Source organism: Streptomyces sp. NPDC006208, assembly GCF_040613775.1.
Taxonomy (GTDB): Bacteria; Actinomycetota; Actinomycetes; order Streptomycetales; family Streptomycetaceae; genus Streptomyces.
On record NZ_JBEXSW010000025.1, the window covers coordinates 57,672 to 113,746 of the forward strand.

The following is a 56,075-nucleotide window of genomic DNA, read 5'->3' on the forward strand; positions in this document are numbered from 1 at the left end:
CTGCCCACCGCGTCCGGGAACTTGCTGATGGACACCCCCGACTACCCACAAGAGTGGCGGGAGTTCTGCACCGGCCACGGCGCGGGCACCGAGGCTCTGCGCGCGGCCGCGCCCGAGGCACTGGACTGGGTGGTCTTGAGCCCGGCGGGGGACTTCGACCATGAGAGCGCGCCCTCGGGCGCGTACGTGATCGCCCCAGCCGCCGCCGACAGCCGGATCACCCCGGCGGACTTCGCCCGCGCACTGCTGGACGAGGCCGAGCTCCCGACCCTGCACCGGACCCACGCGGGGGTGTCCGCCGCATGACCGGCACGGTCCACGACAACCCGACGCCCTGGATCGCCGACCACATCCGCCGCTTCGAGGAGACCGGAGGCCACCCCCGCCCCGGGGTGGCCGACCTGCTCCTGACCACCCGGGGCCGCAGGTCCGGCCTGCTGCGCCGCACGGCGCTGGCGTACGTCCGGGACGAGGACGCGTACGTCCTGACGGCGTCCAACGCGGGCGCGGACCGCCACCCGGCCTGGTACCTGAACCTGCTGACCACCCCGGAGGTCACACTCCAGGTCGGCGCGGCCACCTTCCCGGCGACTGCCCGGCCGGCCACGGCGGCCGAGTCAGCCCGCCTGTGGCCGACGGTGGTGGCCGCGATGCCTTCGTACGCGGCCTACCGCACCGCGACGGCCCGGGAGATCCCCCTGGTTCTGGTCACCGTGGCGGGGCGAACCAGCTGATGGTCACCCGAACGACCTCCGCCCGTCCGCGCCTGCTCACCGAATGTCTGGACCTGGTCACCACGCCGCTGGTCGACGACGTGGTGGACGGTCAACCGGCCGCCCTTGCCCGGCTCCGGGCCGCCGACGAGGCCCTGCGCGCCCAGCGCGAGGACCGGCACCGGGCCGACGCCCTGACCGAGCTGATCGTCACCATCGTGGAGGACCACGCCGACCGGCCGACCGAACAGACGCCGTAGTCCACCGGAGGCTGCCGTCGTTGCGGTGCATAGGATCATGACGACTGCAGACGACGACGGAGGCGCGACGACCATGGCGGACCAGCGCGTGTACCTCGTTACCGGCGGCGGGACGGGCATCGGTGCCGCCACCGCCAGGCTGCTGCACGAGGCGGGGCACCACGTGGTGATCTCCGGACGCCGCCCCGAACCACTGCGGCTCGTCGCGGAGGAGACCGGAGCCCTCGCCGTCCCCTCCGACATCGGCGACCCCGACGCGGTACGGGCACTCGTCGGCGCGGCCGTCGCCGCACACGGCCGCCTCGACGGGCTCGTCCTCAACGCCGGTATCGGGCGCGGCGGAGCCGTGGGCGACGTGACGCTCGAGGACTGGGACGCAGTCATGCGGGCCAACCTCACCGGCCCGTTCCATCTGCTGCGCGCCGCGCTCCCGCATCTGCTCGACGCCCAGGGCGCGGTGGTCGCGGTCGCCTCGGTGTCCGCCCTGCTGAGCGGCGTGGGCAGTGCCGCCTACGCGACCTCCAAGGCGGCGCTGCTCCAGCTCTGCCGGTCGCTCGCGGTCGACTACGGGGCCAAGGGCCTGCGCGCCAACTCGGTGTGCCCGAGCTGGGTGCGCACCGACATGGCGGACCGCCGGATGAGCCGGTTCGCGGACGAGGCGGGGCTGGGTGAGGGCGGTGTCGACGCGGCGTACGAAGAGGTGACCCGCGTCCTGCCCGCCGGGCGTCCCGGGGAGCCGCGCGAGATCGCCGAGGCCGTCGCCTGGCTGCTCTCGCCCGCCTCCTCGTTCGTCAACGGAGCCGTGCTCACCGTCGACGGCGGCGTGACCGCCCTCGACCCCGGCACGCTCGCCTTCGACTTCCGGATCGAACGGCGAGCACCGCAGGCCTGACGCCTGACGTCTGCTCAGGGGTTCCGTCGAAGCCGTGCCGAAAGGTGGTGCTGCAGGGGCTGACCGACCGCCGCGAGGTCATGGACGAAGTCGAGCGTGTCCTCGTCCGTCACGGTGTAGCGGCGGCGGGTGGCGTTCACCTCCTTGGCCGTGGGAGTGAGAGCCACCTCGTGGGTGGTGAGGTCAACCGTGCCGGCGTCGGCACTGCCGACCAGGATCTCCGCAATGCCGGTGGGCTGGGTGATCAATGCCTCCACACGTCCGTCGGGTTGGAGCCGCCACCAGCCGCTCTCCCGGGCCGACGGCCGCAGCGGGCTGCCGTCCGCGTCGAGCAGCCAGGCGCGCGTCTCGTAGTGGAGGAAAGGCCGCCCGTCGTGGCTGAAGGTGACCTCCTGCGCGTACGTGAACTCCTGGTCGAGCGTGGGATATCCGCCCCGGCCCCGGCCGGCCCAGGTACCCAGCAGCCCGATCACCGGCGCGAGCAGTGCGTGCGGTGCGGGTGCGTCGTCCTGTCGCAGGGCGTCGGGATACGGGGGCTTCTGGCCGGGGTCGTACATGATGCGCGCTCCTGGGTCGAGACCGGTGCCGGATGGCAGCTTAGGAGGAGGCAGCTGCTCATCCGGCAGGGCGCGTGGTTCCGGACGCCGTCTTCCTGATCCGACGCGGACGCGCAGAACACCCGGGCGTAGGCTTCGCTCAGCATGGACGCGACGGGGGGCGGAGCACATGACGGCTGAGACGACACAGAGGTGGGGGTCGACCCTCGATTCGGTCGTGGTGTACGCGCAGGGCGCGGTCTGCCGCCGCCTGGCCCGGGGCAGCGTGCCGCCCGACGGCCGGGTGCGGGTGACGGGTCTGCCCCGCTCGCTGGAGCCGGGCTCGCTGCGGGCCCGTGTCCTGGGCGCCCCCGGAGTGCGCGTCACCGAGGCCCGATTGGAGGTCGAGGCCGAGCCGCTCGCCACGGGCACGCCCGACGAGTTGCGGCGCGACGTCGAGCGGCTGAGGGACGCGTACGCTGCGGCGCAGGGACGCCGGGAACGGCAGCTGAGCCTGATCGAGGAGGTCAGCGCTCTCCACCCGGTCCCACCTGCCCGTCGGCGTGAGGACCCGCACCGCCGTACCCCGGTCGACGCGTGGCTGGAACTCGCCGACTTCGTCGACGAGCGGCTGACGGGACTGCACACCCGCCTCGTCGAGCTGGAGGAGGCGCTGCGCACCGTCGAACACGAGCTCACCGTCGCCGCCGACCGGCTCGCCCGCGCCTCCACCGACGCACCGCCGGCGCATGTGGAGACCACGGTCGGCGCGGTCCTGACCCTCGACGGCGCCGGTGACGCGGAGGTGGAGCTGGAATACGGGGTGCCGGGCGCCGTCTGGGTACCCGCCTACCGTCTGACTCACCGTCAGGGTGACGGCAGCGGCCGTCTGGTGCTGCGTGCCTCGGTCGCCCAGCGGACCGGCGAGGACTGGACCGGCGTGCGTATCGCCCTGGCCACCGCCGATCTTCGGCGCCGCACCGACCTGCCGAGGCTCCGCTCGGTCCGCATCGGACGCAGTCAGCCCGCCCCCGCACCTTCCGGCTGGCGCGAGCCCCCGGCCGGGCTCGTCGACCTGTTCTCCGGGTACGACGCGGCAGGCCCTCGCCCTGCCCCGACCGCCGGACCCGGACCCGCGGCCGTCGGGGCCGGCTCCGCGCCCGGTGCCGTACCGCCACCGCCCCCTCCCCCGCCTGCCCAACAGGGTTACGGCGGGCCGCCCTCGGCGCTCCCGGTGCCCGGCGGCGCGTACGGATCATCCCCGGACGCCTTCGGCGGCGGGGTGCCCGACCTCCCGCAGCCGGCCCGGTCGCGACCGGCCGGCAGGCCGGGTGCCGGCGGCAGGTCCTTCGCGGGTGCCCCCGCCCCCATGGCGCCCGCGGCTCCTGGCCGGGCTGCGCCGCCACCCCCTCCGGCACCGGTAGCCGGTCCGCCGCAGCCGACCGGCGCCGAGCTCGACTACGCCGCCCTTGCCCTGTGCGGCCCCGACGAGCAGGGCGGTCGCAGAGGCCGGCTGTTTCCCGACTCCCCCTTCGACCCGGTGGCGGCCGAGTACCGCCGCCGCGCCGAAGCGGTGGCCGCGCTGCCGCTGCCAGGACACGCCGTGCGGCCCCGCGAGTCGGCGGGTTCCTTCGACCACCGCTTCGATGCCGCCGCCCGCGCCGACATACCGTCGGACGGGACCTGGCACACCGTCACCGTCGGCGAGATCCCGGTCGGCCTGCGCACCGAGTACCTCTGCGTGCCGTCCGTGGAGCAGACCGTGTACGCGACGTTGGTGCTCTCCAACGCCACCGACCAGGCACTGCTGGCCGGCCCGGTGGAGGTCACCGTCGACGACGACTTCCTGCTGACCGCCGCACTGCCCACGCTCGCCCCCGGCGGTGTCCGCCGGGTGGGGCTCGGGCCGGCCGAGGGCATCCGGGTCACCCGCCGTACGAACCTGCACGAGTCGACCTCGGGCCTGCGCAACAACACCACGGTGCTCGACCACCGCGTCCACGTGGAGCTGGCCAACCGGCTCGCGAGGCCCGTCGCCGTCGAAGTCCGCGAGCGGGTGCCGGTCACCTCCGAACCGGAGGTCCGGATCGAGGAACGGGCCGACTGGACGGCACCTGAGGAAGGCACGGGGCCCGATCGCCATGCGCCGGGCACCCGCGTCTGGCGACTGGAGCTGCCCGCAGGCGCCACTGCCGCCCTCGACGGCGGCTACGAGATCCGCATCCCGACCGGCAAGGCCCTGGTCGGCGGCAACCGCAGGAGCTGACACCCGCCATGTCCACGCCCCCGAAGCCGATCGCCCTCCCCGTCACCGCCGTCACATGCCTCGAGGACCGCGCCCACGTCGAGCGAACCGTCTTGCTCGACCTGAAGGCCGGGGTCCAGCGGCTGCGTCTCGGACCGGTCAGTGCGCTGGCCGTCGACCGGACCCTCCATGCCGAGCTGAGCGCCGATCACCCTGCCACCGTGCTCGACGTGCGGATCGTCCGCAGCTGGACGCCGCGCGGGCCGCTGCCGTCCGCCGACGACGACTCCGCCCTGCGCCACCGCGTGCACGCCCTCGAAGAGGAGCGGCTGCGCCTGGAGCAGCGACGCGACCGGCTGCATGCCCGCCTTGACGTGCTCGGGCGCCTCGCCGCCGATCTGCTGCGGGAGATCGGCGAAGGTGCCGGCTCCGGGGAGAGCGAACGGTCTCGCTGGGCCCGCGAACTGGACCGGGCGGACGACGAGCGCGACGCCCACGGCGAGCAACTCCGCACCGTGGAAGCCCGCCTGGCCGCCCTTGCCACCGAACTCGGGGCAGGCAGGCGGGCCATGCATCTCGCCGAGGAAGAGCCCGCCGAGCTGGTCGGCCATGTCGAGTTGACCGTGGAGGCCGCGGTCGCCGGGCCGGTCGGGCTGCGCCTGAGCCACCTCACCCCGTGCGCGCTGTGGCGGCCCGCCTACCGGGCCGTGCTCGACGGGGACTCCCTGACGCTGGAGACCGACGCCATGGTCTGGCAGCGCACCGGTGAGGACTGGTCGGACGTACGGCTGACCTTGTCGACGGCCCGCTCGGCGCTGGCCACCGACCCGCCACGGCTGGGCGAGGACCGGCTGACGCTGAAGGACCGCTCCGCGGCGGAGCGCCGCACGGTCGACGTCGAGCTGCGCGAGGAGGAGATCGGGGCCCTCGGCCCGGCCCCGGTGCTCGGCCTGCCCGGGGTGGACGACGGCGGCGAGGCGCGGGTGTTGAGATCCCCCGCGCCGGTCTCGGTGCCCGGTGACGGCCGTGCCCACCGCGTGCCGCTCTCCGCGTTCACCACGGCCGCGCGCAGTGAGTACGCCTGCTCACCGGAGCTGTCCCCCCTGGTCACCCAAGTGGTGCGGTTCGACAACCTGTCCGGCCACGCGCTGCTCGCCGGGCCCGTGGACCTGGTCCGCGGCAGCGGATTCAGCGGCCGCGGCACGCTGGACTTCACAGCCCCCGGCGCGCCCGTTGAGCTGGCCTTCGGCAGCTGCGACGACCACAGGGTGGTCCGGCATGCCGAGGAGTCCCGCGACGTGGCCGGAATCGCTCAGCGGACCGTGGTCACCCGCACGGTCCGGCTGCACCTGTCCCGGTTCTCCGCCCCCGGGGAGCACGGCGAGCGGGTGGTCGTCCTTCGGGAGCGGATCCCGGTCTCCGAGGTCTCGGCTGTGGAGATACGCCTGCACAAGGATTCATGCTCCCCGGCGCCCGACGTGGTCGACGCCGAGGGCATCGCCCGCTGGGACGTCACCCTCCCGCCCGGCGGCCGCCGCACGGTCACCCTGGTCTACGAGCTGTCGGCGAGCGCCAAAGTCACCGGGCTCTGAGCCCCGTGGGCCGCCGCACACCTGCTGGTGCCCGCCTGATCCGGGCTCCTGCCCCCAGCCGGGTCCGGGTCGGGTAGCGGCAGGTGGTGACCAGCCCCGCGGGTGCGCGGAGCAGAGGGTCTCGCTGCCGCCGTCCTGCACAACCACGCGGCCGGGCCCCCGCCATGCGGTCGCTGATCGCCTACGACGGCTGACGAACGGTCTGGATTCGCGCGGTCGCGGTCGCCACAGCCACCGGCCTGCCATCAGGTCCGATGAGCTCACCGGCGAGAAAGCACACGTCCTTGCCGCGCTGCACGACGCGCCCCCGCCCCACAAGCCGTCCGGGGCGGGCGGGACGCAGGAACTGAACATGCAGATCGAGAGTCGGCGCGAACTGGTTCTCCGGCAACGTCGCGACCAGCGCCGGGCCCAAGGTGTCGTCGAGCATCGCAGCCAAGAACCCGCCCTGGATCACGCCCACAGGGTTCACGAACTGATCGCCCGCCTCGAACGCCACCTCGATAGTGCCCTGCTCCGGATCCACCCCGACCAACTCCCATCCCAGAAGCACCGCAGCAGGCGGCGGCGGAACCCGCCCCTCCAGTACGTCCCAGAACAGCCCACGCCTTTGCACATCCATGTCCATGAGCCACATTGAACAGGCACCCACCGACAGCCTGGACAAGCCAGGTCTACGTCCACCCGCCAACGTCGTACGCCATGTCCCGGACCGGCGCTGCACGGTGCTGATCCTGCGGCAGTCAGGGGCGTTCCTGTCGCGGCTGTGGGCGGCGGCGCCCACCTCAACTCCCGCCCACCTGGACCGAGTTGCGCCCGCGCAGAAGCCTCGGCCCCGACCGGTGATCACCATCGGCACTGCACTTGTCGAGCAGGTTCCCGAGCGCGGTGGCAAGCGCGGCGTTCACCGCATTCATCGCCTCCGGCCGGTTCAACGCGAGGGTGCCGATGTGTGTTCGCGTCGCTCGAACAGCACCGCCGAGCTCTGGACGGACGACCCCCTCACCACTCCTCCTCAGACCCCGGCTTCGCCGGCGATCCGGCAGGCCTTGTCCACGAGCGCATCGATACGTTCCACGGTGGGCGTTCCTGTCGTGCGCGCGGCCTTCGAGGCGTTGTACAACCCGATGTTCGCCTCGAAGGCCATGCCGCCGACCGACGCGGTGTTGACGACCGCCCCGCCGTGCTCGCCCGTCCAGGCCCGCGCGGCCAGACCCGTCCACAGGACGGGAGCCCACAGGTTCACGTCGAAGGTCTTGGCGAACCGCCCGTGGTCCTGGTCGAGGACCGGCCCGAAGGCCGGGTTGGTCCCCGCGTTGTTGACGAGGATGTCCAGGCTTCCGAAGCGCTCGAGCGTCAGGTCCACACAGCGCTGAGCCGCCTCTTCGTCGACCGCGTGCGCACCGACCCCCAGCGCTGAGCCGCTCACCCGGGCCGCGGCTGCGTCCGACGCCTCCTGGGACCGGGAGGTGAGCACGACGTTTGCACCGGCCGAGGCAATGGCCTGGGCGATCGCCAGCCCGATCCCGCGCGAGGCTCCGGTGACGACGGCGGTGCGACCGGTGAGATCGAGTCCTGCCATCTCAGCTCACCGCTGCCGTGGCCGCGTCGCGGTACTGGCGCAGTTCCTGTTTGGCGATGGCCCTCTTGTGGACCTCGTCGGGACCGTCCGCCAGCCGCAACGTCCGCAGACCCGCATACATCATCGCCAACGGGAAGTCGTCGGTCACTCCTGCGCCCCCGTGCACCTGGATCGCACGGTCGACGATCTTCAACGCGATGTTCGGGGCGGCCACCTTGATGGCCGCGATCTCGGTGCGCGCTTCCTTGTTGCCGACCGTGTCCATCAGATACGCGGCCTTGAGCGTGAGCAGGCGGATCATCTCGATGTCGATACGTGCTTCCGCTATCCAGTCCTGGACATTGGACCGTTCGGCAACCGGACTACCGAATGTCACCCGTGACTGCGCGCGCCGGCACATCAGCTCCAGCGCCCGCTCGGCCGCGCCGATCGCCCGCATGCAGTGGTGGATACGACCGGGCCCGAGCCGGGCCTGGCTGATCGCGAAACCCTCACCCTCGCCCTTGAGTACGTCCTTGGCCGGCACCCGTACATCGGTGAAGTCGATTTCGGCGTGTCCCTCACGGTCCTGGTAGCCGAACACCGGCAGTCCGCGGATCACCGTGATCCCGGGGGCGTCGATCGGCACGACCATCATCGACTGCTGCCTGTGCGGGGCAGCGGTGGGATCCGTCTTCCCCATGACGATGAGCACCTTGCAGTTGCGGTGCAGGGCATTGGACGCGAACCACTTGCGGCCGTTGAGCACGTACTCGTCACCGTCGCGCTCCATCCGAAGCTCGATGTTGGTGGCGTCCGAACTGGCGACACGCGGCTCGGTCATCGCGAAGGCCGAGGCCATCGTCCCGTCGAGCAGGGGCTTGAGATACCTCTCCTTGTGCTCGTCGCTGCCGAACAGTGTGAGCACTTCCATGTTGCCGGTGTCAGGAGCATTGCAGTTGCACGCCTCGGAGGCGATATGACTGCGCCCCATGATCTCCGCCAGCGGCGCGTACTCGAGATTCGTCAGCCCCGGGCCCCACTCGGCGTGCGGGTGGAAGAGGTTCCACAGCCCGCGCCTCCGCGCCTCCGCCTTGAGTTCCTCGAGGATCGGCGGTTGGAAGTGCGGGTCACCCGACGCGCACATCTGCTCGTGGTACACCGCCTCAGCGGGGTAGATGTGCGAATCCATGAATTCGAGCAGATCCGCCTGGTACTTCTTGGCGCGGTCCGACGTCTCGAACAGGGACATCTGAACTCCTGACAGGTAGGGAGGGAAAATTCGGTGAGCGCTTGTCGAGGTGACGGGCCACGCCTTCCACGAAATCGGCCCCGCGGAAGGCCTGGAGCATGACGCCTTCCGCGCGGGTCACGGAATCGGCGTAGGTGCCGTCCGCGTCGCCCTGCAGTCGGCTCTTGATGGTGGCCATGGATGCCGGGGAGCAGCGCGTCGCCAGATCGGCGGCGTACGCGACGGCGGCGTCGACGACACTGCCGGTGGGGACCAGGTGGTCGAGGAGTCCGATACGCCTTTGTGCAACGTTCACAGCGAACCCTCTCCGTGGCCGAGAGTGCGGTGCCAGGGCACGGCCCCGAGATGGTGAGGCCGTGAGCGTCGTCCACCTGTATAATTGAATCCGACGTCAAGTTCAAGTATCCGGGGCGCGACGACGCGCGGAGAAGGCCCCCTGGTCCACCCCCAGTACGAGCGGCTCACCGAACGGATCGGCAGGGCTCGGGCCTACGGAAAACAGAAGAGGGTCAACGCCTTCGTCGAACGCGAAGGACGGCCACTTGGTCATGGGCGCCGGGCCGCGCGCCGTGCACCGATCGCGCACCGGCTCCACGCCTGCGACCTCGCCCGCCGGCTCCGTCGTCACAACTGGTGAAGTTCACCGGCTTCGCCGGAGCCTCGATGAGGGCTGCGGCCACGTGCCGTTCCCAGCCCCGCCGGTCAGCTCGCCCAGCCACCGGCGCGCGAAGGCCACACCCGCGGAGGAGCGGGTGAGGCGAGGTGAGGAGACGGGCAAAAGGGACCCGGCGGCACCACCCGAGTCAGGTCGTCGAGCGTGAAGGCTCACGCAAGCCGGTCTTCGCCGCCAATGCCGGGGCCAGGGTCGCGAACATTCGCCGGCGGCGGGGCTCCGTCCCGGCCGGGCTCTCTTGCCGGATCATCAGTGGCCGGGGAACCGCAGGGCGTTCGCCCAGAGCCGGGTGACTGTGGAGACAAGCTCCTCGAAGTCCACCGGCGCACCTTCTTCTTGCCCTTCGCCGCGCACGAAGGCGCTGTAGGCCATGACGCTGACCATGCCCGACAGCGCACGGGAGGCCATCAGCGGATCGACCTCACGGTCTGCGACACCCCGCGCCTGCAGGTCGGCGATGCCGCGGGCGTTGCGGTGGATGAACGCATCCGCGCGCCGGCTTCGGAACTTACGGAACTCCGGCTCCACTTGGGCGACCTGCTCAAGCAGTGCCATCAGCTTCGCGTTCCGTTTATAGGCCTCGAGATACGCGCGATTGCTCGCCTCGAGTACCGCATACGGATCGTCGGTACCCTGCACCCGGCCCATGCCGGGGTGCATCATGTCCTCCTGCGCCTCCAGCAGGACGGCGGAGAGCACCTCTTCCTTGTTGGCGAAGTAGGTGTAAAAGGATCCCGCCGCACATTGGGCCTCTTTGGCGATGTCGGCCAGGCGGGTGTCGAGGTAGCCGTCCCGCTCGAACACCTTCCGCGCGGCCTTCACCAAAGCGGCGCGTGTCCGCGCTCCACGCTTCGTCGTCGGAGGCTCGCGAAGTGGCGAGAGGGGCGCCATGGGAGGTGCCTTCTCGCTGTCCTCGGGCGCGGTGGTGTCCATCCCCCGAAGTGTACTTGAATCTGACGCCATCATCACAAATGGGGGTTCGCGGGCTCGGGGGAACTCCGGAGCCGGTTCCCGACCCGTCCCGTGGAGCAACCGAGGCGACCGGAGTCCAGGCGCCTGACCACGTGAGGATGCAGCGCCGTGGCCGTCCGCACCGTGGACGGTGACCGAGGCGTACCCCTACGGCGCGCGCCCGTTGCACCGGCGGGCGTCACGAGGGGTTCATTGACATCGGCCCGGCCGCCGAGAGAGTTGATGGTGATCGGCACCCTTGAACTCCACGACGGTTGCGGGGTCCTCCTCCAGGCGGGAATTGCTCTTGTGCACGATGAGTTTGCCGCGAACGGCGCGGACGGCGCCTCGGGACGGTCGGCGTCATGCTTGGCCAACTCCTGCATGTGCTGCAGCCATTCGCGCAGCACCGACTGCAACCGCGTATCGAGCGCGGGGAAGGAACCCGCAATGCCCGAGGCAGACGGGGCCATGACCGACTCCGATCGGACGCGATGAACATCGGCAACGCGACGACGGGCAGACGAAGCCGGTCCTGCAGGACGGGGCGCAGGCTCATGAGCAACTCACCATGCTTCGCTACTTCTGAGCCCGGCACATGTCGTCCGTCGGCGGATGTTCAGTGCCGCGGGCGGGTACGTCGCCGAGCGCGGGGTCGCGGGTCAGCGCCGTACGGTCGATGGAACGCTTGAGGATCTTCCCGCTCGGGCCCTTGGGCAGCGCGTCGACGAACCGGATGATGCGCGGGACCTTGTAGGCGGACAGTCGCTCTCGGGTCCAGCTCGACACCTCAGCGGCACCGAGCTCCGAACCGGGCCGGGCGGCGACGAGCGCGGCGACCTCCTCGCCGTAGTGGTCGTCGGGAACGCCGATCACGGCCGCCTCGATGATGTCCGGGTGCTCGTAGAGAACTTCCTCGACCTCACCGGGGTAGACGTTGTAGCCGCCACGGATGATCAAGTCCTTGATCCGGTCGACGATGCGCAGGTCGCCGTCCGTGTCGGTATCGCCCAGGTCGCCGGTCCGGAACCAGCCGTCGGGCGAGATCACCGCGGCGGTGTCCTCGGGGCGGTTCCAGTAGCCACGCATCACCGTGGGTCCCTTGATGTGGACCTCGCCGACGGTGCCCGGCGGGCACTCGTTGCCGTCGATGTCACGAACCTGGACCTGCAGCCGTGGGACCGCCCGGCCGGTGTACCCGGTCTTGCCGCCGCGGTCGATGTCGTTGAAGGTGCCGAACGCGGTGGTCTCGGTGAGCCCATAGCCTTCGAGGATGTACAGCCGAACCGGGCCTCGAAGGCCCGGGCGATCTCCCCCGGGAGCGACGCGCCGCCGGAGACGGCGACGCGGAGTCGGGCGAAGTCCGCCGGATCGGCGTCACCCGCCGCGTGCAGCATCGCGTTCCACATGGTCGGTACGCCGGCCATGATGGTGAGCCGGTCGCGGCGCAGCATCTCCAGCATCGACGCCGGGTCGAATCGGGCCAGCAACGACATCGAGCCGCCCACGGTCAGGGTCGCCATCATGACCGATGCCTGGCCGAACACGTGGAACAGCGGAAGTCCGGTGCCGGTACGGTCGGCGTCCGATCCGCTGCTGCACTCGGCGCCGATCTCCCCTGCGGACAACAGGTTCCCGACCGTGAGCTGGGCACCCTTCGGCCGCCCTGTCGTACCCGAGGTGTACAGGATGGCCGCGGTCTCATCGCGGTCCCGGTCGTCGACGGGGGCGGCGACGCCATCGTCACGAACCGCATACGGCAGCTCATCCGGGAACGATGCGGCCGGCGGCGGGACTGGAAGAAGGGTGCGTGCGTCCGTCCGCTTGGGCGGGCAGAGGTGGTACCGAAGTACATGAGCACCGCACCGGGCGGGCGCGAGCACTGCCGCTCGGCCCGCGGGCGGTGTCGATCCCGGGCATGACCGGTCCCCCGTCGATCGGTCGACCGGTCAGGCGGTGATCCTGAAGCGTTCGGCGAGTTGGCGGCGGGTGTCGGCGGCACCGGTGTGAAGCACGCCCCCGATTCCGATCCGCGCCGCTCCGTCGAGGTTCTGCCGCAGGTCGTCGATCATGACTGCCTCTTCGGGGGAGACGCCGAGTCGTTCACATGCGATCGCGTAAATCCGCCGGGAAGGCTTGCGGATCCCGACCTCGGCGGAGATGACGACCGCGTCGGCCACAGTGGCGAGGTCGACGCCGTCGTAGGTTCCGGTCCCGAAAGAATTCGACACCAGCGCAACGGGATACCCGGCGGCGCGGAGATCACCGAGCAGGGCGAGCATGTCCTGGTCGATCGACATTCCGGCTTGCATCCGGGCCGTGAGCCCCTCGGCGGGTACGTCGGCGCCGTGGGCACGGAGACGTTCGGCGAATCCTCGCTCGAAGGCTTCGGCGTCGATGCGGCCGCATTCGTGGTCGGCCAGGAGGGTGCGTGACGGCTGATCCCGGCTGAGGAGGTCCAGCGGCAGGCGCGGGTCGCCACCGAGTGAGGCGCCGAAGTCGGTGAACGCCCGCAACACACTGGAGGTGATGACCCCGCCGAAGTCCACGAGGACGGCGGTTCGGGCCTTTTCCACCACGCTCGACACAGTATTCACGCCCTCCCTCGCGGCCGGCTTCCCGCCGGCCCATGCGACCGCGACCGGCTTCCGACCGGCCGCGGCGACGACAGCCCTGGTCCGCCGATTCTCATGAGGACCGAACGACCTCGAACAGCCCGGCTGCGCCCATTCCGCCGCCGACACACATCGAGATCACTACATATCGGACACCACGGCGCTTGCCCTCGATCAGGGCGTGCCCCACCAGGCGGGCACCGGTCATCCCGTACGGATGGCCGACCGAGATTCCGCCGCCGTTGACGTTGAACCGCTCCGGGTCGATGTTCAGTTCGTCACGGCAGTACAGCGCTTGGGAGGCGAACGCCTCGTTGAGTTCCCACAGGCCGATGTCGTCGATGGTCAGATCGTGCTGCTTCAGCAGCTTCGGAATGGCGAACACCGGACCGATCCCCATCTCGTCCGGCCCGCAACCGGCAACGGCCATACCCCGGTATACGCCCAGCGGCTCCAGTCCGCGGCGTTCGGCTTCCTTCGACTCCATCAACACCGACACCGAAGCCCCGTCCGACAATTGCGAGGAGTTGCCCGCCGTCACGCTGGAATGCGCGGTCACCTGACCGTCCGGCAGCACCGGCGCCAACCCGGCCAGACCCTCGAGTGTGGTCGACGCGCGGTTGCCCTCGTCCCGGGTCAGGGTCACGGCCTCGTCCCGCACCTCCCCGGACTGCTTGTCCAGGACCTTCTTGAAGCTGGCGAGCGCGACGATCTCCTGGTCGAACCGCCCGGCCTCTTGCGCCGCCGCGGTGCGCTGCTGTGACACCAGCGCGAACTCGTCCTGTCGTTCCCGGCTCACGCCGTAGCGTTCGGCGACGATCTCCGCCGTCTGCAACATCGGCATGTAGACACTCGTGTGCTCGACCAGCCAGGGATCCGTCATGCGGTGGGTGTTCATGTGCTCGTTCTGCACCAGGGAGATCGACTCGACACCGCCGCCGACAGCGACCTGCATGCCGTCGCCGACGATCTGCTTGGCGGCCGTCGCAATCGCCATCAGGCCCGACGAGCACTGCCGGTCGATCGTCATCCCCGCCACGGAGTCCGGAAGTCCGGCACGCAGAGCGGCCTGCCGGGCGACGTTGCCACCGGACGACCCCTGCTGCATGGCGCAGCCCAAGATCACATCTTCGACCTCGCCCCCCTCGAGCCCGGCGCGCTGCACCGCGTGCGAGAGGGCATGGGCGGCAAGTTCCTGCGCCTGGGTGTCGTTGAACGCACCGCGGTACGCCTTCCCGATCGGCGTCCGTGCCGTCGAAACGATGACTGCTTCCCTCATGTCGCCTCACTGCTTCCTGTCGGTCCGGTTCGTCCGGGCGTTTCCGGGCTGGAATCCCGAGCTCCGTGAGCCGGAGTCGATACCGGTCGGGGCGCGATGCCGGTCGGCCGGGCTCGATACCGACCGGCGGTGTCGAACGCCCACCGGAGCGCTGTGAGCAGTCAGTGACCGTCCCCTCCGTTGCCGATCACGTGCGTCACGGCCGCAGGGTGACGGGAGCCGACCTCCCGAATCGTTTATAGTTGAATTCGACGTCAAGTTCAACAGGCGGGAGAGGGCGGGGCGGGGCCGCCGTTGCAGAAAGCGCGTGTTCTCGCCCTTGACAATCCCCACCCGCAATTTAAGCTGACCGACCAGTCGGTATGAAGAGGCGGATCGTGACCGAGCTGAGGATCTCCACCGCTGCGGGCGTGTTCGACGCAAACATGGCGGGTCCACCCGAGGGCCGCCCGGTGCTGCTGCTCCACGGCTTCCCGCAGACTCGGCTGGTGTGGCAACGGCAGATCGCGGAGTTGGCCGCACACGGCTACCGGGTGGTCGCACCCGACCAGCGTGGGTACTCTCCCGGGGCACGCCCCGAACGGCCCGCGGACTACCGCATGAACGTCCTGGTCGACGATGTGGTCGCGATCACGGAAGAACTGGGCTGGGGGTCGTACGACCTGGTCGGCCATGACTGGGGAGGCGCGGTGGCGTGGTGGACCGCCGATGCCCACCCCGATCGCGTACGCACCCTGACAGTTGTCTCGACCCCGCACCCCGGTGCTCTGGCGACCACCCTGCGCACCGACAAGGACCAGCGCGAACGATCGCAGTACATGATCGCCTGGCGCGAAACGCCCGCGACCGAAGAGCGCATGCTCGCAGGCGATGCCGAGGCGCTTCGCGCCACTTACGCCGGAAAGATCCCGCAGGCCAGTGCTGATGCCTACGCGCGGCACCTGTCCCAGCCGGGTGCTCTCACCGCGGCGCTGAACTGGTACCGCGCCGGCCGCCCCGACGGTGCGATCGGCGTCATCGAGGTGCCCACGCTGTATGTCTGGAGCACGCGGGACAGCGCGTTCGGCCCGGCGGCCGCGCGGGAGACCGGGCAGTGGGTCAACGGACCGTACCGGTTCGAGACCCTCCAGGGCATCAGCCACTGGGTCCCCGAGGAGGCGCCCGAGACGCTGAACCGCCTGCTGCTCGAACATCTGCGAGCGCACCGCGAGCCCGGAACCACAGCCAGTACCCCCTCTGTCGACTCTCAGAAGAGGACTCCATGAAAACAGCGCGAGCAGCCTGGCGCCGACTCGAGCCCGTACACGGCATGATCTACTTCGCCCCCGAGGCAAGGCGACGGTACGCGGACCTCGGACTGGGCGGACGCGCCGGGTACTTCGCCTCCCGGAGCGCCGCCTTCGGCCGAGCATCCGCTGAGCTGGTCATCTCGACCTTCTACAACTTCAACCCCGGTCTCGTACGGAAAGCGGTCGACGGGGTCTGGGACTCGGCGACGCCGCAGCAGGTACTGGACGCACGGCACGCCGCCGCGAGCGAGGCCCTGCGACGGGCCGGCATCCACGAACTCCCATCTTTGGACGAGGTCCTGACGCTGACCCGCAGGGCCGCCGACGCCGCCTGCGAACACGCGCAGGGCCGCCCGCTGTTCGCCGCGCATGCCGCGCTGCCCTGGCCGGAGGAACCGGTACTGCAGCTGTGGCACGCGCAGACGCTGCTCCGGGAGTTCCGTGGAGACGGCCATGTCGCGTGCTTGCTGAGCGAGGGCGTGGGGGGCTTGGAGGCCCTGGTGCTGCACGCCGCCACCGGTGACGTTCCCGTCGACTTCCTCAAGGGAAGCCGCGCATGGCCCGAGGAGAAGTGGGCCGACACCGAGGAGCGCCTGCGCACGCGAGGTCTCCTCGACGGCGACTCCCTGAGCCCGGAAGGCGTACGTCTGCGCCGGCACATCGAGGACCGCACCGACCGCCTGGCCCTTCCCGCCTACGCTGCCCTGGGTGACGCCGACTGCGAACGTCTCGCCGAACTCGCGAGCCCCTTCGGCCGCGCCGTCGTCGAAGCCGGCCTCCTCGAACTCGGCTGACCTCCGCCCTCACCCGGCACGGAGATCATCAGCGCCGGTTCAGCTGTCCGACGACGCCGAGGAGTCCCCTGTGACCAGGGCCCGAGCGGGTGCGGCAGACGACCGGGACGGGACGCAGGTTCTGCCCCGCAAGGCCCGGTCCGGCTCACCCATCCCATCCGGAACGAGGATGCGGCCGGGCGCTCCATGGCTCGCCGGCGCACTACCCGAGGTAGCTGAGCCGCACCTGACGGTCCGGGTTGTCGCGGTTGGTGTGCGCCAATCTCCGTAAGGACAACCCCGATCGTAGAGACCGCTTCACGGCCGGAAACCGGTGGTGTCCGCCCGTCGACCGCAGCGGGACATCAGCCGGAATCTCTCATGTCCATGAGGTCGGTGTGCCCGGAGCGAACCAGCGCGAGAACCGTCTGGCCCGGGATGCGCGTCCTGTTCTACGGTGCCATAAGCCGCGATGACGGGGAGGGTCCGTGGAGGAGCCCAGGACGGCGTTGGCCGAGCGGATGGCCGAGCAGCGGGCGGGGGTTGGGGATCGGCGGGCGCTGGTCGGTGAGATGCGGCGCTCGGTCCTTCTGGTGCCGACGGCCGACGGTGGTCTGTGGTCGGCGCGTTCGGGCGGCGTGCGGTGGATCTGCGGGTTCACCGACGAGGCCGCACTGGCCCGGTTCGCCCTCCACCACGGGCCGGGTGACCGGCCGATGGACTACGCGGCGCTGCTGGGCGCGCGCATCGTCGACGAGATCGTGCCCTCTCTGGACGAGCCCGCCGGCCTCGCCGTCGACATCGCCACCGAGGACGGGTCGATGTTCTTCCCGCCGGTCGTCGGCATCGTTCCGGACGCCGTCGCCGTCGACTCCGGTGAGGCAGAAGAGGGGCGGCGCGGCCATGGGCGGTGACGGAGCGGATCTGAACTTCGACAAGGCGTCTGTCACGAGGTTCACCAAGGGCGTGGGCGCGACCATCGACCAGCTCGGTGAACTCGGGGGCGCCACCGGTTCGGTGATGGGCAAGGGCTTCTCGGAGCTGTCGATGACCGGGATGGAGGCTGGTCACCACGGCTTCTCGGTCGAGTTCGAGGACTTCTGCGAGCGCTGGGAGTGGGGTGTGCGTGCCCTGGTGAGCGACGCCGGCGCGATCGCGAACCGCCTCGGCCTGGCGGCGGGCACCCAGTGGGAGCACGACCAGTACGTCGAGGGTGCACTGAAGGTGGGCGTCAACTCCGTGATGGGCGGCAACCCGCACGCCACTGAGGAGGAGATCACCCAGCAGGACTGGGGCGACGTGTTCACACCGGACTACCTGAACCCGGACTGGAGCGCCGAGTCGTGGGACAAGGCCGGTCAGGAGATGGAGCAGACGTGGAAGGACACCGGCCGCACCGTCCTCACCGAGGGCCAGGGCGGCCGGCAGTCGGAGATTCTCAACGACGCGCTCGGCATATCGGACGACCAGTGGAACCAGGCGCTGGACGACACCTTCGGCCCGTCGCCGGAGGAGCGCGCCCAGCAGGCGCAGCAGCAGGGTGAGTCCGGGGGGAACTGACCGTGGGTTTCGGCGACTTCATCAGTGACATCACGCCCGACTCGGTCGAGGACGCGGTCGAGGACGGCGTCGAGTGGGTCGGCAACCGGGTCGAGGACGCCGGGAACTGGACTGCCGACCGGCTGGACGACGTCGGCTGGGAGTCCGGTGCGGACTGGGTGCGCGAGCAGTCCCGTTCGGTCGCCAACCGGATGGGCGCCGAGGTCGACGAGATGGACCTCGGCCAGACCGAGGACCAGACCAAGCTGGTCTACGGGAGCCCGGACAAGATCCGTTCCACCGCCAAGAAACTCCGCGCCTTCCAGAATTCCTTCGACGACGCGGGCCAGGGGCTCAAGGGGCTCGACTCCTCCCGGCTCAAGGGCGAGGTGGCCGAGGCGCTGCGGGCCGCCGTGCGCACCCAGCCGCCCAAGTGGTTCACCGGTGCCGACGCCTGCGAGAAGGCGGCCTCCGCGCTGGAAGCGTTCGCCGGCACCGTGGTATGGGCGCAGAACCAGGCGCAGACGGCGATCGACATGTGGAAGGAGGGCGTCAAGGCCTCCCAGGACGCGGCCGACGCGCATCGCAAGAGGATCCACGACTACAACAGCGCGGTCGACCGCTACAACGCCCAGCCGGCCGACCAGCGCAACCCGTCCACGCTCCCGCCCTGCCCCGCGCCGACATTCGCCGATCCCGGCAAGAAACTGATGGAGGACGCGCAGGACATCCTCGCCCAGGCCCGCACGCAGCGGAACACGGCCGCGGAGACCGCGCGCACCGCGGTCGCCGCCGCCCGCGACAAGGCCCCGGAGAAGCCGTCGTACGCCGAGCAGTTGGGCGACGGGCTCCAGGAACTGCAGATCATGGGGGACCACGTCGGCGGCGGCATCATCAAGGGCACCGCGGGGCTGGTGAACTTCGTCCGCCAGGTCAACCCCCTGGATCCGTACAACATCACGCACCCGGCCGAGTACGCCACATCCCTCAACAGCCTCGCCGCAGGGCTGGTGGTCGCCGCCAACGACCCTGTCGGCACCGGCAAGCAGATGATCAGCGACTTCATGAAGGACCCGTACGAGGGCTTCGGACGTCTGCTGCCCGACGCCGCGCTGACCGTGGCCACGGGCGGAGGCGGCGCCGCGGTGAAGGGCGTGCGCATCGCCGCGGACATGGCCGACGCCGCGAAGGCGCGCAAGCTGGTCGACAACGCCCCGGACGGCACCCACAACCGCCCCGACGCGACTCGCACCGTCGTCGGCACCGACCCGGTGGACCTCGCCTCCGGCCGGATGTTCCTGCCGCAGACCGACCTCGTACTGCCCGGTACGCTTCCGCTGGTCTTCACCCGCCGTACCGAGTCGGGCTGCACGGCCGGCCGGTTCCTCGGCCCGTCCTGGACGTCCACCGTCGACGAGCGTCTGGAGATCGACGCGGTCGGCATCGTCCACGTCACCGCCGAAGGGCTCCTGATCCCGTATCCGCACCCGGTCCCCGGCGCGCCCAGCCGGCCGGAGACGGGCAGGGCCCGCACCCTGCTGGCCCGCGACGCCGACGGCGACTACACGGTCACCGACCCCGACACGGGCCTCACCCGCCACTTCACCGCCCCGTCCGGCAGCGAGCCGGGCGGCGACGGCATCGCCTGGCTGGAGCGGACCGAGGACCGCCACGGCAACTCGTGGGCCGTAGAGCGCACCGAGGACGGCGTCCCGCTCGCCCTGACCTGTTCGGCGGGCCGACTGGTCACCATCGCCGTGAGGGACGGCCTGGTCACCGGCCTGTCGTTGGCCGGCGCGGGTGAGGGCGGAGCGGACCTGCCGCTGATGTCCTACGGCTACCAGGACGGCGACCTCACCACCGTCACCAGGCCCTCCGGCGCCGTCACCACCTTCGTCTACGACGACCGCCGTCGCGTCATCGCCTGGATCGACTCCAACGCAAGCCGCTACGACTACGTCTACGACGACCGCGACCGCGTCGTGGCCGAGGGCGGCGAGGCCGGCCACGTCCAGATCACCCTGGCGTACACCGACCCCGACCCTGACACCGGCCACCGCACCACCACGCTCACCACCGCCGACGGCCACGCCACCCACCACCTGATCGACAGCCGCTGCCGGGTCCTGGCCACCACCGACCCACTCGGCCACACCACCCGCTTCACCTACGACGCGCGCGACAACACGCTCAGCCGCACCGACCCACTCGGCCGCACCACCGCCTTCACCTACGACGAGGACGGCCGACTGCTCGGCGTCACACGGCCCGACGGAAGCGAACTGCGTACCGTCCGCGGTCCGTTCGGGCTGTCCACGGAGTTCCGCGGGCCGGACGGCGCCCGCTGGCTCCAGGAGTTCGACTCCCGCGGAAACCGCACCGCCGTCACCGACCCGGTCGGCTCCACCACCCGGTACGCCTACGACGACCGGGGCAGGCTGACCACCGTCACCGATGCTCTCGGCGCCTCCACCACCGTGCGCTGCGACGCCGCAGGCCTGCCGGTGGTGGTGACCGACCCGGCCGGTGGCGTCACCCGGCTGGAACGCGACGCCCTGGGCCGGACGGTGCGCACCACCGACCCGGTCGGCGGCGTCACGCGGTTGGAATGGACCGCGGACGGCAATCTCGCCGGCCGTGTCGCCCCCGGTGGTGCCACCGAGTCGTGGACCTACGACGGAGAGGGCAACCGCCTCACCCACACCGACCCGATCGGTGGCGTCTCCCGCTTCGAGTACACCCACTTCGACCTGCTCACCGCCCGCACCCGACCCGACGGCGCCCGCCACACGTTCGAACACGACGCCGCCCTGCGGCTCACCAAGGTCACCGATCCGCACGGCCTCACCTGGAACTACCAGTACGACGCCGCCGGCCGCCTCTTCTCCGAGACCGACTTCGACGGCCGCACCCGCGCCTACCGCTACGACGACGCCGGGCAGCTCACCGCCCGGACCGACGCACTCGGCCGAACCGTCTCCTACGTCTACGACCAGCTCGGCCGGGCGGTCCGCAAGGATGCCGCCGGTGAGGTGACCACCTATGCGTACGACAGGGCCGGACGTCTGCTCCAGGCGTCCGGGCCGGACAGCGAGGTCGCCTATGTGTACGACCGGCGCGGAAGGATCAAGACCGAACTCGTCGACGGCCTCGCCATGAACTACGCCTACGACACCCTGGGCCGTCGGGTTCGCCGCACCACCCCCACCGGTGCGATCACCGAGTACGGCTACGACGCCGCCGGCCGTACCGCTCGCATGACCGCCGGCGGCCGCGAGATCACCTTCACCCATGACGAGGCCGGACGGGAACTGGAGCGCGTCTTCGGCGGCGCACTCACCCTGGCTTCCGCGTGGGACGAGGCCGGACGGCTCTCCGCCCAGCACCTGACGGTCGGCGACCGCTCCCTCAACCACCGCGGCTACTCCTACCGCGCCGACGGCCATCTCGCCTCCCTGACCGACGAGTTGTCGGGCCTCCGCACCTTCGATCTGGACACGGTCGGCCGGGTCACCGCCGTCCACGCCCAGGGCTGGACCGAGCGGTACGCCTACGACGCCGCCGGCAACCAGACGGCGGCCTCCTGGCCCGGATCCCACCCGGGTCATGAAGCCACCGGCCCGCGTGCCTACGCCGGCACCGCCGTCACCCGGGCCGGCGACGTCCGCTTCGAACACGACGCCCTCGGCCGTGTCGTCCTCCGTCAGAAGACCCGCCTCTCCCGCAAGCCCGACACCTGGCGCTACGAGTGGGACGTCGAGAACCGCCTCACCTCCGTCATCACCCCCGACGGAACACGGTGGCGGTACCGCTACGACCCGCTGGGCCGCCGCACCGCCAAGCAGCGCCTCGCCGCCGACGGCGAGAGAGTCGCCGAGGAGATCCGTTTCTCCTGGGACGGCGGGACCCTGTGCGAACAGACGGTCCACACGCCGGACCTGCCGCACGTGGTCGCCCTCACCTGGGACCACCGCGGCTTGATCCCGCTGTCCCAGACGGAACGCCTCCTCACCCCGGACGCCCGCCAGGAGGAGATCGACCGGCGGTTCTTCGCCATCGCCACCGACCTCGTGGGCACGCCCACCGAGCTGGTCGACGAATCCGGCGAGATCGCCTGGCACGCCAGGAGCACCCTCTGGGGCACCACCGCCTGGACCCGCTCCACCACCGCCTACACCCCGCTGCGCTTCCCCGGCCAGTACTACGATCCCGAAACCGGTCTCCACTACAACCTGTTCCGCCACTACGACCCGGCGACCGGCCGCTACACCTCCCCGGACCCCCTCGGCCTGGCACCTTCGCCGAACCCGGTCGCCTATGTGCACAACCCGTTCACCGTCTGCGACCCCCTCGGCCTGTCGCCCTACTCACGGTTCAAGGGCCTGGGCTGGCTGACCGAGAAGCAGCTCGAACGCCCGTCGTTCCGGTACCAGCGGCTCGTCACCGACCAGAGCTACGAGCAGCAGTGGATCCTGCCGGACGGTCGGGAGGTGCACGTCGACGGCGGCCCGCGGGACGGCTGGGTCACCGAGGCCAAGTGGACCGGCGGCGACAACCACGCCGAGTGGGAGGCGTCGCCGTACAACCCCGATTTCGAGTTCTACAACGAGACCCGGATCACCACACAGACCGAGAAGCTGCTCGCCCTCAACGACGATCTCGGGGGCAAGGGAGTTCGCTATATGGTGTCCAATGAATGGGGTGCCGCGCATGTGAACGAGGTGCTGTCCAAGGCCTTCCCCGAGGCCTACGCCAGTGGGCAGCTGAAGGCGTATCACGTGCCCGGCAACGGCATGAGTGGAATGAGTTCATGGCTGCAGTGAACGCGATGCTGGAAGAGCTCCGGGGCCTCGTCCCGCTGACCCCCGAAGGCGCGGCGGCGAGGTTCACGGCCCAGGAGTGGGCGCCCGGGGGCAAGCCCCGCGACGGCGTGGAGACATCCTGGCGCAAGGACGGCATCCGGGGGTGGATCCAGATGTTCCGCAGCGGGGCGGTCCGTGTCTCGTTCGCCGTCTGGATCCGCGATGTCGACGAGTCGGGTTACTTCGACGACCTGGACGCCGTTTACGAAGAGGGCGAGCGGGTGCTGGCGGGGTTCGTCCCCGAGATCGAGGAATCCCCGCTCGCCGGCCACCTCGCCGAGGCCGAGCAGACGGCGGCGGACAAGGACGAGTTCATCGCGGTGCGGAAGTGGGTCCTGGACGGCCGGGTCCTGACCGCCGGTGTGGTCCAGCAGGACACCGATCTCCCGGTCATGGTCGTGGTCGCGCTGGAGGAGCCCACGCCCGTCTCCGCGTGACCCCGTTCCACCGGACCTCCTGAGTGGCGCAAGCCACCCAGGACAGGGGCCGTAGGCGAAGACAGGGATGAGACCACCAAGGCGTCCAGCGGGAGTTCGTCCCGCATATGGCGCGTCCTGCCGGCCGACGTTCATCCGCGAGTACATGGCCAGGACGAACCCACAGGCCCACCCGACCAGGTGCGGTCTTCGAGCGGGAGCTGGTCCGGCCGGGGGTCGGTGAAGTTGTCGTCGACCAGGTCCGGCGGACGCGGCGCCGACGGCTCCGTAACGGTCGTGCGACGCCGCCGACCTCGGACGACGCTGGGGTCATCCCCTGTGGTGGTGCGCACCCGCGCCACCGACTCATCGCACGGCATACCCGTCCCACAGCGGAGCGCCGGCCTGGTCCAGCACCTCTGCCACGACCGTCGCGAAGACATTGGTCTCCGCGACGATCGCCTGCTCGGCGGCCTCGGTCAACGTGCGGTGCAGCCCGGGGGCGGCCGCAGCCAGCCGCCGCGACAACCACTTGCCTCCGCCGAGCCAGTGCCCGCCGATCAGCAGGAGCAGCTCCGAGGCACGCTGCAGTATGAGCGAAATCAAGTGCGCCCGCTCGGCAGGGTCCGCGCAACCACGCAGGTCGTCGAGCAGGTCGGTCAGGACGTACCGCTGGTAGTCGCGGCGGCCCTGCGGCGCAACGCACTCGCGCCTCGGCCTGGAGCGATGCGCCAAGCCCATCCGCGTCCACCAGGAGCATGCCGTCGGTACATATCGCGAGCAACGGCGAATTCCGCTTCGCGGTCTCCTGGTCGGCGAAGCTGCGCCAGACAGCCTCGGTTTGCACGAACAGCTCCACCGGCCAGCCGCAGTGCACGAGGTTCCGGGTGGCCTTGCGGCCGCTCAGAGGTACGGGCCTGCAAGAAACATCCACGGAACGCCTACGGCCAACGGCATCAGGCCCAGGACCCACCACATCTGGTGCCGGGGTTGCCGGGAGAAGGAGAACGACAGCACCGCCGCGCCTGCGACCAACGCCGCATATCCCACGTACCACCCGCGCTCCATGGCGGCGCGCCCCCACAGACTGATACCGGCGCTTTCCAGTTCCTCGCCGACCGCCGCCCCGGTGTATTGGTCGCCCCACGCCGCCGTCACGAACGCCGCCTGGCAGGTCGCCAAGCCCACGAGCGAAAGGAGCAGGAGCGTGGGGAAGCGCTCCTCCATCGCATGACGCGTGCGCCACAGCAGGTAAATCACCACGGCGACGATCGCCGGTGAGATTGAACCGAGATAGGCCGCCGTATAGAGCTTCGTGTACGCCGCATCTCCGGCCGCTGCGGAAGGCGTCCCGCTGGTGGCTGCCGCACCGAGCATTTCGGCGCCGTCAAGGAGCTTCCAGGTCTCGGGGATCACCACGAACAGGAGTAGCAGCCATATTCCGATCGCCGCACCGACGAGCCACCGCTTCGCCTTGACAGTGAAACGATGGAGATCGAGCACCTGGCCAGGCTTGTCCATGAGCGGATGATAGCCAGAGTGCTGGGCGGCGATCCGAGTCCGGACCGGCCGGCCTCTGGCGGCGTATAGCAGCGCAGTACCGCAACCCAGCACCTGTCACCGTCCGGTAGCGTCCCGCGGGGGCTGTGAGGAGGCCGGTATGACCGACGCTGACCGAGTCGGCCAGAGCTACGGATCAGGTGATGCCCACGAGAGGGGATGGTGCGCGGTCGGCTCTGGCAGGTCGTCTGCTGGCCATCGACGAAGCCCGACCGTCGGTTAGGTCCCGGACGATTCTCCGGGCCGCCCCCAGACAGGCCGGGGATGCAACCATTCCCTTCAGAGCTGGAACCCTCGGAAGCCGACCGCGCGCTTGAGACCCTAAAGGCGGGCACTGACAACGGCCGCATACGTGATTGGCCGTTGGGCACGGAGAGGATGCGCCAGCTCCCGCACTCACGGCCGGCTTCGTTCCCGCGGCATACGGTATGTGCATGAACGAACGCTCAAGGGAAGTGCTGTCCGACCACGTGAATGGCTGGCATGGGCGCAGAACTACGCCGAAGTTGCCGATCCATTGAAAACGCTGCCGAGCATGCCTCACGTGCGTACGCCCGAGGCCGAGGAACTGAAGCCCTACCTGATTGGTTGGAGCCCCTACGGGCCAGAGGCACAGACCGACTACAGCGTTTCAAGGTGAGGAGCGGTGAAGTGACTCCGTCTCTTCGCCTTGGTGTTCGTCGCTGTCAGCGGTTGGCTGTCAGGAGAGCGTGGGCGTGGCGGATGAGTGCCTGGCGTACCTCGTCCGGGGACAGCACTGTGAGCGGTGTGGCCAGGCTGATGAGGTAGGCGGCGAGGCGGTCGGTGCTGTTGCCGCCGATCTCGACCACGGTGGCTTCGGGGCCGTCAGGGTTGTGTGTGCCGATGGTGGGTGGAATTTTTTGCAGGGCGCGGTCGAGGGGGAGCGGAAGGCGGATCGTCGTGTATACGGGGTAGACGACGCTTGCGATCCCTCGGGAGACCAGTGCTGCGGCATCGGGCGGATCGGTCAGGTCGGCTGGTTCGGTGGTGGGGCGTACGCTCACCACCCGGTCGGCGCGGAAGGTGCGCCATTCCTGTTTGGTGACGTCCCGGGCGACCAGGTACCAGCGAAGGCCGGTGTGGACCAGGCGGTATGGGTCTACGGCTCGCACGGAGGCCCGGCCGGTGTGGTCCCGGTAGGAGAGGGTGGTGCGCAGTGTGCTGTGGCAGGCTCGCGCCAGTTCCAGCAGCAGAGGTGTGTCAATGTGCGGTTCGCCGGAGCGGGGGGTGTGTTCGAGTGTGCCGTCCAGTGTGTTCAGCTGGTCTGCGAGGTGTGTGGGCAGGCTCTGGCGGAGCTTGAGCAGCGCGGAGAGGGCGGCTTGCCCGGTGCCGAGGACTCCGCTGAGCGCGGCCTCGCGCAGGGCGACGGCGACGGCCAGGGCCTCCTCGTCGTCCAGTACCAGCGGCGGCATCCGGGCACCGGGGCTGAGCCGGTAGCCGCCCCAGGGGCCGGGCGCGGATTCGACTCCGTAGCCCAGGTCCCGCAGCCGGGCGATGTCCCGGCGGACTGTGCGGTCGGTGACCGCCATGCGTTCGGCCAGTTCACGGCAGGTCCATTCGGGGCGCACGGACAGCAGCGACACCAAGCGCAGCAGACGGGAGGAGGTCCTGATCACAATCCCCCAGTGTTCCGTATGACCAGGACGCGTCCTGTCAGGGTCATGGCCTACGGTCCGGTCCCATGAGCAACCCAGAGATCCGTCTGCTTTCCTTCGACTTCGACTGTCCTGACCCGGCTGAGCTGGCCCGCTTCTACGGCGATGCCCTGGACCTGCCCGTGCTGTACGACAGCGACGACTTCGTCCTGCTGGGGCGGGAGGGAGCCTCGGGGCTCGGCTTCGTCCGCCAGACCGGCTTCCAGCCTCCGGCCTGGCCTGACCCCGCCCACAGCAAGCAGGCCCATCTCGAACTGGGCGTCGACGACCTGGACGCCGCGCAGGAGCGGATGCTCGCCCTGGGCGCCGTCCTGCCTTCCTTCCAGCCGCGGCCCGACGTGTGGCGGGTGCTCCTGGACCCGGCGGGTCATCCCTTCTGCCTGTCGACACACGGAATCTGAGCCCGTCCCGCACTGCCTTCGGCTCTCAGCGTGCCGGTGGCGGAAGGCCAAGGGAGAGTCCGGTTCCGGTGAGGAACCCGTCAAGGATGTCGGGGCGGTACTGAAGCCGTTTGAGCCGGTTGCGGACGAGCGTGACGAGTCTGTCCAGTGCGACGCCGGCGAGGTTCGCGAGGCTGCGCTTGACGTGGGCCCACAGGGACTCGACTGCGTTGAGCTCCGATGCGTACACGGGCAGGATGAACACCGTCAGCCATTCCCGCGCGCCGATCAAGGCGCGCATCGCATGGGACACGGCCGGGCCGGGACTTGAGGGGTAAAGCCGGCGCATCAGCCGGGTGGCCTCGGAGACGCTGCGTACGGCGGTTTCCCCTTGGGGCGGCCCGCGACGCGCGTATCTTCTTCGTGGCGTCGCGGTTGCGCCGCTGGATGGCGCGCAGTTCCATCTGCGCGCCCCATGCCTCGATCATGAAGCGGTTCTCGTCGTTCGGGGCATCGAGGTGCCAGACGCCTTCGTGCCCGTAGGTGACGAGGAGCTTGCCCTCGTCGCGCATCGTGCAGCCGGTGTTGAGGCAGTCGACCACCTTGCGGCCGAGCCGGTCGACGGCCGCGGCGACGGGCCCGTCGTACCTGCCCCGCTCGTCGCGGAGCCACGGGCCCAACTTGGGCCGTCACGGGTTCCGTTGCGCCCGAGACCTCCCAGTCATCGGCCCAGCCGATGATGTGACCCCCGATGGATGCGGCGGCTGAGAGAACATCGTCCCTCTGGCGCTCCGGCGACGACGTGGCCGCCTTCATGCGGGACAGCCGGCGTACTCCGAGCAGGCACTTTCCGCAGCCGTCGTACGGCTGCTCGGTCTCGCCCATGGTGGTACCGCGCATCTTTCTCCCGTTTCGCCGGAGCGTAAGGAGATTTGACGGCCACAGTCAGGACGATCTTGATCGGCTCGATCAACCCAGGAAGCTCAGGCGCACCTGACGGTTGGGATTGTCTCTATTGGTGTCGACCAGGCAGACGGACTGCCACGTGCCGAGTTCCAGGCGCCCCCCGAGCACCGGGAGTGTGGCGTGCGGCGGTACCAGGGCTGGCAGGACGTGGTCGCGGCCGTGGCCGGGGCTGCCGTGGCGGTGCTGCCAGCGGTCGTCGGCGGGGAGCAGCGCGTGCAGGGCGGCCAGCAGGTCGTCGTCGCTGCCGGCGCCGGTCTCGATGACGGCCACCCCCGCCGTGGCATGCGGCACGAACACATTGAGCAGGCCGTCCCGTCCCTCCGCGTTCTTCCTGAGGAACCGCTCGCAGGCGGGGGTCAGATCGGTCACCGTCTCGTCCGAACCGGTGGTGAGGCTGATCGTCGTGGTGATGAAGGGTCCAGGCATGGGGCCATCCTCTCGCTCCCGCCGCGCGATCGTGCGCATCCGCCGGCGCGGGAAGATCCCGGGAACCCGCCCTGTTGGTAGAACCGTGAACAACTTCGGGGTCCGCGAGACGGACGTGGTCGTCATCGGCGCCGGACAAGCGGGGCTGTCCAGCGCCTACCACCTGCGGCGGGCGGGCCTGGCGTCCGGCCGCGACTTCGTGGTGCTGGACCACGCCCCGCGGCCCGGCGGCGCCTGGCAGTTCCGCTGGCCCTCGCTGACGTACGGCAAGGTGCACGGGATGTACGCCCTTCCGGGCATGGAGCTGAACGGGGCCGACGACACACGCCCGTCCTCCGAGGTGATCGGCGAGTACTTCGCCGCGTACGAGGAGCGCTTCGATCTGCGCGTGCGACGGCCGGTCGATGTGACGGCCGTACGAGAGGGCGTGGGGGGCCGGCTGCTGGTCGAGACCTCCGAGGGCGCCTGGTCCGCGCGGGCCCTGATCAATGCGACCGGGACCTGGGACCGGCCCTTCTGGCCGCGCTATCGGGGGCAGGAGACCTTCCGGGGACGGCAGCTGCACACCGCGCACTACCCGGGGCCCGAGGAGTTCGCCGGACAGCGCGTGATCGTCGTCGGCGGCGGGGCCTCGGGGACGCAGCATCTGATGGAGATCGCCGAGGTCGCGGCCGGTACGACGTGGGTGACGCGACGGCCCCCGGTCTTCCGCGAGGGGCCCTTCGACGAGAACGCAGGCCGGGCGGCGGTCGCCATGGTGGAGGAGCGCGTACGCCGCGGCCTGCCGCCGCAGAGCGTTGTCTCGGTCACCGGGCTGCCGATGACCGATGCGGTCCGGCGAGCCCGGGCGAACGGTGTGCTGGACCGGCTGCCGATGTTCGACCGGATCACCCGGACAGGCGTGGCCTGGGACGACGGACGAACCGTCGAGGCCGATGTGATCCTCTGGGCGACCGGCTTCAGGGCCGCGATCGACCATCTGGCGCCGCTGCGGCTGCGCGAACCCGGTGGAGGTATCCGGGTGGAGGGCACCCGCTCGGTACGGGACGCCCGCGTCCACCTCGTCGGGTACGGGCCGTCGGCATCGACGATCGGCGCCAACCGGGCCGGGCGGGCCGCGGTCCGCGACATCAGGCACCTGCTGGAGCGCGGCCGCGAGCCGGCGGTCGTCTGAGGGCCGCGGCGCACTCACCCAGGAGTGCCGGCCCGTTCCCGGTTGGCGTTGAACTCCTCGACGTTTCGCTGGTGTTCCTCGTAGCTGCTGGTGAAGCGGGTGTCGCCCGGCCCCACGGTGACGAAGTACAGCCAGTCACCGGCAGGCGGCGCGATCGCCGCGCGCAGCGCGATCTCGCCCGGATTGCCGATGGGGGTGGGCGGCAGCCCTTTCTGCGCGTAGGTGTTGTACGGGCTGACCAGCCGGGTGTCCTTGGCCGTGGTGTCCACGGTGCTGCGCCGCAGCGCGTAGTTGAGGGTCGAGTCCATCTGCAGCGGCATCGCGCGGGCGAGCCGGTTGTGGATGACCCGGGCCACCTTGCCCATGTCGGTGGGCGTGTCGGCCTCCGCCTGGACGATGCTGGCGATGCTCACCGCCTGATACACGCTCAGTCCGGTGCGGCGGGCGGGCTTGAGGATGCGCTCGGTCCCGAAGCGGGCGTGGGCGGTGTTGACCATGAAGCTGAGCATGCTCTTCGGGGTCGTCCGCGCGTCGATCGGGTACGTGGCCGGGAACAGGTACCCCTCGGGGTTCTCCTTGGCCTCGGCCGGCAGCTTCAGCTTCATCCGGGCGGCGGTCCTGCCCGTGGTTCCGGGCGGCACCTCCAGGGCTTTGTCGACGGCGTCGTACACCTGCGTGGCGCGCCATCCCTCGGGGACGACCAGCGACTTCGGAAGCGGCTCGGTGTCCTTGGTCTCCCTGAAGTCCATGATCAGCAGCGGCACCAGCACCGCGGCCGCCGTCACCAGGGCCGCGCTCACGATCAGTACCACCCGGCCGCGGCGGGTCAGGCGGAATCTGCGCCGTCGGCGCCCGAGCCGGTCCAGCGAGGGCTCGTTCGTCATACGAGCACGCTAACCCGGCGGACGCTCTGATTCCGGAAAGCGCCGCCGCTCCCCGCCCCGTGGCAGCAGCGGCGCCTTCGGTGTGGGAGGCGGTCAGCGCGAGAACGGTGGCAGCGCGGCGAACTCGGGAGCCACCTGTACTGCTTCGGCGAGCGCGGCTAGCGTCCGCCGGACCCGGCTGAGCGGATGGTCGGGGAACTGGGCATCCCACTGGGCGTGGTCGGCGGCATGGAACGGCAGTCCGCCCTGCACCTCGGGTGCGTACGGGTGGGGGCGGAAGTAGTTGTCGTGTCCGACCTGGGCCATGACCATCGCCTCGCGCATCCCGGTCGTCCCGCGCTCGGGGGCCTGGATCTTCACCACCGTGCTGCACTGGGCACGGGGCACGGTGAAGCTCCCTATGAATGCCTGACCGGAGGGCTGTCCGGGCAGCGGCAGCTTGAGTATCTGGCGCAGCGCGGGCAGCGGGCCGAGCGACTTGACGGTTGCCTCGATCAGGCCGCCGCCCGCCTCGGCGGTGTAGCGGGTCAGTGCGGCGCGCAGTGCGGGTCCGTCGTCCAGCGAGGCGGGCAGGTCCGGAGGCAGGTCGAAGAAGTGCAGCGACAGCACATCGCCTTCGTCGCTCGCCCAGACGTCATGGTCGACGAGCCGGTAGCCCGGCAGGTCGACTCCGATCAGTGCTCTCATGGGCCGCGATCATGCCGCACGGTGCCCGGGTGTGTCAGGGGGTGGCGGGGGCCAACTGGGCGTCCCTGCGCACGAGTGCGGCATATCGGCCGTCCCGGTCCAGCAGTTCCTGATGGCTGCCGCGCTCGGCTATCCGGCCCGCATCGAGCACCACGATCTGGTCCGCGTCCCTGACCGTGGAGAGCCGGTGGGCGATGGTGATGGTCGTCCGCCCCTGGGAGAGCGCTTCGATGGCCTGCTGCACCGCGTGCTCGGTGCGGGTGTCCAGGGCGCTGGTCGCCTCGTCGAGGATGAGGACGGGCGGATCACGCAGGATGGTGCGGGCGATGGCCAGCCGCTGCTTCTCGCCGCCGGAGAAACGGTAGCCGCGCTCGCCGACCAGGGTGTCGTATCCGTCGGGCAGGCCCGCGATGTGGTCGTGGATCTGCGCGGCGCGGGCCGCGGCGTGGATCTCCTCGTCGGTGGCGTCCGGCTTTGCGAAGCGCAGGTTATCGGCGACGGAGGCATGGAAGAGATAGGTCTCCTGGGAGACGACCCCCACGGCCCGCGCGAGAGTGTCGAAGTCGAGATCGCGCACGTCGACGCCGTCGATGGTGACCCGGCCGCCGGTGACGTCGTACAGCCGCGGCACCAGATAGCTCAGGGTGGACTTGCCGGAGCCGGTGGGCCCGACGACGGCTAGGCTGCCGCCCGCGGGCACGGTGACGTCGATGGAGTCGAGTGTCGGGCGCAGTTGCAGGGGGTCGTAGGCGAAGTCGACGTCCTCGAAGTGCACTTCGCCGCGGATCTTGTCGAGGGCGACGGGCCTGTCGGGCTCGGTGATGTCCACCGGCAGATCGAGATACTCGAAGATCCGCTGGAAGAGCGCGAGCGAGGTCTGCATCTGCACTCCGGTGGAGAGCAGGCTCACGGCGGGCCGGAACAGACCCTGCTGGAGGGAGACGAAGGCGACGAGCGTGCCGATGGAGATGGTGGGGCCGCCGGTCCGGAGCGCGAGTCCCGCGGCCCAGTAGATGACGGCCGGCATGGCAGACATGACGATTCCGATGGTGGCCATGCGCCAGCGACCGGCCATGCTCGAGCGCACCTCGAGGTCGACCAGGCGCTCGGACTCGTCGGCGAACGACCGGGTCAGCGAGTCGGCGCGGCCCATCGTCCGGCCGAGCAGGATGCCGCTGACCGAGAGGGACTCGGTGACGGTGGCAGCCATCGCGGCCATCTGCTTCTGCCGCTGCGTGGTGATCTTCTTTCGCTCCCGGCCGACGATACGGCTGATCCACACGAACAGCGGCAGGAGCAGCAGCGAGACGGTGGTGAGCCGCCAGTCCAGCGCGAGCATGGCGACGACCGTGGCGACCACGGCGGTGAGGTTGGAGACCAGGGAGGTGGCGGTGGAGGTCACGGTCGCCTGCATGCCGCCGATGTCGTTGGCGATGCGCGACTGGACCTCTCCGGTGCGGGTCCTGGTGAAGAAGGCGAGCGGCATGCGCTGCAGCTGGGCGTAGACGGCGGTGCGCAGGTCGTGCATCACACGCTGGCCGACGGTGGTGGAGATCAGGGTCTGGAGCACGCCGAAGACGCTGGTCATCACGGCCGTCACGATCATGCCGAGGGCGAGCAGGCCCAGCAGCCCCGTACGCCCTTGCGGGATCGCGGTGTCGAGGATCTCACGCAGCAGGAACGGCGAGGCGACCGAGACGAGTGACGCGGCGCCGACGAGCAGTCCGACGACGGCGAGGCGGCCTCGGTAGGGGCGGAACAGCCGGAGAATGCGCCGCACCTGCGCCGGGGGCTGGTCGGGTTTCCTGGGCGGCGGTGTCCAGTCGGGGTCGTGGGGGCGCAAACGGGCTCCTTCGGAATCGGCGTCGCGGGCAGCGGCTCATGAGAGCACAGCACAAACCTTTGCGAGCTTAGCTCACTGTTACCTTCCTTCACAATGAGCGGACTCCTGATATTGTTCCCGTATGAGCACACCCGACGCCGACGGCCTGCTCGCCGAACAGCTGCTGCGGCTGACCCGCCGGCTCCACCGCAGCCAGAAGCGCCAGCTGGAGTCCGCGGACATCGCCATCACGCCCGCTCAGTCGCGCCTGCTGCGCACGGTCGCCCACTTCGAGAGCCCGCCGCGCATGGCCGATCTCGCCGACCGTCTCGAGGTGGTCCCCCGAGCGGTGACCAGCCTGGTCGACGGTCTGGAGGCCGGCGGCTGCGTGCGCCGGGTCCCCGACCCGACCAACCGCCGTGTGATCCGCATCGAGATCACCGACACCGGCCGCACCACACTCCGGGCGCTGCGCTACGCGCGCCGCGCCGCCGCGGAGGACATCCTTGCTCCATTGACCGCCGATCAGCGCGAGGTGTTCGGCGGGCTGCTGTCCACCCTGGTCGACGGGCCGGGGCCGCGCTGCTGACGCCGCCGATGGGACCGTGACATGCCGCTGCTGGAGCCGAAGCCGGAAGCACTCCGCCCCGGGACGGAGCGGAGGCCGTCCCCCGACCGGGTGGCGGACCGGCTGGCTTCCGGCACGCCGGAGCCCTTGCGCGGTGAGCTCATCGCCCTGCTCGGCCCGGACAAGGTGCTGTGGAAGGTCTCGGATCTGGTCCGTTACGCCTCCGACGCCAGCCCGTACCGCTTCGTGCCCCAGGTCGTCGTGGTGCCCGAAGACATCGACGACGTCTCGGCGCTGCTCTCGTACGCGCACGGCAAGGGCCGCAAGATCGTCTTCCGTGCCGCGGGCACCTCGCTCAACGGACAGGCACAGAGCGAGGACATCCTGGTCGACGTGCGCCGTCACTGGGCAGGCATCGACGTGCTGGACGGCGGCGCGCGGGCCCGGGTGCGGCCGGGGACGACGGTCGTGCGCGCCAATGCCGCCCTCGCCCGGCACGGCCGGGTGCTCGGCCCTGACCCGGCGAGCGCGGTGGCCTGCACGATCGGCGGGGTCGTGGCGAACAACGCGTCTGGCATGACGGCCGGGACGACCCGCAACTCGTACCGGACCGTCTCCTCGCTGACGTTCGTCCTGCCGTCCGGCACCGTCGTGGACACCGGCGAGCCGGACGCCGACGCGCGGCTCGCGCTCGCCGAGCCGCAGCTGTGCGCGGGTCTGACGGCCATCAAGGCGGAGATCGAGGCGGACCGTGAGCTGACGGCCCGTATCCGCGCCAAGTACGCGATCAAGAACACGAACGGCTACCGGCTCGACGCCTTTCTGGACGCCGCGACACCCGTGGGGATCCTGCGCGGGCTGATGGTCGGCTCCGAGGGCTCGTTCGGATTCATCTCCGAGGTCGTCTTCGACACCCTCCCTCTCGATCGCGAGGTCGCCTCCGCTTTGCTCTTCTTCCCCTCCCTGCCCGCGGCCGCGGCCGCCGTCCCGCACTTCAACGACGCGGGCGCGCTGGCGGTGGAGCTCATGGACCGCAACACCCTGCGCGCGTCGGTGAGCGTCGCCGGTGTGCCCGCCGACTGGGCCGGGCTGCCGGACGGCACGGCGGCGCTGCTGGTGGAGTTCCGGGCCCCCGGCACCGGCGCCCTCGATGTGTACGAGCTGGCCGCGGCCCGTGTGCTGGCCGGACTCGAGCTGGTGGCCCCCGTGCCCTCCGTCACCAACGCGTTCACCCGTGACCCACGCACGATCGCCGGCTACTGGAGGGCGCGCAAGGCGTTCGTCACGGCGGTGGGCGGGGCGCGACCGCCGGGCACGACGCTGATCACGGAGGACTTCGCGGTGCCGCCCGCGCGGCTGGCCGAGGCCTGCGAGGCGCTGCTGGAGCTGCAGACCCGGCACGGTTTCGACGCGGCGGTCGCCGGCCATGCCGCGCACGGCAATCTCCACTTCCTGCTCGCCTTCGACGCCGCCCTCCCGGAGGACGTCGGCCGCTATGCCGCGTTCATGGACGAGTTCTGCCGGCTGACGGTGGAGCGTTTCGACGGCTCTCTGAAGGCCGAGCACGCCACCGGACGCAATATCGCCCCCTTCCTCGAACTGGAGTGGGGACCGAAGGCCACCGAGCTGATGTGGCGCACGAAGCAGGTCATCGACCCCGACGGGGTGCTGGCCCCCCGGATCGTCCTCGATCGTGATCCCGCGGCGCATCTGCGCGGGCTGAAGACCATTCCGGCCGTTGAGGCGATCGCCGATCCGTGCATCGAGTGCGGCTTCTGCGAACCCACCTGCCCCAGCCGTGATCTGACCACGACGCCACGTCAGCGGATCGTCCTGCGCCGGGAGATGATGCGGCAGCCGGACGGTTCAGCGGTCGAGCGCGGCCTGCTCGACGCCTATGGCTACGACGCCGTCGACACCTGTGCGGGTGACTCGACGTGCAAGCTGGCGTGCCCCGTCGGTATCGACACCGGCGCGCTGATGAAGGACTTCCGGCACCGGCGCCACTCGGCGCGCGAGGAGCGCATCGCCGAACTGACGGCGCGGAATTTCCGTGCCGTCGAAGCCTCGGCCCGGCTCGCGGTCGCCGCGGCGGACCGGGTCGGCGGGCGGCTGCTCACCTCGGCGACAGGGCTCGCCCGAAAGGCGGTACGGCCCGATCTCGTTCCCGAGTGGCTGCCGCAGATCCCTGGGGCGGCTCCCCGCAGGCTGCCCCGTACGCAGCGCGTCGGCGCGGCCGCCGTGTACTACCCGGCCTGTGTGAACCGCATCTTCGGCGGCCCCGACGACGGTCCACGGACCGGACTGGCCGCCTCGCTGCCCCGCGCGGTGGTCGCGCTGTCGGCCCGTGCCGGCCGGCCGGTCTGGGTTCCGGGCGATGTGGCAGGCACATGCTGCGCGACGATCTGGCACTCCAAGGGGTACGAGGCGGGCGCCCGGCTGATGGCCAACCGCATCGTGGAGGCCGCCTGGGCGTGGACCGTCGGCGGCACCCTGCCCCTCGTCGTCGACGCCTCCTCCTGCACGCTCGGCATCGCCCATGAGGTGGTTCCCTATCTCACTGACGACAACCGCGCATTGCACGGCGCGCTGACGGTCCTCGACTCCCTCGTCTGGGCTGCGGAGGAGTTGCTTCCCCGCCTCACGGTGCTGCGCAAAGCCGGCTCCGCGGTGGTGCATCCCACGTGCTCGATGCGGCATCTGGGTGACGAGGCGCAGCTGCGCGCGCTTGCTCAGGCGTGCGCGGAGAAGGTCGTGGTTCCCGATGACGCCGCCTGCTGTGCCTTCGCGGGCGACCGCGGCATGCTCCACAAGGAGCTGACGGAGGCGGCCACGGCCCGTGAGGCCGCCGAGGTCACCGCCCGGCACTACGACGTCCATCTGTGCGCCAACCGGATGTGCGAGATCGGCATGGAGCGGGCGACGGGTCGCCGCTACTACTCGGCGCTGCTGGAACTGGAGCGCGCGACCCGTCGCTGACGTGGGCGGCGCCGTGCACCGGTCGCGCGGAAACGTTCCGTCCGGATGCGTCCAACGCGGTGGATGGACCATGGCGCATTCTGTGCCGTCTCGCCCGAAAATCGTTTGCTGCGGGCGACCTCGGAGAGCGAACCTTGCACGTCCGAACGGCATTTCCGAACGATCTGGGACGTCATGCAGATTCGCGATCTTCCGTATCCCGATCCAGGTGTACCGGATGTACGGTCTGGCCCCCGGTTCCTCTTCTGGCTCGGGCGCAACCAGCTCGGCGGTCAGGTCAAGTCGCTGTGCTGGGGGCTGCTGCACTTCGTGTCCGTGATGTCGCTGCCGTACGGCGTGGGTCTTGCCGTACAGGCCGTCGTGGAGCGCTCCGGGACGTCACTCGCCCTCGCCGGCGGACTGATCGCGCTCGCCGCGGTCGGGATCGCGTCCGGCGACACCATGCTCCACCGTACGGCCGTCACCAACTGGATCACCGCCGCCGCCCGTACCCAGCAGTTGCTGGCCCGCAGGGCCGCCGAGCTGGGCTCTGCGCTCACCCGGCGGGTTGCCGCCGGTGAAGTGGTCGCGGTCTCCACCGGGGACGTCGAGAAGATCGGCTGGTTCGTGGAGGCTGTCTCCCGGTTCCTGGCCGCCGCCGTCACCGTCGTGGTCGTCTGTGCGGCGCTCCTGGTGTACCAGCCGGCCCTCGGTGTGCTGGTCGCGATCGGCGTGCCCGTGCTCGCGCTCGGTGTGCTGCCGCTGCTGCCCCGGGCCACCCGGCTCGCGGACACCCAGCGCGAGAAGGCCGGCAGGGCCACCGAGCTGGCCTCCGACACCGTCGCGGGTCTGCGGGTGCTGCGGGGCATCGGCGGTGAGGAGCTCTTCCTGGAACGCTACCGCCGTGCGTCGCAGGAGGTGCGCAGGGCCGCCGTCCGCAGCGCCCGCATGTGGTCGCTGATCACGGCACTCCAGGTGCTGCTTCCGGGCGTGCTGCTGATCACCGTGGTCTGGTACGGCATCGGGCTGGTCGGCGACGGCCGGATCGAGATCGGTGAACTGGTCACCGTGTACAGCGCGGTGATGCTGCTGAGCTACCCGCTCCAGCACTTCCAGGAGATGGCCATGGCGTACTCCTTCTCCAGGCCCTCGGCCCGGCGCGCGGCCCGGGTGCTGTCGCTGGAGCGGGTCTCGGCCGGCAGTGCGGAGGCGACCGGCACTTCGCCTGCCGGCGATCTGTACGACCCCGCCTGCGGGTTGCTCGCCCCGGCCGGTGAGCTGACCGCCGTCGTGTGCGGGGATCCGGACGCGGCGGGCCGGCTCGCTGAACGGCTCGGCGGACATGTCGCCGAGCCGGACGGGCTGCCGTCCGTGCTGCTCGGGGGTGTGGCGCTGGACGACCTGCCGCTGGACGGCGCCCGCGCCGCGGTACTCGTGCAGGACAAGGACCCGGTGCTGCTGTCGGGCACCCTGACCGAGCTGCTCGATGTGCCTGCATCCGGTGCCGTGTCGTCTGCCGCGGCGCTGGCCGCGGCCGAGTGCGGGGATGTGCTCGAGGCCCTGGCGCAGGCGTCGCTGGACGGGGAGCCGTCGGGCGCGCCCATCACCGAGCGCGGCCGCTCGCTGTCCGGCGGGCAGCGGCAGCGGCTGGCCCTGGCGCGTTCGCTGGTGACCGACCCCGAGGTGCTGGTGCTCGACGAGCCGACCTCGGCCGTGGACTCGCACACCGAGGCGCGGATCGCCGAGGGGGTGCGGGCGCTGCGCAGTGGACGTACGACCGTGCTCTTCACCTCCTCGCCGCTGCTGCTCGACCGGGCCGACCGGGTCGTCCTGGTCCACGAGGGCGAGGTGGCGGCGGTGGGCCTGCACCGTGAACTGCTGCACAAGGAACCGCGCTACCGCGCCGTCGTGACCCGCGACACCGAAGCGGAACAGCTTGCCCTGGCACAGGAGTTGAGCGAGGCCACCATCGACGGGCTCGAGGCAGTCGGACCCATCGACATCGAGGAGACGGCATGATCGGCGTGGCCCGACCGAAGTACGATCCGGCGGCTCCCCTGACGGCGAACACTCTGCCGGTGGGCACGCCGGCGACCGTGCGGGCGTATGCGGCCGAGCTGGTCAGGCGGCACCGCCGCGCCTTCGCCCTGCTCGTCGCCGTCAACACGGTCGCGGTCACGGCCTCGATGGCGGGGCCGTGGCTGCTCGGTTCGCTCGTGGAGCGGGCGGCGGACGGGGCGCGCGAGCTGCATCTGGAGCGCACGGCCGCGCTGTTCGCGCTCGCTCTGGTCGTCCAGGCGGTGTTCGTACGTCTGGTGCGGCTGCGCGGCGCGATGCTCGGTGAGCGGATGCTCGCGGATCTGCGCGAGGACTTCCTCGTGCGGTCCGTCGGACTGCCGCCGGGCGTGCTGGAGCGGGCCGGTACGGGCGACCTGCTCTCCAGGATCACCACGGACATCGACCGGCTGGCGAACGCGATGCGTGAGGCCGTGCCGCAGCTGACGATCGGTGTCTTCTGGATCGTTCTGCTGCTCGGCGGGCTCGCCGTGACCGCGCCGCCCCTCGCGCCGGCGGTGCTGGTGGCGGTGCCGGTGCTGGTGGTCGGCTGCCGCTGGTACTTCAGACGGGCGCCGGCTGCCTACCGCTCGGAGGCGGCCGGGTACGCGGCGGTGGCCGCCGTGCTCGCCGAGACCGTCGACGCCGGCCGGACGGTGGAGTCGCACCGGCTCGGAGCACGCCGGGTGACGCTGTCGGACCAGAGGATCAAGGAGTGGACGGCCTGGGAGCGGTACACGCTGTGGCTGCGCTCCGTACTCTTCCCGGTCATCAATGTCACGCATGCGACCGTGCTCGGATCGGTCCTGATGATCGGCGGCGTGTTCGTCCTGCAGGGCTGGATCGGCGTCGGGCAGCTGACCACCGGGGCACTGATCGCGCAGATGATGGTGGACCCGGTGAACCTCATCCTGCGCTGGTACGACGAACTCCAGGTCGCTCAGGTGTCGTTGGGCAGGCTCGTGGGCGTACGGGAGATCGAGCCCGCCGCGGGCGACGCCCAGGTCCGGCCCGAGGGGCGCGCGGTCCGCGCGGACCAGGTGCACTTCGGGTACCGCGACGGTGTCGATGTGCTGCACCGTGTCTCGATGGATGTGGCGCCCGGTACGCGCCTGGCGCTGGTCGGCCCGTCGGGCGCGGGCAAGTCCACACTGGGCCGGCTGCTCGCGGGCATCTACGCGCCACGTGCGGGCCAGGTCACGCTCGGCGCGGCCGAACTGTCCCGGATGCCGGCCGAGCGGGTGCGTGAGCATGTGGCTCTGGTCAACCAGGAGCACCACGTGTTCGTCGGCTCTCTCCGCGACAATCTGCTGCTCGCGCGGACGGGGGCCGAGGACGCGGAGCTGTGGGCGGCCCTGGGTGCGGTCGACGCGGACGGGTGGGCGCAGGGTCTGGACGACGGCCTGGACACCGAGGTCGGCTCGGGCGGCCTCGCGCTGACCCCGGCCCAGGCCCAGCAGATCGCGCTGGCCCGCCTGGTGCTCGCGGACCCGCACACGCTGGTCCTGGACGAGGCGACGTCTCTGCTGGACCCGCGCGCGGCCCGGCACCTGGAGCGCTCGCTGGCCCGGGTCCTCGACGGCCGTACGGTCGTGGCGATCGCCCACCGGCTGCACACCGCACACGACGCCGACGTGATCGCGGTCGTCGAGAACGGGCGGATCAGCGAACTGGGCAGCCACGACGAGCTGGTGGCCGCGGACGGGGCGTATGCGGCGCTGTGGAGGTCCTGGCATGGATAGCTCGCCCGAGTCGGAGACGGCCTGCACTCACGGTGCGGCCGCAGATCTGGGGGATACGGGAGGACGGTGGATCGGTGCCCTTCACGTCGGCAGTACCCGGGCCTCAGTGGGGTGGGTCGAGCCGCTGCCCGGTGGACGGCTCCTCCTCCACCGGCCCGGGTCGGTCGAGGTCCATGAGCGGGAGAGCTTCCTCAAGGGCGGGAGTTTTCTCGCCAGGCGCTCGCAGCCTCTCTCGTCGCTGACGCTGCGGCCCGGGTCCGGGATGTCTGCGGCGCCGACGCCGGACGGTGGCTGGGCGATCTCCGATGTGACACGCATGTGGACCGCGACGCCCGACGGCACCACCTGCTGGGAGCTGCCGGACGACATCCTGCCCGGGGGGATCGACGGGCTCCGGATTCGGGGAACCCCCTCGGTGAGCCCGGACGGTTCGCTTGTCACCCTGGTGGTGTCGATGCTCGGCACCGAGCCGTCCGAGCCGGTGTCGTTCGCTTACGACGGACGGCCCTTGGGCTCGCAGCCGGCCACCGATGTCCTCCTGCTTCTGGACGCGGCGTCCGGCGAGGCGCTCGGCCGGCAGGAGGTCGCCGTCGAGTCGGTCGACGCCAGGCTGGAGTGGCACCCGGACGGGGACCTTGTCGCCGTGTCCTGCTGGGGACTGTGGCGCAGCTGGACCACGCACTGGCTCGAGGCGCACCGGGACGGGCTGCACCGCCTCGGGGGCATGTCGATGGGCCAGGCAGTGGGTTTCGTTCCGGGGTCGTCGCGGCTGCTCACGGTGCGGCGCGCCGAGAACTTCGCGGCGGACGACGATGTCAACGAGCTCGCGCTCTACGACACACGGACGTCCGAGCGCCTCGCGCTGTTCGACCACGAGGAACTGCTCGTCACCCCGGACAGCGCCGATCGCACCGATGTACATCCCCTGGACGCCGCGCATGTGATCGTGGCCAGCGACCGCCGTCGGGAAGACGGGCAGCGCTGGAAGGGTGTGCACTGGCTGTGCGACGCGGCGACGCTGCGTCCGCTGGGCCGCCTGCGGTACTCCCGGTGTCCCCAGTACGGCCATGTGCAGCCGCTCGGGGACGGTACGTGGCTCACCCGGCACGGCTCGCGGGTGCACCGCTGGTCGCTGCCGTGACCGTGCAGGCCCGGGGCGGCCGCGCGTAACGGCGCCCGCTCGGGCCGCGGCCGAGCCACGTCAGATGACGTTCAGCGCCGCCGCCCCGCCCACTCCCCCGAGCAGCATGAACACGGGCATCAGCACCTTCAGCTCCACCCAGCTCCCCGCCCGGAACCGCATCGCCTTCGGCGGCCCGACCGGGTACCAGCGCTTGCGGCCCACCGGTATGGGCCACAGGATCGGGCAGCCCGAGATGGTGAGCGCGTCGCCGATGTCGTGGACCAGGGCGCCGAGCACGATCGGCAGGCCCAGCCAGAGGTACTCCTGGCCGGGGGCCGTGAAGAGCCAGTCCGCCCCGTTGCCCGGCTTGTCCAGGACGCCCGCCAGGATCCACGCGCTGGTCGCGCCCAGCAGCCACACCAGGACATCGCTGGAGACGCGGGCGGCCCGCCACAGCAGGCCCTCGACCGCCAGAACCAGGTGGATGAAGAGGATCGCGAGGACCGCCCAGCGGCCCCCGAAGATCGCGAGGGCCGACGTGCCGGCGCCGATCATGACCGCCCACAGCCAGGTGTGCGTCAGCGTGCGGTGGCCGCCGGTCCTGCGCTTGTCGCCGGGCTTCTTCGTGGCCTTGTAGACGGCGTACGACAGCTTGTCGACGATTTCGCACAGGCCTCGCGACACCGGCCCGAACGCCCGCGATATCGTCGCCGCCTTGTGGTCCAGGTCCGGCGCCAGCGCCGCTCCGGCGCAGATCAGCGCGCCGACGACGAGGACGGGCCACGGCATCGGACGGCCGGCGGCCGCGGTCGCCGCGCCCACCCCCAGCCAGGCGGCCGCCCCGGACAGAGAGTGTGCCGGTCCCATCATGTGCGTGTCCCCGCCCCATTGCAGTTGTGGTGATGCCCAGTTGACAGGGCAGGGTACCTCCCGTGATCTTCCGGTCTGCGGCCGGTTCCGCGTCCGGGGTCGGCGGCCGGTTCCCCCATCCGGGGGGAAGCCAGGCAAGATGGGGGCGTGACCCTTATCGATCAGCTCCCGCCGAACGCCGACCCCGATGCCCTCTTCGAAGCCTTCTCCTCATGGGCCGAGGACCGGGGTATCGCGCTCTACCCGGCTCAGGAGGAGGCGCTGATCGAGGTGGTCTCCGGGGCCAACGTGATCCTTTCCACCCCCACCGGTTCGGGAAAGAGCCTGGTCGCGGCGGGTGCGCACTTCGCGGCCCTGGCCCGGGACGAGGTCACGTTCTACACCGCGCCGATCAAGGCCCTGGTCTCGGAGAAGTTCTTCGACCTCTGCAAGCTCTTCGGCACCGAGAACGTCGGCATGCTCACCGGTGACGCCTCCGTGAACGCCGACGCGCCCGTCATCTGCTGCACCGCCGAGGTCCTGGCCTCCATCGCGCTCCGGGACGGCAAGAACGCCGACATCGGCCAGGTCGTGATGGACGAGTTCCACTTCTACGCGGAGGCGGACCGCGGCTGGGCCTGGCAGATCCCCCTTCTCGAGCTCCCCCAGGCACAGTTCGTGCTGATGTCGGCGACACTCGGCGACGTCTCGATGTTCGAGAAGGACCTGACCCGCCGCACCGGCCGTGACACCGCCGTCGTGCGCTCCGCGACCCGTCCCGTACCGCTGTCGTACGAGTACGTCACGACGCCCATCACCGAGACGCTGACCGAGCTGCTCGAGACCAAGCAGTCTCCCGTCTACATCGTGCACTTCACTCAGGCCCAGGCGGTCGAGCGCGCCCAGTCGCTGATGAGCATCAACATGTGCACGCGCGAGGAGAAGGACCGGATCGCCGAGCTGATCGGCAACTTCCGCTTCACCACCAAGTTCGGGCGCAACCTCTCCCGGTACGTACGCCACGGCATCGGCGTCCATCACGCCGGCATGCTGCCCAAGTACCGCCGCCTCGTCGAGAAGCTCGCCCAGGCCGGTCTGCTGAAGGTCATCTGCGGCACGGACACCCTTGGCGTCGGCGTCAACGTACCCATCCGTACGGTGCTGTTCACCGCACTCACCAAGTACGACGGCAGCCGTGTACGCACGCTCCGCTCCCGCGAGTTCCACCAGATCGCGGGCCGAGCCGGCCGGGCCGGCTTCGACACCGCCGGCTTTGTCGTGGCCCAGGCGCCGGAGCATGTGATCGAGAACGAGAAGGCCCTCGCCAAGGCGGGCGACGATCCGAAGAAGAAGCGGAAGGTGGTCCGCAAGAAGGCCCCGGAAGGCTTCGTCGCCTGGTCCCAGAACTCCTTCGAGAAGCTCATCGCCTCCGACCCCGAGCCGCTGACCTCCCGTTTCAAGGTCACCCACGCCATGCTGCTGTCGGTGATCGCCCGTCCCGGCAACGCGTTCGACGCCATGCGCGAGCTTCTGGAGGACAACCACGAGCCGCGCAGGCAGCAGCTGCGGCACATCCGCCGGGCCATCGCGATCTACCGCTCCCTGCTCGACGGCGGCGTCGTGGAGCGCCTCGACACGCCGGACGCCCAGGGCCGGATCATCCGGCTCACCGTCGACTTCCAGCAGGACTTCGCGCTCAACCAGGCGCTCTCCACGTTCGCCCTCGCCGCCTTCGATCTGCTGGATCCCGAATCGCCGTCGTACGCCCTGGACATGGTGTCGGTCGTGGAGTCCACCCTGGACGACCCGCGCCAGATCCTCGCCGCCCAGCAGAACAAGGCCCGCGGCGAGGCGGTCGGCGCGATGAAGGCCGACGGCGTCGAGTACGAGGAGCGGATGGAACGGCTCCAGGACATCTCGTACCCGAAGCCGCTGGAAGAGCTGCTCTGGCACTCGTACAACGTCTACCGGAAGTCCCACCCGTGGGTCGGCGACCACCCGGTCTCGCCGAAGTCCGTCATCCGTGACATGTACGAACGGGCTCTGTCCTTCACAGAGTTCACGTCCTTCTACGAACTGGCCCGCACCGAGGGCATCGTGCTGCGCTATCTCGCCGGCGCGTACAAGGCGCTCGACCACACCATCCCGGACGATCTGAAGACCGAGGACCTTCAGGATCTGATCGCCTGGCTGGGCGAGATGGTCCGCCAGGTCGACTCCAGCCTTCTCGACGAGTGGGAGCAGCTGGCGAACCCCGAGGTGGAGACGGCCGAGGAGGCCCAGGAGAAGGCCGACCAGGTCAAGCCGGTCACGGCGAACGCCCGGGCGTTCCGGGTGCTGGTGCGCAACGCCATGTTCCGCCGTGTCGAGCTCGCCGCGCTCGACCACGTCGCCGAACTGGGCGAGCTGGACGCCGAGTCGGGCTGGGACGAACAGGCGTGGGGCGAGGCGATGGACAAGTACTGGGACGAGTACGACGACCTGGGCACCGGCCCGGACGCCCGCGGCCCGAAGCTGCTGTCCATCGAGGAGGATGCGCGGCACGGACTGTGGCGGGTGCGGCAGACCTTCGCCGACCCGAACGGCGATCATGACTGGGGAATCAGCGCGGAGGTCGATCTCGCGGCCTCCGACGAGGAAGGCCGCGCCGTCGTGCGTGTCACGTCCGTCGGCCAGCTGTGAGAGGACCGTGCCGATGACCAACCCCGCCGAGCGGCTCGTCGATCTGCTCGACCTGGAGCAGATCGAGGTCAACATCTTCCGCGGGCGCAGCCCCAACGAGTCGCTGCAGCGTGTCTTCGGCGGACAGGTGGCGGGCCAGGCGCTGGTCGCCGCCGGTCGCACGACCGACGGCGAACGCCCGGTGCATTCGCTGCATGCCTACTTCCTGCGGCCGGGCATCCCCGGCGTGCCGATCGTCTACCAGGTCGAACGGGTTCGGGACGGCCGCTCGTTCACCACCCGCCGGACCACCGCCATCCAGCAGGGCAAGACGATCTTCAATCTGACGGCGTCCTTCCACCGCCCGGAGCCGGGCAGCATCGAGCATCAGCTGCCGCCGCGCCTGGACTTCCCGGACCCCGAGACGCTGCCGTCGGTGACCGCGGAGATCAAGGAGCATCTGGGCGCACTCCCCGAGGCGCTGGAGCGGATGGCCCGCCGGCAGCCGTTCGACATCCGGTACGTGGACCGGCTGCGCTGGACGCAGGAGGAGATCAAGGACGCGGACCCGCGCAGTGCGGTGTGGATGCGCGCGGTCGGCCCGCTGGGCGACGATCCGCTGGTGCACACCTGCGCGCTGACCTACGCGAGCGACATGACGCTGCTGGACGCGGTGCGCATCCCGGTGGAGCCGCTGTGGGGGCCGCGGGGCTTCGACATGGCGTCGCTGGACCACGCCATGTGGTTCCACCGCCCGTTCCGCGCCGACGAGTGGTTCCTGTACGACCAGGAGTCGCCGGTCTCCACGGGTGGCCGGGGCCTGGCCCGTGGCCGTATCTACGACCGTGAGGGCCGGCTGCTGGTGTCGGTGGTGCAGGAGGGTCTGTTCCGTCCGATCGGCTGAGTGATCAGGCGTCCGGGGACCTGCCTCGTCCGCCTGCGACGACTCACCCGCGAGGTCGAGGCAGACCCCGCCGGTGCGCTGCTCGAACCGGTGCGGCTCGATCTCCAGCCGGCTGTTGAAGCAGGGGGCGGACGGCACCGTCAGCGCCTGCTCCTGCCCGGTCCCGCAGTCGCGCCGCGCGCGACGGTCACGCTGTGCCCCATGCCGTCGGGCAGGTCGCCTTCCGGGGCCCCGGCGGGCACGTCGCCGTATTCGGCACCGGCCGGCAGGGCCCGGTCCGGGGTCCCGGCGGGCGGTGCCTCACCCGGCGCCGTGTCGAAGCGGACCGACGTGCCGTCGGCGAGTTGCAGGTCGGTGAAGGTCGACACGCGTTCGTTGTGCAGATCTTCCGCGCAGACGCGGGAGGTTGGGGCGAATTCGGCCCGGTCGCCCCACTCGGCGGGCGCTCCGGCGTCGTCCCGGCTTCTGCGAGCGGTCCACAATGGCCGTCGAACGCTTTTCGACGAGGAGAACGCGATGACTCTGTACGACATCCCGCTGCGCACGCTGACGGGTGAGGACACCACCCTGGGTGCTTACCGCGGACAGGCCGTCCTGCTGGTCAATGTGGCTTCGAAGTGCGGGCTGACGCCGCAGTACGCAGGTCTCGAGCGCCTGCAGAAGGAGTACGGCGAGCGCGGCTTCACCGTGCTCGGTGTGCCGTGCAACCAGTTCGCGGGCCAGGAGCCGGGCACCGCGGACGAGATCCAGTCGTTCTGCTCGGCGACCTATGGCGTGACGTTCCCGATGCTCGAGAAGACGGACGTGAACGGCGAGGACCGCCACCCGCTGTACGCGGAGCTGACCAAGGTCGCGGACGCGGACGGCGAGGCCGGTGACGTCCAGTGGAACTTCGAGAAGTTCCTGATCGGCAAGGACGGCGAGGTCGTGGCCCGGATCCGCCCGCGCACCGAGCCGGAGGCTCCGGAGGTCCTGGCGGCGATCGAGGCGCTGCTGTCCGCCTGACGCCGTACCGAGCGGCTGTTTCGCACATCACTGTCCCGGGGGGACTTGATGGTAGGCACGAGCAAAGGAAGCGACTGGCCAGTCTTCGCCGGTTTCTGCGGCGGAGCTCTCGGAGCGCTGCCGGCGCTCTGGGCGAAGTACGAGGCGTTCACGGGCGGCGCCTGGGCGCCGCTCGGGGTCGACTTCACGGCCGACAGTCCCCTGCTCGGCGTCATGGTGGCGCTCTTCGGGACGCCGCTGCTGTTCAAGGGGGCATTTGTGGCGGTTCTGCCCTCGATGCTGATCGAGAAGCTGACGCGCCGCTGAACCGGCTCCACGCGCGCACACGAAGGCTGCGGTCCCGGGCGGGACCGCAGCCTTCGGCGTTCCCCGGCCGTCAGCGGATCGGCAGGCCCGCCAGGGTCCGTGCGATGACCAGGCGCTGGATCTCGCTGGTGCCCTCGAAGATCGTGTAGATCGCCGAGTCGCGGTGCATGCGCTCCACCGGGTACTCGCGCGTGTAGCCGTTGCCGCCCAGGATCTGGATGGCCTGGGCCGTGACCTTCTTCGCGGTCTCACTGGCGAACAGCTTGGACATCGAGCCCTCGGCCGAGGTGAACGGCTTGCCCGCGGTCGCCATCCAGGAGGCACGCCACACGAGCAGCCGTGCCGCGTCGATCTGGGTGCGCATGTCGGCGAGCTGGAAGGCGACCCCCTGGTTGTCGATGATCGGGCGGCCGAACTGCTCGCGGGTCTTGGCGTACTCGAGTGCCTCCTCGTACGCCGCGCGCGCGGTGCCCACCGCCATGGCGCCGACGGCCGGGCGGGATGCCTCGAAGGTGGCCATCGCGGCGTTCTTGACCCTCTCGCCGCCGCTCTTGGCACGCTCGCGGGCCTTCGCCAGGCGGTGGTCGAGCTTCTCCTTGCCGCCGAGCAGGCAGTGGCCGGGGACGCGGGCGTTCTCCAGGACCACTTCGGCGGTGTGCGAGGCACGGATGCCGTGCTTCTTGAACTTCTGGCCCTGCGAGAGGCCGGGGGTGTTCGGCGGGACGATGAAGGATGCGTGGCCCTTGGAGCCGAGCTCCGGGTCGACGACGGCGACCACGATGTGGACGTTGGCGATGCCGCCGTTGGTCGCCCAGGTCTTGGTGCCGTTGAGCACCCACTCGTCCTTGGCCTCGTCGTAGACCGCGCGGGTGCGCATGGCGCCGACGTCACTGCCGGCGTCCGGCTCGGAGGAGCAGAAGGCGGCGAGCTTGACATCGTTGGCGTCGCCGTACATCTGGGGGATCCAGGTGCCGATCTGCTCCTCGGTGCCGTTGGCGATGACGCCGATGGCCGCGAGGCCGGTGCCGACGATCGACAGGGCGATGCCCGCGTCGCCCCAGAAGAGCTCCTCCATCGCCATCGGGATGCCGAGCCCGGTGGGGTCGAAGAACTGCTGGGCGTAGAAGTCGAGGGAGTAGATGCCCACCTTGGCCGCTTCCTGGATGACCGGCCAGGGCGTCTCCTCACGCTCGTCCCACTCGGCGGCGGCCGGGCGCATGACGTCCTTGGCGAAGCCGTTCAGCCAGTCACGGACCTGCTTCTGGTCGTCATTGAGATCGAGCGTGAACTCGGTCATGTCCCCTCCAGCACTACGGCGCCCACCAGCGCGTTACTTGCGGTAACATCAGTGTGTTACCGGTTAGTAGCCCATGTCAACCGAGCAGAGCCCGATCACGTGTTCAGGTGCGTGGGTGTTACCTTGCGCGTCACGCATTTCGCAAGGGCGGGGAGAGACGAATCATGGAGACCTCACATCATCAGCGGTCGGCCGAGCAGCGGCGCCGGGAGCTGCTCGAGGCAGCCGACCGTGTGGTGCTCCGCGACGGACCGCACGCCTCCATGAACGCCATAGCCGCCGAGGCGGGCATCACCAAGCCGATCCTCTACCGGCACTTCGGCGACAAGGGCGGGCTGTACCGCGCACTCGCCAAGCGCCACACCGACGCCCTGCTCAGGGCCCTCCAGGGGGCGGTGGACGCGGACGTCGACCGCCGCGAGCGGGTCGCGGGCACCCTCGACACCTATCTCGCCGCGATCGAGGCGCGCCCCCAGGTCTACCGGTTCCTGATGCACCCGGCCGAGGACAACCAGCCCGCCGAGCAGGGCTTCGACGTCGGCCGGCACTCCGCACCGCTGCTGCGCCGTCTCGGCGAGGAGCTGGGCAAGGTGATCGCCGACCGGGTGGACCTCGGCCCCGACGGCGACCGGCTGGCCCGGGCGTGGGGCCATGGAGTCGTCGGGATGATGCACGCGGCCGGGGACTGGTGGCTGGCCGAACGCCCCTGCTCCCGCAGCGAGTTGGTGGAGAACCTGACCGACCTGCTGTGCGGGCGGCTGTTCGAGGTCGACGACCGCGTCGGCGGGCCCGGCTTCTAGCCAGGCCCCGTCCGGGCGCTCGCACCGGCCCCGGCGCGACGGCGGTGCCTCGAGGTGCCGCCGCCGCCACGGCTCGCTAGGACCGGGCGCTGCGCCCCTCGTGAAGCCGCTCCAGCCCGGCGGCACTCACCCATGGTGAGCGTCGCGCCGCGCGCAGGGCACGCGAGCGGCGCCAGGGTGTGAGGCGGTCGGTGTAGACCGTCCCCTCCACGTGGTCGTACTCGTGCTGCAGGCACCGCGCGAAGAACCCGGTGCCCTCCACCCGCACCGGCGCCCCGTCCCGGTCGACGCCCTCCACCACCGCGTGGTCGAAGCGCTCCGTACCGGACTCGAGACCGGGCAGCGACAGACAGCCCTCCGGACCGCGGACGCTGACCCCGTCCGCGGCGACCAGCCACGGATTGACGACATGTCCGAGGTGGCGGACGTCCTCGTCGTCGGGACAGTCCCAGACGAACACCCGCAACGGGACGCCGACCTGGTTGGCCGCGAGCCCGACGCCGTGCGCCGCGTACATCGTGGCGAACATGTCCTCGATCAGTTCGGCCAGCTCGGGGCCGAAGTCGGTGACGGGCTCGCAGGGGGTGTGCAGTTCGGGTTCGCCGAGCAGGCTCATTGCCCGCACAACACCGGAACTGCCGGGGATCGGCCGGTTTCGCATGGCGCACAGCGTACGATCCCGCCGCTTTCCCCCCACATTCCCGCCGTTCCGGCCTGACCTCCACACCATTCCCCCGGTGCCGAGGTACGGGCGGCCCACCTGACCTGGATAGGCTGGCTCCGGACCGAAGCAAGGAGGATCAAGGACGATGTCAGGCAACTCGGAAGCCTTGACGCCGCGAGCCAAGCTGGCCGTGACGGCAGGCAAGGCCGCGGCGGCGGTGTCGCGCGCCGCCGGCCGCGGCAGCGGATCGGTGATCGGCGGCCGGGTCGCGCTCAAGCTCGACCCCGACCTGCTGGGGCGGCTGGCGCAGCACCTGGACGTCGTCCTCGTGTCGGCGACCAACGGCAAGACCACCACGACCCGGCTGATCGCCGAGGCACTGCGGGCCAGTGGCCCGGTCGTGTCCAACGCGCTCGGTGCCAACATGCCCGCGGGCATCACCTCGGCGCTGGCCGGCGGCTCGGACGCCAGGTACGGCGTGATCGAGGTCGACGAGAAGTACCTCGCCGGTGTCGCCCGTGATGTGACCCCGAAGGCGATCGCGCTGCTCAACCTCTCGCGCGACCAACTGGACCGCGCCGCCGAGACCCGGATGCTGGCCGAGAAGTGGCGCGAGGGCCTGACCGGCACCAAGGCCACCGTGATCGCCAACGCCGACGACCCGCTGATCGTGTGGGCGGCGTCCTCCTCGCCGAACGTGGTGTGGGTGGCGGCCGGCCAGGAGTGGAAGGACGACGCCTGGTCCTGCCCGTCCTGCGGCGGTGTGATGCAGCGCCCCGGCGACGACTGGTTCTGCGGCGAGTGCGGCTTCCGCCGCCCCGCGCCGAGCTGGGTGCTCAGCGGCGATCACGTTCTCGACCCGCACGGCAGCGCCTGGCCGATCCATCTCCAGCTGCCCGGCCGGGCCAACAAGGCCAACGCCGCCACCTCGGCCGCGGTCGCCGCCTGCTTCGGGGTTCCGCCGCAGGTCGCGCTCGAGCGCATGTACCAGGTCCAGGCCGTGGCCGGCCGGTACGACGTCGTCACCTTCATGGGCCGTGAGCTGCGCCTGCTGCTGGCGAAGAACCCGGCCGGCTGGCTGGAGACGTTCTCCCTGATCGACCCGCCGCCGACGCCGGTCATCCTCTCCGTGAACGCCCGTGGCGCCGACGGCACGGACACCTCCTGGCTGTGGGACGTGGACTACACCCGGCTCGCCGGCCACCCGATCTTCGTCATCGGCGACCGCAGGCTGGACCTCGCGGTCCGCCTCGAGGTCGCGGGCCTGGACTTCCGGGTGTGCGACTCCGTCGACGAGGCGGTGCAGCTGGCTCCGCCCGGACGGATCGAGCTGATCGCCAACTACACCGCTTTCCAGGACGTGCGCCGCCGCGTCGGCAACTGATCCGCGGCCCCGAAAAGGACTGACAACCATGAGTGACAGCAGTCTGCGTCTGGTCTGGGTCTACCCGGATCTGCTCAGCACCTACGGCGACCAGGGCAACGCCCTGGTCGTGGAGCGCCGCGCCCGGCAGCGCGGCCTGGACGTGATGCGGATCGACGTACGCAGCGATCAGCCCGTCCCCACGTCCGGCGACATCTATCTGATCGGCGGCGGCGAGGACCGGCCGCAGCGGCTTGCGGCCGAGCGTCTGCGCCGCGACGGCGGACTCGGCCGGGCCGCGTCCAACGGCGCGATCATCTTCTCGGTCTGCGCCGGCTACCAGATCCTCGGCCACGAGTTCATCAACGACCTCGGTGAGCGCGAGCCGGGCCTCGGACTGATCGACGTGGTCTCCACGCGCGGCGAGGGTGAACGGTGCGTGGGCGACGTACTGGCGGACATCGACCCGCGGTTGGGCCTGCCCCAGCTGACCGGTTTCGAGAACCACCAGGGCATCACCCACCTCGGCCCCACCGCCCGCCCCTTCGCACAGGTCCGCCTCGGGCGGGGCAACGGCACCGGCGACGGCACCGAGGGCGCGTACAACGACACCGTCTTCGGCACCTACATGCACGGTCCCGTCATGGCCCGCAACCCGCAGATCGCCGATCTGCTGCTGAAGCTGGCGCTGGACGTGAACGCGCTGCCGCCGACCGACGACCGCTGGTACGAGGCGCTGCGCGCGGAGCGGATCGCCACCGCGACACAGCCCGCCTGACGGGCAGTTCGCTCACCTGAGCACTCGGCCGGGAGCGCGGTCCAGCACTCGGACGCCTGGTTCGGCCCCGCCACTCTGCGCCGGTAGGGTGGCGGGGATCCAACCGGACGACGTGGTCCGGAGTCGGCCCACTTTGCAAAGGTATTTCGGGCTATGCGCATTGGTGTGCTCACCTCCGGCGGCGACTGCCCCGGTCTGAACGCCGTCATCCGATCCGTCGTGCACCGTGCCGTCGTCGACCACGGCGACGAGGTCATCGGCTTCCACGACGGCTGGAAGGGCCTCCTGGAGGGCGACTACCGCAAGCTCGACCTCGACGCGGTGGGTGGCATCCTGGCCCGTGGCGGGACCATCCTCGGCTCCTCCCGGGTCCAGCCCGCGCACCTTCGCGACGGTGTGGAGCGGGCCAGGGGGCATGTGGCCGAGCTGGGTCTGGACGCGATCATTCCGATCGGCGGCGAGGGCACTCTCAAGGCCGCCAATCTGCTCTCGCGGGCCGGGCTGCCCATCGTCGGCGTCCCGAAGACCATCGACAACGACATCGCGTCGACCGACGTCACCTTCGGCTTCGACACCGCGGTCGGAGTGGCGACCGAGGCACTTGACCGGCTGAAGACCACCGCCGAGTCGCACCAGCGCGTGCTGATCGTGGAGGTCATGGGCCGGCACACCGGCTGGATCGCCCTGCACTCCGGCATGGCCGCCGGCGCGCACGCCATCGTCGTGCCGGAGCGTCCCTTCGACATCGACGAGCTGACCAAGCGGGTCGGGGCGCGCTTCGAGGCGGGCAAGCGGTTCGCGATCGTCGTCGTCGCCGAGGGCGCGAAGCCTCGCGAGGGCACGATGCAGTGGGACGAGGGCGGCAAGGACATCTACGGGCACGAGCGGTTCGCGGGCGTGGCCCGGCAGCTGTCCGTCGAGCTGGAGGAGCGTCTCGGCAAGGAGGCCCGCCCGGTGATCCTGGGTCACGTCCAGCGCGGCGGCACCCCGACCGCGTACGACCGCGTTCTCGCCACCCGCTTCGGCTGGCACGCCGTCGAGGCCGCGCACTGGGGCGAGTTCGGCATGATGACCGCACTGCGCGGCACCGACATCACGATGGTGCCGCTGGCCGAGGCCACCGAGACCCTCAAGACCGTGCCGGCGGAGCGGTACGCCGAGGCCGAGTGCGTGCTCTGATCCGGTAGCAGGACCGACGAGGCGCCCCCGGCCGCAGCTGCGGCCGGGGGCGGTTCTAGTCTGGTCCGGACAACAAGCGCGAATCGGGACTCGGGAGTACACAGATGGATCACAGCGGGCACGGCATGACGCTGGATCTGCCGCCGTTCACGCTGGGGCGGGGCCTTGCGTACTCACCGGACCCCTTCTTCCTGGTCGCCTGTCTGCTGGCGCTCGCCCTGTACGGCTGGGGGGTGCTGCGGCTGCGGCGTCGTGGCGACGCCTGGCCGGTCGGCCGCACCGTCTTCTTCGCCGTCGGCGTGCTGAGCGTGGCGTTCGTGATGTGCACCAAGCTGAACGACTACGGCATGGTCATGTTCAGCGTGCACATGGTGCAGCACATGGTGATCAGCATGGTGTCGCCGATCATGCTGCTGCTCGGCGCCCCGATCACGCTGGCGCTGCGCGCGCTGCCGGTCGCGGCTCGGGGCAGCAAGGGGCCGCGCGAGGTGCTGCTGATGCTGCTGCACAGCCGCTACATGCGGATCGTCACCCACCCGGCCTTCACGATCCCGCTCTTCATCGCCAGCCTCTACGCCCTGTACTTCACTCCGCTGTTCGACTTCCTGATGGGGTCCAAGCCGGGGCACGTCGCGATGATGGTGCACTTCCTCGCCGTCGGACTGGTGTTCTTCTGGCCGATCATGGGCGTCGACCCCGGTCCGCACCGGCCCGGCTATGTGATGCGGATGCTGGAGCTCTTCGCAGGTATGCCGTTCCATGCGTTCTTCGGCATCGCCCTGATGATGGCGACCCAGCCGATGATCAAGGCGTACGAGAATCCGCCGGCCTCGCTCGGTATCGACGCGCTCGCCGACCAGACCGCGGCGGGCGGGATCGCGTGGGCCTTCAGCGAGATCCCGTCCGTGCTGGTGCTGATTGCGCTGGTCTTCCAGTGGTATCGCTCCGACCAGCGGCAGGCCAGGCGCCTGGACCGGGCCGCGGACCGGGACGGGGACAAGGAGCTCGAGGCGTACAACGCGTATCTCGCCTCGCTGCAGGCGCGGGGGCGGTGACGGCGCAGCCCGGGCACGCGACCCGAGCGGCCGCCCTGCTCCGCACCTACGTTCATCCTCTCGAAGTGTGTCGCGAGAGCGCACGGCTTCCCACCGCAATGGCGAGCGCGAGAACGATCAGCAGCGCGGCGACCGCGAACGTGATCCGCATACCGGTGGCAACGGCCTCGGGAGCCGCCGTTGTGACATCGGTCGTCGCCGAAGCGAGCGCGAACACAGCGCCCATGACAAATGCACCGGTGATGAGCCCCAGATCGCGCGACAGGTTGAGCATGCCGGAGATGACGCCCCGTCGATCCGGGCGGACATCTGTCATGACGGCGGTGTTGTCGGCCGTCTGGAACACCGCATGGCCGACGGTCATGACGGCGATGGGGCCGATGTAGCCGAAGACGCCGAGCGTCGCCGACGTCATGGACAGGAAAAGGGCGGTGAGCGCCCACCGGACCGACGGGCCCGCTCCGCACTTCTGGCGGCTGCCACCTCATGTCCTGCAGGGATCGGCTTCAACATGAACTCCGCTCTCTGGTGACGACCGAAGTCCGGTCGTCCGGGGACGGCGGGCGGGACGGCCGGACATGTCCGCCAGGTGGTGGGCGCCGGGCCCGAGGCCGAGGGGACGGCCGGAGGAGTGTGACCGGTTTCCGGGATGGGGGTGTGCCGGGAAGTGGTCACGACGGACGCGAGGGCCCGTCGTACGGCATCGCCCTCGCCACAGCATTCGTGCGACCGGCCCGCTGGTGCCCGGGCCGGTTCCGGCCCGGGCACCAGCGGGGCACCGTGTCGGGCACGGTCACGGAGCCGGGCGCACGCCCGTGAAGACCGTGGTGGCGGAGAGCAGGAAGGCGTCGGGCCGCCGCAGGATGCCCTCCGGCGCCCCGGGATCGAGCAGCACGTCGAGGGTCTTGCGGTCCTCCACGTCGAGGGACTCGCTCATCGCCTCCCGCAGCAGGGTCAGATGGGCGTGCAGGTAGGCGCGGCCTGTCTCGCCCAGCGGTGCCGGCAGGTCGAGGAGGGAAGTGAACCTCCCGACGGCGGTGAGCCCGGCGCGGCCGAGCATCGCGGGCCAGTCCTCGACCACGGAGGTACTGCCGGGCAGTTCGGCCCGCATGATCTCGAACCAGTGCTCCTGAGCGGCGTCGAGCCGGGCCTGGAGGCCCGGCCTGCCGATGCCGATGTCGCGTGGGAGGAAGCGCATCGGCAGGCCGCCCTCCGCCACGGCGAGCAGCCCGCCGGGCCTCAGCACACCGGCGAGCCCGTTCAGCACCCGCTGCTGATCTCCGAGGTGGTGCACCGCCCTGCTGCTCCAGACCAGATCCGCCGCGCCGAGGCCGCCTTCCCCGTGCCCGTCACCGCCGTCCAGAGCCTCGGACAGCTCCGCGTGCCGGACGGCCACCCTGCCGCCGACGCCGAGCCGCTCGGCGCGAGCCAGGGCACGGGCCAACAGCCCGGGCGTGCCGTCCACGGCGACCGCCTCGGCGTCCGCGAAGACCTCGGCGAACACGCAGGTCATCACGCCCGGCCCGCTGCCGATGTCGAGAATGCGCCTGACCTCCGTCTCCGGGCCGAGCAGCTCCCTCAGGCGGACCGCAGTCCGGCGGAGGAGCGGGAGCTGCAGTTCGCCGCTGTCCTCCAGCTGGGCGGCCATGACCTCCCAGTCGATGTCGGTGTGGTTGTGCCCGTGTCCGTGCCCGGAATCGCTGTGTGCGCTCATGCCGCGGAGCGTGCACCCCGCAGGACGGACG

49 protein-coding genes and 2 pseudogenes (1 of these 51 only partly in view) are annotated in these 56,075 nt (G+C 70.5%); 28 read left to right on the top strand and 23 right to left on the bottom strand.

Features of this window, described 5'->3' with window-relative positions; translation table 11 throughout:
- The 4 genes from ABZ208_RS21405 to ABZ208_RS21420 all read left to right on the top strand — a co-directional run.
- Positions 1 to 306 carry the 3' portion of an NAD(P)H-binding protein gene (locus ABZ208_RS21405; RefSeq protein ID WP_356911043.1) on the top strand. The gene continues 300 nt to the left of window position 1, outside the view, so 306 of the gene's 606 nt are visible here — the last part of the coding sequence; its start codon lies beyond the left edge, outside the window; it ends in the stop codon at positions 304 to 306.
- A complete protein-coding gene (locus ABZ208_RS21410; protein WP_356911044.1) occupies positions 303 to 734 on the top strand; it encodes a nitroreductase/quinone reductase family protein in 432 nt (143 codons plus the stop codon). Before ABZ208_RS21405 ends, ABZ208_RS21410 begins: the two co-directional genes overlap by 4 nt.
- Positions 734 to 973, top strand: a complete 240-nt coding sequence (locus tag ABZ208_RS21415; protein WP_356911045.1) for a hypothetical protein — start codon at positions 734 to 736, stop codon at positions 971 to 973. Before ABZ208_RS21410 ends, ABZ208_RS21415 begins: the two co-directional genes overlap by 1 nt.
- Positions 974 to 1,046: 73 nt before the next feature.
- A complete protein-coding gene (locus ABZ208_RS21420) occupies positions 1,047 to 1,865 on the top strand; it encodes an SDR family oxidoreductase (RefSeq protein WP_356911112.1) in 819 nt (272 codons plus the stop codon).
- Positions 1,866 to 1,879: 14 nt separating this feature from the next.
- On the opposite strand, the gene ABZ208_RS21425 is transcribed toward ABZ208_RS21420, so the two are convergent.
- Positions 1,880 to 2,422: an FABP family protein gene (locus tag ABZ208_RS21425; RefSeq protein ID WP_356911046.1), complete on the bottom strand. Its 543-nt coding sequence runs from the start codon at positions 2,420 to 2,422 to the stop codon at positions 1,880 to 1,882.
- A gap of 169 nt (positions 2,423 to 2,591) precedes the next feature.
- On the opposite strand from ABZ208_RS21425, the gene ABZ208_RS21430 reads away from it, so the two are divergent.
- Both ABZ208_RS21430 and ABZ208_RS21435 read left to right on the top strand, forming a co-directional pair.
- A complete protein-coding gene (locus ABZ208_RS21430; protein WP_356911047.1) occupies positions 2,592 to 4,667 on the top strand; it encodes a DUF4139 domain-containing protein in 2,076 nt (691 codons plus the stop codon).
- A gap of 8 nt (positions 4,668 to 4,675) precedes the next feature.
- A complete protein-coding gene (locus ABZ208_RS21435; protein WP_356911048.1) occupies positions 4,676 to 6,238 on the top strand; it encodes a mucoidy inhibitor MuiA family protein in 1,563 nt (520 codons plus the stop codon).
- 181 nt (positions 6,239 to 6,419) lie between these two features.
- On the opposite strand, the gene ABZ208_RS21440 is transcribed toward ABZ208_RS21435, so the two are convergent.
- From ABZ208_RS21440 to ABZ208_RS21475, 8 genes and pseudogenes are all read right to left on the bottom strand, one after another.
- Positions 6,420 to 6,866, bottom strand: coding sequence for a PaaI family thioesterase (locus tag ABZ208_RS21440; protein WP_356911049.1), 447 nt, complete (start codon positions 6,864 to 6,866; stop codon positions 6,420 to 6,422).
- A gap of 387 nt (positions 6,867 to 7,253) precedes the next feature.
- Entirely contained in the window at positions 7,254 to 7,820 is a 567-nt protein-coding gene (locus tag ABZ208_RS21445) for an SDR family NAD(P)-dependent oxidoreductase (RefSeq protein ID WP_356911050.1), read from the bottom strand.
- A gap of 1 nt (position 7,821) precedes the next feature.
- Entirely contained in the window at positions 7,822 to 9,051 is a 1,230-nt protein-coding gene (locus tag ABZ208_RS21450) for an acyl-CoA dehydrogenase family protein (RefSeq protein WP_356911051.1), read from the bottom strand.
- Between the two features lie 922 nt (positions 9,052 to 9,973).
- Positions 9,974 to 10,657: a TetR/AcrR family transcriptional regulator gene (locus ABZ208_RS21455; RefSeq protein ID WP_356911052.1), complete on the bottom strand. Its 684-nt coding sequence runs from the start codon at positions 10,655 to 10,657 to the stop codon at positions 9,974 to 9,976.
- Between the two features lie 597 nt (positions 10,658 to 11,254).
- Positions 11,255 to 11,764, bottom strand: a complete 510-nt coding sequence (locus ABZ208_RS21460; RefSeq protein WP_356911113.1) for a hypothetical protein — start codon at positions 11,762 to 11,764, stop codon at positions 11,255 to 11,257.
- A gap of 45 nt (positions 11,765 to 11,809) precedes the next feature.
- Positions 11,810 to 12,558, bottom strand: a pseudogene (locus tag ABZ208_RS21465) (AMP-binding protein); the annotation flags it as partial.
- Between the two features lie 66 nt (positions 12,559 to 12,624).
- On the bottom strand, positions 12,625 to 13,272 hold the full coding sequence (locus tag ABZ208_RS21470) for an HAD family phosphatase (RefSeq protein WP_356911053.1): 648 nt from the start codon (positions 13,270 to 13,272) through the stop codon (positions 12,625 to 12,627).
- A gap of 91 nt (positions 13,273 to 13,363) precedes the next feature.
- A complete protein-coding gene (locus ABZ208_RS21475; RefSeq protein ID WP_356911054.1) occupies positions 13,364 to 14,569 on the bottom strand; it encodes an acetyl-CoA C-acyltransferase in 1,206 nt (401 codons plus the stop codon).
- Positions 14,570 to 14,946: 377 nt separating this feature from the next.
- On the opposite strand from ABZ208_RS21475, the gene ABZ208_RS21480 reads away from it, so the two are divergent.
- The 6 genes from ABZ208_RS21480 (at position 14,947) to ABZ208_RS21505 (ending at position 23,469) form a co-directional block, all read left to right on the top strand.
- Positions 14,947 to 15,834 carry an alpha/beta hydrolase gene (locus ABZ208_RS21480; protein ID WP_356911055.1) on the top strand — a complete coding sequence of 296 codons (888 nt, stop codon included), beginning with the start codon at positions 14,947 to 14,949 and terminating at the stop codon, positions 15,832 to 15,834.
- Positions 15,831 to 16,652 carry a hypothetical protein gene (locus tag ABZ208_RS21485; protein WP_356911056.1) on the top strand — a complete coding sequence of 274 codons (822 nt, stop codon included), beginning with the start codon at positions 15,831 to 15,833 and terminating at the stop codon, positions 16,650 to 16,652. Before ABZ208_RS21480 ends, ABZ208_RS21485 begins: the two co-directional genes overlap by 4 nt.
- 467 nt (positions 16,653 to 17,119) lie before the next feature.
- Entirely contained in the window at positions 17,120 to 17,545 is a 426-nt protein-coding gene (locus tag ABZ208_RS21490; protein WP_356911057.1) for a hypothetical protein, read from the top strand.
- A complete protein-coding gene (locus ABZ208_RS21495; protein WP_356911058.1) occupies positions 17,535 to 18,191 on the top strand; it encodes a hypothetical protein in 657 nt (218 codons plus the stop codon). The genes ABZ208_RS21490 and ABZ208_RS21495 overlap by 11 nt, the downstream gene beginning before the upstream one ends.
- A gap of 2 nt (positions 18,192 to 18,193) precedes the next feature.
- Complete coding sequence (locus tag ABZ208_RS21500; protein WP_356911059.1) at positions 18,194 to 22,993, top strand: putative T7SS-secreted protein; 4,800 nt, start codon at positions 18,194 to 18,196, stop codon at positions 22,991 to 22,993.
- Positions 22,981 to 23,469: a hypothetical protein gene (locus ABZ208_RS21505; RefSeq protein WP_356911060.1), complete on the top strand. Its 489-nt coding sequence runs from the start codon at positions 22,981 to 22,983 to the stop codon at positions 23,467 to 23,469. Before ABZ208_RS21500 ends, ABZ208_RS21505 begins: the two co-directional genes overlap by 13 nt.
- 345 nt (positions 23,470 to 23,814) lie before the next feature.
- Here the strand turns inward: ABZ208_RS21505 and ABZ208_RS21510 are convergent, their stop codons facing one another.
- From ABZ208_RS21510 to ABZ208_RS21520, 3 genes are all read right to left on the bottom strand, one after another.
- The gene (locus tag ABZ208_RS21510; protein ID WP_356911061.1) at positions 23,815 to 24,189 is read right to left on the bottom strand and encodes a hypothetical protein; all 375 of its coding nucleotides are present in this window, start codon (positions 24,187 to 24,189) and stop codon (positions 23,815 to 23,817) included.
- A 162-nt stretch (positions 24,190 to 24,351) separates the two neighbouring features.
- Positions 24,352 to 24,969: a hypothetical protein gene (locus ABZ208_RS21515; protein ID WP_356911062.1), complete on the bottom strand. Its 618-nt coding sequence runs from the start codon at positions 24,967 to 24,969 to the stop codon at positions 24,352 to 24,354.
- A gap of 725 nt (positions 24,970 to 25,694) precedes the next feature.
- Entirely contained in the window at positions 25,695 to 26,645 is a 951-nt protein-coding gene (locus ABZ208_RS21520; RefSeq protein ID WP_356911063.1) for a YafY family protein, read from the bottom strand.
- 65 nt (positions 26,646 to 26,710) lie between these two features.
- Here ABZ208_RS21520 and ABZ208_RS21525 point away from each other — a divergent pair, with 65 nt between their 5' ends.
- Positions 26,711 to 27,085 carry a VOC family protein gene (locus ABZ208_RS21525; protein WP_356911064.1) on the top strand — a complete coding sequence of 125 codons (375 nt, stop codon included), beginning with the start codon at positions 26,711 to 26,713 and terminating at the stop codon, positions 27,083 to 27,085.
- A 25-nt stretch (positions 27,086 to 27,110) separates the two neighbouring features.
- On the opposite strand, the pseudogene ABZ208_RS21530 reads toward ABZ208_RS21525, so the two are convergent.
- Both ABZ208_RS21530 and ABZ208_RS21535 read right to left on the bottom strand, forming a co-directional pair.
- Positions 27,111 to 27,377: pseudogene (locus ABZ208_RS21530) on the bottom strand (IS630 family transposase); the annotation flags it as partial.
- Between the two features lie 656 nt (positions 27,378 to 28,033).
- A complete protein-coding gene (locus ABZ208_RS21535) occupies positions 28,034 to 28,456 on the bottom strand; it encodes a YjbQ family protein (RefSeq protein WP_356911065.1) in 423 nt (140 codons plus the stop codon).
- Positions 28,457 to 28,541: 85 nt separating this feature from the next.
- On the opposite strand from ABZ208_RS21535, the gene ABZ208_RS21540 reads away from it, so the two are divergent.
- Complete coding sequence (locus ABZ208_RS21540) at positions 28,542 to 29,630, top strand: FAD-dependent oxidoreductase (RefSeq protein WP_356911066.1); 1,089 nt, start codon at positions 28,542 to 28,544, stop codon at positions 29,628 to 29,630.
- 14 nt (positions 29,631 to 29,644) lie between these two features.
- Here ABZ208_RS21540 and mltG read toward each other — a convergent pair whose 3' ends face one another.
- From mltG to ABZ208_RS21555, 3 genes are all read right to left on the bottom strand, one after another.
- A complete protein-coding gene (gene mltG / locus ABZ208_RS21545) occupies positions 29,645 to 30,514 on the bottom strand; it encodes an endolytic transglycosylase MltG (RefSeq protein WP_356911067.1) in 870 nt (289 codons plus the stop codon).
- Between the two features lie 93 nt (positions 30,515 to 30,607).
- Positions 30,608 to 31,201, bottom strand: a complete 594-nt coding sequence (locus ABZ208_RS21550) for a hypothetical protein (RefSeq protein WP_356911068.1) — start codon at positions 31,199 to 31,201, stop codon at positions 30,608 to 30,610.
- A 34-nt stretch (positions 31,202 to 31,235) separates the two neighbouring features.
- Positions 31,236 to 33,044, bottom strand: a complete 1,809-nt coding sequence (locus ABZ208_RS21555) for an ABC transporter ATP-binding protein (RefSeq protein WP_356911069.1) — start codon at positions 33,042 to 33,044, stop codon at positions 31,236 to 31,238.
- Between the two features lie 121 nt (positions 33,045 to 33,165).
- Here ABZ208_RS21555 and ABZ208_RS21560 point away from each other — a divergent pair, with 121 nt between their 5' ends.
- The 5 genes from ABZ208_RS21560 (at position 33,166) to ABZ208_RS21580 (ending at position 41,487) form a co-directional block, all read left to right on the top strand.
- Positions 33,166 to 33,612: a MarR family transcriptional regulator gene (locus ABZ208_RS21560; protein WP_356911070.1), complete on the top strand. Its 447-nt coding sequence runs from the start codon at positions 33,166 to 33,168 to the stop codon at positions 33,610 to 33,612.
- 21 nt (positions 33,613 to 33,633) lie between these two features.
- Positions 33,634 to 36,570 (top strand): FAD-binding and (Fe-S)-binding domain-containing protein, encoded by a 2,937-nt coding sequence (locus ABZ208_RS21565; protein WP_356911071.1) that lies wholly within the window; start codon positions 33,634 to 33,636, stop codon positions 36,568 to 36,570.
- A 174-nt stretch (positions 36,571 to 36,744) separates the two neighbouring features.
- Entirely contained in the window at positions 36,745 to 38,568 is a 1,824-nt protein-coding gene (locus ABZ208_RS21570; protein ID WP_356911072.1) for an ABC transporter ATP-binding protein, read from the top strand.
- Complete coding sequence (locus tag ABZ208_RS21575; protein WP_356911073.1) at positions 38,565 to 40,346, top strand: ABC transporter ATP-binding protein; 1,782 nt, start codon at positions 38,565 to 38,567, stop codon at positions 40,344 to 40,346. Before ABZ208_RS21570 ends, ABZ208_RS21575 begins: the two co-directional genes overlap by 4 nt.
- A gap of 106 nt (positions 40,347 to 40,452) precedes the next feature.
- On the top strand, positions 40,453 to 41,487 hold the full coding sequence (locus ABZ208_RS21580) for a hypothetical protein (protein ID WP_356911074.1): 1,035 nt from the start codon (positions 40,453 to 40,455) through the stop codon (positions 41,485 to 41,487).
- 60 nt (positions 41,488 to 41,547) lie between these two features.
- Here ABZ208_RS21580 and ABZ208_RS21585 read toward each other — a convergent pair whose 3' ends face one another.
- Positions 41,548 to 42,339, bottom strand: coding sequence for a metal-dependent hydrolase (locus ABZ208_RS21585; RefSeq protein WP_356911075.1), 792 nt, complete (start codon positions 42,337 to 42,339; stop codon positions 41,548 to 41,550).
- Between the two features lie 147 nt (positions 42,340 to 42,486).
- Between ABZ208_RS21585 and ABZ208_RS21590 the strand changes: the two genes are divergently transcribed.
- Together ABZ208_RS21590 and ABZ208_RS21595 are read left to right on the top strand one after the other, a co-directional pair.
- Positions 42,487 to 45,000 carry a DUF3516 domain-containing protein gene (locus ABZ208_RS21590; protein ID WP_356911076.1) on the top strand — a complete coding sequence of 838 codons (2,514 nt, stop codon included), beginning with the start codon at positions 42,487 to 42,489 and terminating at the stop codon, positions 44,998 to 45,000.
- A gap of 13 nt (positions 45,001 to 45,013) precedes the next feature.
- Entirely contained in the window at positions 45,014 to 45,883 is an 870-nt protein-coding gene (locus ABZ208_RS21595; protein WP_356911077.1) for an acyl-CoA thioesterase II, read from the top strand.
- A 140-nt stretch (positions 45,884 to 46,023) separates the two neighbouring features.
- Here the strand turns inward: ABZ208_RS21595 and ABZ208_RS21600 are convergent, their stop codons facing one another.
- The gene (locus ABZ208_RS21600; RefSeq protein ID WP_356911078.1) at positions 46,024 to 46,251 is read right to left on the bottom strand and encodes a hypothetical protein; all 228 of its coding nucleotides are present in this window, start codon (positions 46,249 to 46,251) and stop codon (positions 46,024 to 46,026) included.
- A gap of 148 nt (positions 46,252 to 46,399) precedes the next feature.
- On the opposite strand from ABZ208_RS21600, the gene ABZ208_RS21605 reads away from it, so the two are divergent.
- Complete coding sequence (locus tag ABZ208_RS21605; RefSeq protein ID WP_356911079.1) at positions 46,400 to 46,888, top strand: glutathione peroxidase; 489 nt, start codon at positions 46,400 to 46,402, stop codon at positions 46,886 to 46,888.
- 48 nt (positions 46,889 to 46,936) lie between these two features.
- A complete protein-coding gene (locus ABZ208_RS21610; protein WP_356911080.1) occupies positions 46,937 to 47,194 on the top strand; it encodes a hypothetical protein in 258 nt (85 codons plus the stop codon).
- 70 nt (positions 47,195 to 47,264) lie between these two features.
- Here the strand turns inward: ABZ208_RS21610 and ABZ208_RS21615 are convergent, their stop codons facing one another.
- A complete protein-coding gene (locus tag ABZ208_RS21615; protein WP_356911081.1) occupies positions 47,265 to 48,491 on the bottom strand; it encodes an acyl-CoA dehydrogenase family protein in 1,227 nt (408 codons plus the stop codon).
- Between the two features lie 164 nt (positions 48,492 to 48,655).
- Here ABZ208_RS21615 and ABZ208_RS21620 point away from each other — a divergent pair, with 164 nt between their 5' ends.
- Entirely contained in the window at positions 48,656 to 49,291 is a 636-nt protein-coding gene (locus ABZ208_RS21620) for a TetR family transcriptional regulator (protein WP_356911082.1), read from the top strand.
- Between the two features lie 76 nt (positions 49,292 to 49,367).
- On the opposite strand, the gene def is transcribed toward ABZ208_RS21620, so the two are convergent.
- Positions 49,368 to 49,952: a peptide deformylase gene (gene def, locus ABZ208_RS21625; protein ID WP_356911083.1), complete on the bottom strand. Its 585-nt coding sequence runs from the start codon at positions 49,950 to 49,952 to the stop codon at positions 49,368 to 49,370.
- A 148-nt stretch (positions 49,953 to 50,100) separates the two neighbouring features.
- Between def and ABZ208_RS21630 the strand changes: the two genes are divergently transcribed.
- From ABZ208_RS21630 to ABZ208_RS21645, 4 genes are all read left to right on the top strand, one after another.
- Positions 50,101 to 51,339, top strand: coding sequence for a MurT ligase domain-containing protein (locus ABZ208_RS21630; RefSeq protein ID WP_328403285.1), 1,239 nt, complete (start codon positions 50,101 to 50,103; stop codon positions 51,337 to 51,339).
- Between the two features lie 28 nt (positions 51,340 to 51,367).
- Positions 51,368 to 52,096 carry a glutamine amidotransferase gene (locus tag ABZ208_RS21635; protein ID WP_328403283.1) on the top strand — a complete coding sequence of 243 codons (729 nt, stop codon included), beginning with the start codon at positions 51,368 to 51,370 and terminating at the stop codon, positions 52,094 to 52,096.
- A 153-nt stretch (positions 52,097 to 52,249) separates the two neighbouring features.
- The gene (locus tag ABZ208_RS21640; protein ID WP_356911084.1) at positions 52,250 to 53,275 is read left to right on the top strand and encodes a 6-phosphofructokinase; all 1,026 of its coding nucleotides are present in this window, start codon (positions 52,250 to 52,252) and stop codon (positions 53,273 to 53,275) included.
- A 104-nt stretch (positions 53,276 to 53,379) separates the two neighbouring features.
- Entirely contained in the window at positions 53,380 to 54,330 is a 951-nt protein-coding gene (locus ABZ208_RS21645) for a cytochrome c oxidase assembly protein (RefSeq protein WP_356911085.1), read from the top strand.
- A gap of 52 nt (positions 54,331 to 54,382) precedes the next feature.
- On the opposite strand, the gene ABZ208_RS21650 is transcribed toward ABZ208_RS21645, so the two are convergent.
- Both ABZ208_RS21650 and ABZ208_RS21655 read right to left on the bottom strand, forming a co-directional pair.
- On the bottom strand, positions 54,383 to 54,745 hold the full coding sequence (locus ABZ208_RS21650) for a hypothetical protein (RefSeq protein ID WP_356911086.1): 363 nt from the start codon (positions 54,743 to 54,745) through the stop codon (positions 54,383 to 54,385).
- Between the two features lie 378 nt (positions 54,746 to 55,123).
- A complete protein-coding gene (locus ABZ208_RS21655) occupies positions 55,124 to 56,044 on the bottom strand; it encodes a class I SAM-dependent methyltransferase (protein WP_356911087.1) in 921 nt (306 codons plus the stop codon).
- Positions 56,045 to 56,075 lie beyond the last annotated feature (31 nt).

What these genes read in the sequence shown, in the direction of transcription:
- ABZ208_RS21410 (WP_356911044.1), top strand. Translation starts at nt 303, where the DNA reads ATGACCGGCACGGTCCACGACAACCCGACGCCCTGGATCGCCGACCAC.
- ABZ208_RS21415 (WP_356911045.1), top strand. Translation starts at nt 734, where the DNA reads ATGGTCACCCGAACGACCTCCGCCCGTCCGCGCCTGCTCACCGAATGT.
- ABZ208_RS21420 (WP_356911112.1), top strand. Translation starts at nt 1,047, where the DNA reads ATGGCGGACCAGCGCGTGTACCTCGTTACCGGCGGCGGGACGGGCATC.
- ABZ208_RS21425 (WP_356911046.1), bottom strand. Translation starts at nt 2,422, where the DNA reads ATGTACGACCCCGGCCAGAAGCCCCCGTATCCCGACGCCCTGCGACAG.
- ABZ208_RS21430 (WP_356911047.1), top strand. Translation starts at nt 2,592, where the DNA reads ATGACGGCTGAGACGACACAGAGGTGGGGGTCGACCCTCGATTCGGTC.
- ABZ208_RS21435 (WP_356911048.1), top strand. Translation starts at nt 4,676, where the DNA reads ATGTCCACGCCCCCGAAGCCGATCGCCCTCCCCGTCACCGCCGTCACA.
- ABZ208_RS21440 (WP_356911049.1), bottom strand. Translation starts at nt 6,866, where the DNA reads ATGGACATGGATGTGCAAAGGCGTGGGCTGTTCTGGGACGTACTGGAG.
- ABZ208_RS21445 (WP_356911050.1), bottom strand. Translation starts at nt 7,820, where the DNA reads ATGGCAGGACTCGATCTCACCGGTCGCACCGCCGTCGTCACCGGAGCC.
- ABZ208_RS21450 (WP_356911051.1), bottom strand. Translation starts at nt 9,051, where the DNA reads ATGTCCCTGTTCGAGACGTCGGACCGCGCCAAGAAGTACCAGGCGGAT.
- ABZ208_RS21455 (WP_356911052.1), bottom strand. Translation starts at nt 10,657, where the DNA reads ATGGACACCACCGCGCCCGAGGACAGCGAGAAGGCACCTCCCATGGCG.
- ABZ208_RS21460 (WP_356911113.1), bottom strand. Translation starts at nt 11,764, where the DNA reads ATGCGTGGCTACTGGAACCGCCCCGAGGACACCGCCGCGGTGATCTCG.
- ABZ208_RS21475 (WP_356911054.1), bottom strand. Translation starts at nt 14,569, where the DNA reads ATGAGGGAAGCAGTCATCGTTTCGACGGCACGGACGCCGATCGGGAAG.
- ABZ208_RS21485 (WP_356911056.1), top strand. Translation starts at nt 15,831, where the DNA reads ATGAAAACAGCGCGAGCAGCCTGGCGCCGACTCGAGCCCGTACACGGC.
- ABZ208_RS21495 (WP_356911058.1), top strand. Translation starts at nt 17,535, where the DNA reads ATGGGCGGTGACGGAGCGGATCTGAACTTCGACAAGGCGTCTGTCACG.
- ABZ208_RS21505 (WP_356911060.1), top strand. Translation starts at nt 22,981, where the DNA reads ATGGCTGCAGTGAACGCGATGCTGGAAGAGCTCCGGGGCCTCGTCCCG.
- ABZ208_RS21510 (WP_356911061.1), bottom strand. Translation starts at nt 24,189, where the DNA reads ATGGGCTTGGCGCATCGCTCCAGGCCGAGGCGCGAGTGCGTTGCGCCG.
- ABZ208_RS21515 (WP_356911062.1), bottom strand. Translation starts at nt 24,969, where the DNA reads ATGGACAAGCCTGGCCAGGTGCTCGATCTCCATCGTTTCACTGTCAAG.
- ABZ208_RS21525 (WP_356911064.1), top strand. Translation starts at nt 26,711, where the DNA reads ATGAGCAACCCAGAGATCCGTCTGCTTTCCTTCGACTTCGACTGTCCT.
- ABZ208_RS21535 (WP_356911065.1), bottom strand. Translation starts at nt 28,456, where the DNA reads ATGCCTGGACCCTTCATCACCACGACGATCAGCCTCACCACCGGTTCG.
- mltG (WP_356911067.1), bottom strand. Translation starts at nt 30,514, where the DNA reads ATGACGAACGAGCCCTCGCTGGACCGGCTCGGGCGCCGACGGCGCAGA.
- ABZ208_RS21550 (WP_356911068.1), bottom strand. Translation starts at nt 31,201, where the DNA reads ATGAGAGCACTGATCGGAGTCGACCTGCCGGGCTACCGGCTCGTCGAC.
- ABZ208_RS21560 (WP_356911070.1), top strand. Translation starts at nt 33,166, where the DNA reads ATGAGCACACCCGACGCCGACGGCCTGCTCGCCGAACAGCTGCTGCGG.
- ABZ208_RS21565 (WP_356911071.1), top strand. Translation starts at nt 33,634, where the DNA reads ATGCCGCTGCTGGAGCCGAAGCCGGAAGCACTCCGCCCCGGGACGGAG.
- ABZ208_RS21570 (WP_356911072.1), top strand. Translation starts at nt 36,745, where the DNA reads ATGCAGATTCGCGATCTTCCGTATCCCGATCCAGGTGTACCGGATGTA.
- ABZ208_RS21575 (WP_356911073.1), top strand. Translation starts at nt 38,565, where the DNA reads ATGATCGGCGTGGCCCGACCGAAGTACGATCCGGCGGCTCCCCTGACG.
- ABZ208_RS21585 (WP_356911075.1), bottom strand. Translation starts at nt 42,339, where the DNA reads ATGATGGGACCGGCACACTCTCTGTCCGGGGCGGCCGCCTGGCTGGGG.
- ABZ208_RS21595 (WP_356911077.1), top strand. Translation starts at nt 45,014, where the DNA reads ATGACCAACCCCGCCGAGCGGCTCGTCGATCTGCTCGACCTGGAGCAG.
- ABZ208_RS21605 (WP_356911079.1), top strand. Translation starts at nt 46,400, where the DNA reads ATGACTCTGTACGACATCCCGCTGCGCACGCTGACGGGTGAGGACACC.
- ABZ208_RS21610 (WP_356911080.1), top strand. Translation starts at nt 46,937, where the DNA reads ATGGTAGGCACGAGCAAAGGAAGCGACTGGCCAGTCTTCGCCGGTTTC.
- ABZ208_RS21615 (WP_356911081.1), bottom strand. Translation starts at nt 48,491, where the DNA reads ATGACCGAGTTCACGCTCGATCTCAATGACGACCAGAAGCAGGTCCGT.
- ABZ208_RS21620 (WP_356911082.1), top strand. Translation starts at nt 48,656, where the DNA reads ATGGAGACCTCACATCATCAGCGGTCGGCCGAGCAGCGGCGCCGGGAG.
- def (WP_356911083.1), bottom strand. Translation starts at nt 49,952, where the DNA reads ATGCGAAACCGGCCGATCCCCGGCAGTTCCGGTGTTGTGCGGGCAATG.
- ABZ208_RS21630 (WP_328403285.1), top strand. Translation starts at nt 50,101, where the DNA reads ATGTCAGGCAACTCGGAAGCCTTGACGCCGCGAGCCAAGCTGGCCGTG.
- ABZ208_RS21635 (WP_328403283.1), top strand. Translation starts at nt 51,368, where the DNA reads ATGAGTGACAGCAGTCTGCGTCTGGTCTGGGTCTACCCGGATCTGCTC.
- ABZ208_RS21640 (WP_356911084.1), top strand. Translation starts at nt 52,250, where the DNA reads ATGCGCATTGGTGTGCTCACCTCCGGCGGCGACTGCCCCGGTCTGAAC.
- ABZ208_RS21645 (WP_356911085.1), top strand. Translation starts at nt 53,380, where the DNA reads ATGGATCACAGCGGGCACGGCATGACGCTGGATCTGCCGCCGTTCACG.
- ABZ208_RS21650 (WP_356911086.1), bottom strand. Translation starts at nt 54,745, where the DNA reads ATGACGTCGGCGACGCTCGGCGTCTTCGGCTACATCGGCCCCATCGCC.
- ABZ208_RS21655 (WP_356911087.1), bottom strand. Translation starts at nt 56,044, where the DNA reads ATGAGCGCACACAGCGATTCCGGGCACGGACACGGGCACAACCACACC.